Origin of the sequence: Luteipulveratus flavus, assembly GCF_029439465.1 — a bacterium.
Lineage (GTDB): Bacteria > Actinomycetota > Actinomycetes > Actinomycetales > Dermatophilaceae > Luteipulveratus > Luteipulveratus flavus.
On record NZ_JAROAV010000008.1, the window covers coordinates 112,431 to 169,665 of the forward strand.

55 protein-coding genes and 1 riboswitch (2 of these 56 only partly in view) are annotated in these 57,235 nt (G+C 70.6%); of the genes, 12 read left to right on the forward strand and 43 right to left on the reverse strand.

Going from position 1 to position 57,235, the window contains the following annotated elements; genetic code table 11:
• Positions 1-280 carry the 3' portion of a hypothetical protein gene (locus P4R38_RS02275; protein ID WP_277190870.1) on the forward strand. 176 nt of this gene lie to the left of the window's left edge, so only the last 280 of its 456 coding nucleotides appear in the window; its start codon lies off the left edge, out of view; it ends in the stop codon at positions 278-280.
• A 72-nt stretch (positions 281-352) separates the two neighbouring features.
• Here the strand turns inward: P4R38_RS02275 and P4R38_RS02280 are convergent, their stop codons facing one another.
• The 10 genes from P4R38_RS02280 to P4R38_RS02325 all read right to left on the reverse strand — a co-directional run bounded on the left by P4R38_RS02280 (position 353) and on the right by P4R38_RS02325 (position 10,430).
• Positions 353-775, reverse strand: a complete 423-nt coding sequence (locus P4R38_RS02280; RefSeq protein WP_277190871.1) for a cytidine deaminase — start codon at positions 773-775, stop codon at positions 353-355.
• A complete protein-coding gene (locus tag P4R38_RS02285; RefSeq protein ID WP_277190872.1) occupies positions 772-2,037 on the reverse strand; it encodes an ABC transporter permease in 1,266 nt (421 codons plus the stop codon). Before P4R38_RS02285 ends, P4R38_RS02280 begins: the two co-directional genes overlap by 4 nt.
• On the reverse strand, positions 2,034-3,152 hold the full coding sequence (locus P4R38_RS02290; protein WP_277190873.1) for an ABC transporter permease: 1,119 nt from the start codon (positions 3,150-3,152) through the stop codon (positions 2,034-2,036). Before P4R38_RS02290 ends, P4R38_RS02285 begins: the two co-directional genes overlap by 4 nt.
• Entirely contained in the window at positions 3,149-4,690 is a 1,542-nt protein-coding gene (locus tag P4R38_RS02295; RefSeq protein WP_277190874.1) for an ABC transporter ATP-binding protein, read from the reverse strand. Before P4R38_RS02295 ends, P4R38_RS02290 begins: the two co-directional genes overlap by 4 nt.
• A 163-nt stretch (positions 4,691-4,853) precedes the next feature.
• Positions 4,854-5,951, reverse strand: a complete 1,098-nt coding sequence (locus tag P4R38_RS02300; RefSeq protein ID WP_277190875.1) for a BMP family lipoprotein — start codon at positions 5,949-5,951, stop codon at positions 4,854-4,856.
• A 119-nt stretch (positions 5,952-6,070) separates the two neighbouring features.
• Entirely contained in the window at positions 6,071-7,315 is a 1,245-nt protein-coding gene (locus P4R38_RS02305) for an amidohydrolase (protein ID WP_409201228.1), read from the reverse strand.
• Between the two features lie 6 nt (positions 7,316-7,321).
• Positions 7,322-7,717, reverse strand: a complete 396-nt coding sequence (locus tag P4R38_RS02310) for a barstar family protein (protein ID WP_277190876.1) — start codon at positions 7,715-7,717, stop codon at positions 7,322-7,324.
• Positions 7,714-8,172: a ribonuclease domain-containing protein gene (locus P4R38_RS02315; RefSeq protein WP_277190877.1), complete on the reverse strand. Its 459-nt coding sequence runs from the start codon at positions 8,170-8,172 to the stop codon at positions 7,714-7,716. Before P4R38_RS02315 ends, P4R38_RS02310 begins: the two co-directional genes overlap by 4 nt.
• 10 nt (positions 8,173-8,182) lie before the next feature.
• Positions 8,183-9,253, reverse strand: coding sequence for a quinone-dependent dihydroorotate dehydrogenase (locus tag P4R38_RS02320; RefSeq protein ID WP_277190878.1), 1,071 nt, complete (start codon positions 9,251-9,253; stop codon positions 8,183-8,185).
• A gap of 73 nt (positions 9,254-9,326) precedes the next feature.
• The gene (locus P4R38_RS02325; RefSeq protein ID WP_275239734.1) at positions 9,327-10,430 is read right to left on the reverse strand and encodes a mannose-1-phosphate guanylyltransferase; all 1,104 of its coding nucleotides are present in this window, start codon (positions 10,428-10,430) and stop codon (positions 9,327-9,329) included.
• A 94-nt stretch (positions 10,431-10,524) separates the two neighbouring features.
• Between P4R38_RS02325 and P4R38_RS02330 the strand changes: the two genes are divergently transcribed.
• A complete protein-coding gene (locus P4R38_RS02330; protein WP_277190879.1) occupies positions 10,525-11,661 on the forward strand; it encodes a glycosyltransferase family 4 protein in 1,137 nt (378 codons plus the stop codon).
• Between the two features lie 201 nt (positions 11,662-11,862).
• Here the strand turns inward: P4R38_RS02330 and P4R38_RS02335 are convergent, their stop codons facing one another.
• From P4R38_RS02335 to trpS, 5 genes are all read right to left on the reverse strand, one after another.
• The gene (locus P4R38_RS02335; protein ID WP_277190880.1) at positions 11,863-12,603 is read right to left on the reverse strand and encodes a succinate dehydrogenase/fumarate reductase iron-sulfur subunit; all 741 of its coding nucleotides are present in this window, start codon (positions 12,601-12,603) and stop codon (positions 11,863-11,865) included.
• Positions 12,603-14,588, reverse strand: a complete 1,986-nt coding sequence (locus P4R38_RS02340) for a fumarate reductase/succinate dehydrogenase flavoprotein subunit (protein WP_277190881.1) — start codon at positions 14,586-14,588, stop codon at positions 12,603-12,605. The genes P4R38_RS02335 and P4R38_RS02340 overlap by 1 nt, the downstream gene beginning before the upstream one ends.
• A gap of 13 nt (positions 14,589-14,601) precedes the next feature.
• Positions 14,602-15,321 (reverse strand): succinate dehydrogenase cytochrome b subunit, encoded by a 720-nt coding sequence (locus P4R38_RS02345; RefSeq protein WP_275239738.1) that lies wholly within the window; start codon positions 15,319-15,321, stop codon positions 14,602-14,604.
• A gap of 64 nt (positions 15,322-15,385) precedes the next feature.
• Positions 15,386-15,919 carry a 2'-5' RNA ligase family protein gene (locus tag P4R38_RS02350; RefSeq protein WP_277190882.1) on the reverse strand — a complete coding sequence of 178 codons (534 nt, stop codon included), beginning with the start codon at positions 15,917-15,919 and terminating at the stop codon, positions 15,386-15,388.
• A 21-nt stretch (positions 15,920-15,940) separates the two neighbouring features.
• Positions 15,941-16,972 carry a tryptophan--tRNA ligase gene (trpS, locus tag P4R38_RS02355; protein WP_277190883.1) on the reverse strand — a complete coding sequence of 344 codons (1,032 nt, stop codon included), beginning with the start codon at positions 16,970-16,972 and terminating at the stop codon, positions 15,941-15,943.
• 164 nt (positions 16,973-17,136) lie between these two features.
• Between trpS and P4R38_RS02360 the strand changes: the two genes are divergently transcribed.
• Entirely contained in the window at positions 17,137-17,940 is an 804-nt protein-coding gene (locus P4R38_RS02360) for a DeoR/GlpR family DNA-binding transcription regulator (protein ID WP_275239741.1), read from the forward strand.
• Positions 17,941-17,943: 3 nt separating this feature from the next.
• Here the strand turns inward: P4R38_RS02360 and P4R38_RS02365 are convergent, their stop codons facing one another.
• A complete protein-coding gene (locus P4R38_RS02365; RefSeq protein ID WP_277190884.1) occupies positions 17,944-19,932 on the reverse strand; it encodes a S9 family peptidase in 1,989 nt (662 codons plus the stop codon).
• A 204-nt stretch (positions 19,933-20,136) separates the two neighbouring features.
• Here P4R38_RS02365 and P4R38_RS02370 point away from each other — a divergent pair, with 204 nt between their 5' ends.
• On the forward strand, positions 20,137-22,587 hold the full coding sequence (locus P4R38_RS02370; protein ID WP_277190885.1) for an immune inhibitor A domain-containing protein: 2,451 nt from the start codon (positions 20,137-20,139) through the stop codon (positions 22,585-22,587).
• Between the two features lie 75 nt (positions 22,588-22,662).
• Here P4R38_RS02370 and P4R38_RS02375 read toward each other — a convergent pair whose 3' ends face one another.
• The 6 genes from P4R38_RS02375 to P4R38_RS02400 all read right to left on the reverse strand — a co-directional run bounded on the left by P4R38_RS02375 (position 22,663) and on the right by P4R38_RS02400 (position 28,736).
• Positions 22,663-23,463 carry an HAD-IIA family hydrolase gene (locus P4R38_RS02375; RefSeq protein ID WP_275239746.1) on the reverse strand — a complete coding sequence of 267 codons (801 nt, stop codon included), beginning with the start codon at positions 23,461-23,463 and terminating at the stop codon, positions 22,663-22,665.
• A 31-nt stretch (positions 23,464-23,494) separates the two neighbouring features.
• Complete coding sequence (locus P4R38_RS02380) at positions 23,495-24,283, reverse strand: exodeoxyribonuclease III (protein WP_277190886.1); 789 nt, start codon at positions 24,281-24,283, stop codon at positions 23,495-23,497.
• A 4-nt stretch (positions 24,284-24,287) separates the two neighbouring features.
• Positions 24,288-25,508: an NADP-dependent isocitrate dehydrogenase gene (locus P4R38_RS02385; protein ID WP_275239749.1), complete on the reverse strand. Its 1,221-nt coding sequence runs from the start codon at positions 25,506-25,508 to the stop codon at positions 24,288-24,290.
• A gap of 60 nt (positions 25,509-25,568) precedes the next feature.
• Positions 25,569-26,108, reverse strand: coding sequence for a helix-turn-helix domain-containing protein (locus P4R38_RS02390; RefSeq protein WP_275239751.1), 540 nt, complete (start codon positions 26,106-26,108; stop codon positions 25,569-25,571).
• A gap of 538 nt (positions 26,109-26,646) precedes the next feature.
• Positions 26,647-27,462, reverse strand: a complete 816-nt coding sequence (gene cuyB, locus P4R38_RS02395) for a cysteate racemase (RefSeq protein ID WP_277190887.1) — start codon at positions 27,460-27,462, stop codon at positions 26,647-26,649.
• Positions 27,459-28,736 (reverse strand): carboxylate--amine ligase, encoded by a 1,278-nt coding sequence (locus P4R38_RS02400; protein ID WP_277190888.1) that lies wholly within the window; start codon positions 28,734-28,736, stop codon positions 27,459-27,461. Before P4R38_RS02400 ends, cuyB begins: the two co-directional genes overlap by 4 nt.
• Positions 28,737-28,859: 123 nt before the next feature.
• Between P4R38_RS02400 and P4R38_RS02405 the strand changes: the two genes are divergently transcribed.
• Positions 28,860-29,852 carry a malate dehydrogenase gene (locus P4R38_RS02405; protein WP_277190889.1) on the forward strand — a complete coding sequence of 331 codons (993 nt, stop codon included), beginning with the start codon at positions 28,860-28,862 and terminating at the stop codon, positions 29,850-29,852.
• A 130-nt stretch (positions 29,853-29,982) separates the two neighbouring features.
• On the opposite strand, the gene P4R38_RS02410 is transcribed toward P4R38_RS02405, so the two are convergent.
• A complete protein-coding gene (locus P4R38_RS02410) occupies positions 29,983-30,375 on the reverse strand; it encodes a hypothetical protein (RefSeq protein WP_277190890.1) in 393 nt (130 codons plus the stop codon).
• A 398-nt stretch (positions 30,376-30,773) separates the two neighbouring features.
• Between P4R38_RS02410 and P4R38_RS02415 the strand changes: the two genes are divergently transcribed.
• Positions 30,774-30,926: a hypothetical protein gene (locus tag P4R38_RS02415; RefSeq protein WP_277190891.1), complete on the forward strand. Its 153-nt coding sequence runs from the start codon at positions 30,774-30,776 to the stop codon at positions 30,924-30,926.
• 123 nt (positions 30,927-31,049) lie between these two features.
• Here P4R38_RS02415 and P4R38_RS02420 read toward each other — a convergent pair whose 3' ends face one another.
• From P4R38_RS02420 to P4R38_RS02435, 4 genes are all read right to left on the reverse strand, one after another.
• Entirely contained in the window at positions 31,050-31,709 is a 660-nt protein-coding gene (locus tag P4R38_RS02420; protein WP_277190892.1) for a response regulator transcription factor, read from the reverse strand.
• Positions 31,646-33,967: an ATP-binding protein gene (locus P4R38_RS02425; protein ID WP_277190893.1), complete on the reverse strand. Its 2,322-nt coding sequence runs from the start codon at positions 33,965-33,967 to the stop codon at positions 31,646-31,648. The genes P4R38_RS02420 and P4R38_RS02425 overlap by 64 nt, the downstream gene beginning before the upstream one ends.
• A 600-nt stretch (positions 33,968-34,567) precedes the next feature.
• The gene (locus P4R38_RS02430) at positions 34,568-34,831 is read right to left on the reverse strand and encodes a DUF3017 domain-containing protein (protein ID WP_275239756.1); all 264 of its coding nucleotides are present in this window, start codon (positions 34,829-34,831) and stop codon (positions 34,568-34,570) included.
• On the reverse strand, positions 34,828-35,673 hold the full coding sequence (locus P4R38_RS02435; protein WP_275239757.1) for a bifunctional methylenetetrahydrofolate dehydrogenase/methenyltetrahydrofolate cyclohydrolase: 846 nt from the start codon (positions 35,671-35,673) through the stop codon (positions 34,828-34,830). The genes P4R38_RS02430 and P4R38_RS02435 overlap by 4 nt, the downstream gene beginning before the upstream one ends.
• Positions 35,674-35,692: 19 nt before the next feature.
• On the opposite strand from P4R38_RS02435, the gene P4R38_RS02440 reads away from it, so the two are divergent.
• Positions 35,693-36,157 carry a GNAT family N-acetyltransferase gene (locus tag P4R38_RS02440; RefSeq protein WP_275239758.1) on the forward strand — a complete coding sequence of 155 codons (465 nt, stop codon included), beginning with the start codon at positions 35,693-35,695 and terminating at the stop codon, positions 36,155-36,157.
• A 10-nt stretch (positions 36,158-36,167) separates the two neighbouring features.
• Here P4R38_RS02440 and P4R38_RS02445 read toward each other — a convergent pair whose 3' ends face one another.
• The 6 genes from P4R38_RS02445 to purN form a co-directional block, all read right to left on the reverse strand.
• Positions 36,168-36,572, reverse strand: coding sequence for a secondary thiamine-phosphate synthase enzyme YjbQ (locus P4R38_RS02445; RefSeq protein WP_277190894.1), 405 nt, complete (start codon positions 36,570-36,572; stop codon positions 36,168-36,170).
• Positions 36,573-36,603: 31 nt separating this feature from the next.
• Positions 36,604-37,176 carry a GNAT family N-acetyltransferase gene (locus P4R38_RS02450; protein ID WP_277190895.1) on the reverse strand — a complete coding sequence of 191 codons (573 nt, stop codon included), beginning with the start codon at positions 37,174-37,176 and terminating at the stop codon, positions 36,604-36,606.
• A complete protein-coding gene (locus tag P4R38_RS02455) occupies positions 37,173-37,778 on the reverse strand; it encodes a GNAT family N-acetyltransferase (protein WP_277190896.1) in 606 nt (201 codons plus the stop codon). Before P4R38_RS02455 ends, P4R38_RS02450 begins: the two co-directional genes overlap by 4 nt.
• 70 nt (positions 37,779-37,848) lie before the next feature.
• The gene (locus tag P4R38_RS02460) at positions 37,849-38,787 is read right to left on the reverse strand and encodes a DMT family transporter (protein ID WP_277190897.1); all 939 of its coding nucleotides are present in this window, start codon (positions 38,785-38,787) and stop codon (positions 37,849-37,851) included.
• The gene (purH, locus tag P4R38_RS02465; protein ID WP_277190898.1) at positions 38,787-40,394 is read right to left on the reverse strand and encodes a bifunctional phosphoribosylaminoimidazolecarboxamide formyltransferase/IMP cyclohydrolase; all 1,608 of its coding nucleotides are present in this window, start codon (positions 40,392-40,394) and stop codon (positions 38,787-38,789) included. Before purH ends, P4R38_RS02460 begins: the two co-directional genes overlap by 1 nt.
• 28 nt (positions 40,395-40,422) lie before the next feature.
• A riboswitch (ZMP/ZTP riboswitch) is annotated at positions 40,423-40,499 on the reverse strand.
• A gap of 1 nt (position 40,500) precedes the next feature.
• Positions 40,501-41,121 (reverse strand): phosphoribosylglycinamide formyltransferase, encoded by a 621-nt coding sequence (gene purN, locus P4R38_RS02470; protein ID WP_277190899.1) that lies wholly within the window; start codon positions 41,119-41,121, stop codon positions 40,501-40,503.
• A gap of 83 nt (positions 41,122-41,204) precedes the next feature.
• Here purN and P4R38_RS02475 point away from each other — a divergent pair, with 83 nt between their 5' ends.
• Entirely contained in the window at positions 41,205-41,600 is a 396-nt protein-coding gene (locus P4R38_RS02475) for a hypothetical protein (protein WP_277190900.1), read from the forward strand.
• A 2-nt stretch (positions 41,601-41,602) separates the two neighbouring features.
• Here P4R38_RS02475 and P4R38_RS02480 read toward each other — a convergent pair whose 3' ends face one another.
• The 6 genes from P4R38_RS02480 to P4R38_RS02505 all read right to left on the reverse strand — a co-directional run bounded on the left by P4R38_RS02480 (position 41,603) and on the right by P4R38_RS02505 (position 48,624).
• Positions 41,603-42,817, reverse strand: a complete 1,215-nt coding sequence (locus P4R38_RS02480; protein WP_277190901.1) for a cell division protein PerM — start codon at positions 42,815-42,817, stop codon at positions 41,603-41,605.
• Between the two features lie 181 nt (positions 42,818-42,998).
• The gene (gene sucD / locus P4R38_RS02485; protein ID WP_275239768.1) at positions 42,999-43,889 is read right to left on the reverse strand and encodes a succinate--CoA ligase subunit alpha; all 891 of its coding nucleotides are present in this window, start codon (positions 43,887-43,889) and stop codon (positions 42,999-43,001) included.
• A gap of 12 nt (positions 43,890-43,901) precedes the next feature.
• The gene (gene sucC / locus P4R38_RS02490; protein WP_275239769.1) at positions 43,902-45,095 is read right to left on the reverse strand and encodes an ADP-forming succinate--CoA ligase subunit beta; all 1,194 of its coding nucleotides are present in this window, start codon (positions 45,093-45,095) and stop codon (positions 43,902-43,904) included.
• Between the two features lie 169 nt (positions 45,096-45,264).
• Positions 45,265-46,269: a M28 family metallopeptidase gene (locus tag P4R38_RS02495; RefSeq protein WP_277190902.1), complete on the reverse strand. Its 1,005-nt coding sequence runs from the start codon at positions 46,267-46,269 to the stop codon at positions 45,265-45,267.
• 258 nt (positions 46,270-46,527) lie between these two features.
• On the reverse strand, positions 46,528-48,096 hold the full coding sequence (locus P4R38_RS02500; protein WP_277190903.1) for a M4 family metallopeptidase: 1,569 nt from the start codon (positions 48,094-48,096) through the stop codon (positions 46,528-46,530).
• 117 nt (positions 48,097-48,213) lie between these two features.
• On the reverse strand, positions 48,214-48,624 hold the full coding sequence (locus tag P4R38_RS02505; protein WP_277190904.1) for a cobalamin B12-binding domain-containing protein: 411 nt from the start codon (positions 48,622-48,624) through the stop codon (positions 48,214-48,216).
• Positions 48,625-48,944: 320 nt separating this feature from the next.
• Between P4R38_RS02505 and P4R38_RS02510 the strand changes: the two genes are divergently transcribed.
• Positions 48,945-49,769 carry a M23 family metallopeptidase gene (locus P4R38_RS02510; protein ID WP_275239775.1) on the forward strand — a complete coding sequence of 275 codons (825 nt, stop codon included), beginning with the start codon at positions 48,945-48,947 and terminating at the stop codon, positions 49,767-49,769.
• Positions 49,770-49,834: 65 nt separating this feature from the next.
• Here P4R38_RS02510 and pcrA read toward each other — a convergent pair whose 3' ends face one another.
• On the reverse strand, positions 49,835-52,255 hold the full coding sequence (pcrA, locus tag P4R38_RS02515) for a DNA helicase PcrA (RefSeq protein WP_277190905.1): 2,421 nt from the start codon (positions 52,253-52,255) through the stop codon (positions 49,835-49,837).
• A gap of 195 nt (positions 52,256-52,450) precedes the next feature.
• On the opposite strand from pcrA, the gene P4R38_RS02520 reads away from it, so the two are divergent.
• The 3 genes from P4R38_RS02520 to P4R38_RS02530 are packed head-to-tail and all read left to right on the forward strand — an operon-like array spanning position 52,451 to position 55,002.
• On the forward strand, positions 52,451-52,972 hold the full coding sequence (locus tag P4R38_RS02520; protein WP_277190906.1) for a GNAT family N-acetyltransferase: 522 nt from the start codon (positions 52,451-52,453) through the stop codon (positions 52,970-52,972).
• Between the two features lie 4 nt (positions 52,973-52,976).
• A complete protein-coding gene (locus tag P4R38_RS02525) occupies positions 52,977-54,338 on the forward strand; it encodes a serine hydrolase domain-containing protein (protein WP_277190907.1) in 1,362 nt (453 codons plus the stop codon).
• Positions 54,339-54,354: 16 nt separating this feature from the next.
• The gene (locus P4R38_RS02530) at positions 54,355-55,002 is read left to right on the forward strand and encodes a DedA family protein (RefSeq protein WP_275239782.1); all 648 of its coding nucleotides are present in this window, start codon (positions 54,355-54,357) and stop codon (positions 55,000-55,002) included.
• Between the two features lie 12 nt (positions 55,003-55,014).
• Here the strand turns inward: P4R38_RS02530 and P4R38_RS02535 are convergent, their stop codons facing one another.
• The 3 genes from P4R38_RS02535 to P4R38_RS02545 form a co-directional block, all read right to left on the reverse strand.
• Positions 55,015-56,079 carry a class I SAM-dependent methyltransferase gene (locus P4R38_RS02535; RefSeq protein WP_277190908.1) on the reverse strand — a complete coding sequence of 355 codons (1,065 nt, stop codon included), beginning with the start codon at positions 56,077-56,079 and terminating at the stop codon, positions 55,015-55,017.
• A 75-nt stretch (positions 56,080-56,154) separates the two neighbouring features.
• A complete protein-coding gene (locus P4R38_RS02540; RefSeq protein WP_277190909.1) occupies positions 56,155-56,514 on the reverse strand; it encodes a hypothetical protein in 360 nt (119 codons plus the stop codon).
• A gap of 23 nt (positions 56,515-56,537) precedes the next feature.
• Positions 56,538-57,235: the 3' portion of a glycerophosphodiester phosphodiesterase gene (locus tag P4R38_RS02545; protein WP_277190910.1), read on the reverse strand. 295 nt of this gene lie beyond the right edge of the window; 698 of the gene's 993 nt are visible here — the last part of the coding sequence; its start codon lies beyond the right edge, outside the window — the gene reads right to left on this strand; it ends in the stop codon at positions 56,538-56,540.

Here is a 57,235-nt window from a genome sequence, read left to right on the forward strand (position 1 = left end):
CACGAGCGGCACCGAGGACAGCAAGACCAAGCCCTCCAAGTCGGAGGTGTCCGCCGGCCTGAAGGACGCCTACGACAAGCGCGGCGGCAAGGACACCTCGGTCCTGAACACCACGAAGCTGTCGGACTGCATCGCCGACAAGGCGTACGACACCACGTCCAACAAGACGCTCAACGCGCTGAAGGACGGTCGTCTCGACGACGTCGACGCGGCCGACACGGACAAGCTCGCCGGCTACACCAAGACCTGCGCGAAGTCTGCCGCGAAGATCCCGGGCTGACCGCGACCCGGCCTACGCAGCGGGCCCCGTCCACCGGCTGGTGTACGGGGCCCGCTGCCGTGGCCGGGAAGCTCAGTGCGTCGCCGACTCGCCGGTGACGTGCTCGATGTCCTCGGGACCGAACGCCTGCGGCAGCACCTCGCTCATGGGCAGGACGCCCGTCGGCGTCCGCAGCAGGCAGCCCGGGCCGCCGTGCTCGACGATCAGCTGACGGCAGCGGCCGCACGGCATCAGCGGCTCGCCCTCGGCGTTCACGCACGCGACGGCGACCAGCCGGCCACCGCCGGTGCGCGCCAGCTCGGAGACCATGCCGCACTCGGCACACAGCCCGACGCCGTACGAGACGTTCTCGACGTTGCAGCCGCTGACGACCCGGCCGTCGTCGACGAGGCCCGCGACACCGACCGGGAACCCGCTGTACGGCGCGTACGCGGTCCGCATCGCCGCCACCGCCTCCGCGGTCAGCGCCTCCCAGTCGATCGCGCTTTCGGTCACTGGCCCTCGCCGCGGCGGTAGATCTTGCCGTCCGCCGCCGGCATTCGTAGCCGTTGCGACGCGAGGGCCATCACCAGGAGAGTGACGACGTACGGCGTCGTGGCGGCGAGCTCGCTGCTGACCTGGTCGGTGAGCAGATACATCAGCAGGGCTCCGACGCCCACGACCAGCGCGATGACGCCCTGTACGACGCGGCGCCGGCGCAGCAGCTGCCACAGCCCGATCACGACGAGCAGCACGGCCGCCAGCAGGATCAGCGCGTGGATGTTGCTGCCCGCGTTGCGCAGCCGGGCGGCGTCGGTGTAGCCGAACAGCAGCGAGCCGCCGGCGAGGCCGCCCGGACGCCAGTTGCCGAAGATCATGGCGGCCAGACCGATGTAACCGCGACCGCCGGTCTGACCCTCGCGGTAGGCGTTGGCCGCGACCTGGGCGAGGAACGCCCCGGCGAGGCCGGCGAGCGCACCCGAGGCGAGCACGCCGTACACCTTGTAGAGGTAGACGTTCACGCCGAGCGTCTCGGCGGCCACCGGTGACTCACCGCAGGAGCGCAGGCGCAGGCCGAACGGCGTACGCCACAGGATCCACCAGGTGGCGACGACGAGCAGGATCGCGATGATCGTGACGACCGAGAGGTTGGTCAGCAGACCGCGCAGGATCCCGGCGACGTCGGAGAGGAGGAACCACTGCTTGCGCTCCAGGTCGGTCAGCGGGTCCTCGATGCCGGGCACCGAGAACCGCGGCAGCTGCTTCAGCGGCGGCGACTGCGTCGGCCCGCCGCCCTGTAGGCCGGTGAACGTGCGCGAGGCCAGGTAGCTCGTCGCGCCTGGGGCGATGACGTTGAGCGCCACACCGGAGACGATGTGGTCGACGCCGAAGCCGATGGTCGCGAGCGCATGGATGGCCGCACCGACCAGACCGGCGACGATGCCGCCGACCAGACCCATCCACGGGCCCCACTTGATGCCGGCCCAGGCGGCACCCCAGGTGCCGAGGATCATCATGCCCTCGAGGCCGATGTTGACGACGCCCGCGCGCTCCGACCACAGGCCGCCCAGGCCGGCGAGACCGATCGGCACGGCTCCGATGAGGGCGGCGCTGATGATGCCGCCGGAGTCGATGTCGTTCGCGCCGGTGACGATCCGCAGCAGGGACAGCAGCACGAGACCGGCCACACCGGAGGCGAGCAGGTACTTCGTCGGGATCCTGCGGCTGCGCGGGGCGTCCTGGACGACCCGGGTCCCGATCTCCAGTCCGGCGGTCATGCCGACGCTCCTTCCGCGACCGGCTGACGATCCTGCGCGGCCAGCTCCCGGGTCACCTGCTGCTGCTCGATGCGCTTGCCGAGGCGGCGCACGACCTCGTACGCGATGACGACGGCCAGCACCATGACACCCTGGATGATCTTGACGATCGAGTCGTCGACGTCCGTCGCGATGGGCAGGGTCACGGCCTGCTTGTCCAGGTAGGACCACAGCAGGGCGCCCAGGGCGATGCCGATGGCGTTGTTCCGGCCGATCAGGGCGATCGCGATACCGGAGAAGCCCAGGCCTGCCTGGAAGTCGGTGCCGTAGTTGTAGTTCTCACCGAGCAGCAGCGGCAGACCGACCATGCCCGCCACCGCGCCGGACAGCAGCATGGACGAGAGCACCATCCGCTTGACGTTGACGCCGCTCGCGACCGCCGCCGACTCCGACCGACCGGTCGCGCGCAGGTCGTACCCGAACCGGGTGCGGTTGATGACGAACCAGTAGAGGAAGCCGACGACGACGGCCAGCACGATCAGGCCGTACACCTTCTTCTGCGTTCCCGCGAGCAGAACGAACCCGTCCAGGTGGGAGGAGTCGGGCAGCCGCTTGGTACCGATGTCGTTGCTGCCCGCGCTCTGCTCGGCGGCGACCTTGGCCAGCAGCCAGGCGACCACGCCGGTGGCGATGGAGTTCAGCATGATGGTCGAGATGACCTCGCTGACGCCGCGGGTCACCTTCAGCCAGGCGGCGATACCGGCCCACAGCGCACCGGTCGCCATCGCGACCAGCAGGATCAGCACGATGTTGAGCGGACCGGGGAGCAGCGCCTGGCCACCCACGGCCGCGGCGGCGAACGCCGCCACGCGGTACTGGCCGTCGACGCCGATGTTGAACAGGTTCATCCGGAAGCCGATGGCCACCGCGATGGCCGAGAAGTACAGGACGACCGCGTTGTTGATCATGTCGGTCGCCTGGCCCGGCTTGGGGGCCTTGAGCATCTGGGACCAAACGTCGGCGACCGGGTCCCCGGTGATCACCAGGATCAGCGAGGTCACGAGGACGGCGACCAGCAGGGCCAGGACCGGTGCGGCCAGGCCCAGCAGGAACCGTCGGGGTTCGAAGCGGCTCACGCCCCCTCCTCCTTGGTGTCGGCGTGGGTACCGGTGTCGGCCCCGGTCATCGCCGCGCCGAGCTCCTCGGCGGTCACGGTGTCAGGATCGAACTCGCCGGACAGCCGCCCGCGCAGGATCACCCGGATCGTGTCGGACAGCCCGATGAGCTCGTCCAGGTCGGCGGAGATCAGCAGGACGCCGAGGCCCTCGCGCCGCGCCGCCCGGATGTGGTCCCAGATCGCCGACTGCGCGCCGACGTCCACACCGCGGGTCGGGTGGGCGGCGACGAGCACCTTCGGGGTGTGGCTCATCTCGCGGCCGATGATCAGCTTCTGCTGGTTGCCACCGGACAGCGAGCCCGCGGTGACGAAGATCGACGGCGTCCGGACGTCGTACTCCTGGACAATCCGGTCGGTGTCACGCTTGGCGTCCTTGGCGTCGATGAGGAGGCCGTTGACGTTGGGTTCCTCGGTCTGGTGGCCGAGGATGCGGTTCTCCCACAGCGGCGCGTCCAGCAGCAGGCCGTGGCGGTGCCGGTCCTCGGGGATGTAGCCGATGCCGGCCTCGCGGATCTCCCGGGTGTGCCAGTCAGTGATGTCGGTGTGGCCGAACATGATCGTGCCGGCGTTCGCGTCGCGCATGCCCATGACGACCTCGACCAGCTCGGCCTGGCCGTTGCCCTCGACCCCCGCGATACCGACGACCTCGCCGGCGTGGATGGTCAGGTCGATGCCGTCCAGCACCTTCGGGCCGGCGGACGCACCGAGCGTGACGCCCTCGATCCGCAGAGCGACCTCGTCGGTGACGGTCGAGTCCTCGGTCTGGGGCGTCGGCAGCTCCGAGCCGACCATCAGCTCGGCCAGCCGGCGGGCGGTCACCGATTTCGGGTCCACCGTCTGCACGGTCGTGCCGCGCCGGATGACGGTGATCTCGTCGGCGACCTTGAGCACCTCGTCCAGCTTGTGCGAGATGAACAGGACGGTCAGGCCCTCGGACTTCAGCTCGGCCAGGTTGTCGAACAGCTCGTCGACCTCCTGCGGCACCAGCACCGCCGTCGGCTCGTCGAGGATGAGGATCTTGGCGCCGCGGTAGAGGACCTTGAGGATCTCCACCCGCTGCCGCGCGCCGACGCCGAGGTCGGCGACCAGGTCACCCGGCCGGATGCCCAGGCCGTACGCCTGCGAGATCCGCTCGATCTCCTTGCGGGCACCCGCGCCGATGCCGTGCAGCTTCTCGGCGCCGAGAACGACGTTCTCCAGCACGGTGAGGTTGTCCGCCAGCATGAAGTGCTGGAAGACCATGCCGATGCCGGCCTTGATCGCGTCGGTCGGGCTGCGCAGGTCGACCTGCTGGCCGTTGACCGTGATCGTGCCCTCGTCCGGGCGCTGGACGCCGTACAGGATCTTCATCAGCGTCGACTTACCGGCGCCGTTCTCGCCGACGACGGCGTGCACCGTACCGGTGCGGACGACGATCTCGACGTCCTTGTTGGCAACGACGCCGGGGAAGCGCTTGGTGATGCCGTGGAGCTCGACCGCGGTCCCGGTCGAAGGCACCTGGTCGACGGCGCTGGCAGTGGTGGCGATGGCTACACGCTCCTGGTCCGGGGCCGCGCGCTCACGCGGACGTCGTACGAGGGAAGGAGGGGTGGACGACGTGGTGATGACCCGGGTGCACGCTACCGCGCACCCGGGTCATCGACCCGAGTCGTCAACGGACTCAGGGAGTCGTCGGCACCTTGATGGAGCCGGAGATGATCTGCTCGCGCAGCGGGTCGAGCTTGGTCTTGATGTCGTCGATGTGACCGCCCGTGGTCGCGACGCCGACGCCGCCGTCCTTGAGGGCGAACTCACGCTTGCCCGCCTTGAACGAACCGTCCTTGACCGACTTGATGAAGTCGTACACGCCGACGTTGACGTTCTTGACCATCGAGGTCAGGATCAGCGACCGCACGCTCGGGTCGGCCGTGAGGGCCTGGTCGGAGTCGACACCGATCGCCCAGTGGTTGGCGCCGGCAGCCTTCGCGGCGTTGAAGACGCCCGCGCCGGAGCCACCCGCGGCGTGGTAGACGATGTCCGCACCGGCCTGGAACTGGCCGTCCGCCGCGGTCTTGCCCTTCGCCGGGTCGGCGAAGCCGCTGACGTCCGGAAGCTGGGTGAGATAGGTCGAGTCGATCTTGATGCTCGGCTTGACCTTCTTCGCGCCCGCCAGGTAACCGGCCTCGAACTTCTTGATCAGCGGAGTCTGAACGCCACCGACGAAGCCGATGTGGTTGGTCTTGGTCTTCAGTGCGGCGGCTGCGCCGACCAGGTAGGAACCCTCCTGCTCGGCGAAGGTGATCTGCTCGACGTTGTCGCCCTTGGAATCGTCGGAGGCGTCGTCGATGATCGCGAACTTCACGTCCGGGTTGGCCTTGGCGACCTTGCCGACCGACTTCGCGTACGCGAAGCCGATGGCGACGATCGTGGTGTAACCGCTGTCGACGAGGCTCTGCAGACGCTGCTCGCGGGCCGACTCGGCCTCACCGGTGTTGGCCTCGGACTCCTTCGCCGACACCCCCAGCTCGCTCTTGGCCTTGTCCAGGCCCTTGGCGGCCGAGTCGTTGAACGACTGGTCGCCGCGGCCACCCACGTCGTACGCCATGCCGACCTTGAGGGCGCCGCCGCCCTTCCCGGTGCCGGTGCCGGAGCCGCCGCTGCCGGTGTCGGAGTCGGAGCCGCAGGCGGCGAGGCCGAGGGTCAGGGTCGTGGCGACGACCGTCATGGTGAGAGCGCGACGCAAGGGGATCTCCTCGTTCAGATGCTGTGGTCCGGCCACCTCACAGATGGGAGGTCCTTCTCTCCGGACGTCCGAGCCTGTGCGCCGACCCGAACGCAGGGACTCTACCCGCGAGTCAACCGGCACGACGACTCACGACGGGGCTAGTGACATAACCGTTACCGGAGGGGTGAGTCGTCCTCCACCGTGGCGTGATAGAGCGCCGCAGAGGCCAGCAGCTTGGCTCCCGCGGTGATCGCCCGCTCGTCGACGACGAGGTCGCCCTGGTGCAGCTCGTACGTCCGACCGCCCGGCGTCCGGGTCCCGAGGCGCGCCATGGCACCCGGCACCCTCCCGAGGTACCAGGAGAAGTCCTCGCCACCCAGCGACTGACGGGTCGGCACGACCGCGTCGGCGCCGAACGCCGCGCTCGCGGCCCGGCGCAGCGTGAGGACGGCGGCCGCGGAGTTGACGACCGGCGGCACGCCGCGGACGTGCTCGGTGCGCGCGGTCACGCCGTACGGCGCGACGACGTCGGTGACGAGCCGCTCGATCAGGTCGCCCATCCGCTCCCACACCTCGACGTCCAGGATGCGCAGCGTGCCGGAGGCCTCGCCCGTCGCCGGGACGACGTTGGCGGCGTGACCCGCCTGCACGTGGCCCCACACCAGGGCGGCGCCGGACCGCGGGTCCAGCCGTCGGGACAGGGCCGCCGGCACCTCCGTGACGACCTTCGCGAGCGCGTACGTGAGGTCCTGGGTGAGGTGCGGACGGGAGGTGTGGCCGCCCTTGCCGGTCAGCGTCACGTGCACCCGGTCGCAGGCGGAGGTGATGGCCCCGGTGACCAGGCCGACCTGGCCCACGTCGACGCTGGGGTCGCAGTGCACCGCCAGCACCTGGTCGACCCCGTCGAGGCCGCCGTGGTCGATGACGTGGTGCGCCCCGCCGGGCACCATCTCCTCGGCCGGCTGGAACAGCACCCGGACGGCGCGTCCACGGGCGACGAGCTCGCTCTCCTGCTGCTTGAGGGCGAGCGCTGCGCCCAGCACGGCCGTGGTGTGCACGTCGTGGCCGCAGGCGTGCGCGACGCCCTCGGTCGCGGAGGCGAAGGACAGGCCCGAGGACTCGGGGACGGGCAGGGCGTCGATGTCCGCGCGCAACGCCACGCGCTGCTGCGGCTCGGGAGCGCCCACGTCGGCGATCAGACCGCTGCCGGGCAGTAGCCGCGGCTCGATCCCCGCCGACCGCAGCCGGTCGGCGATCACGGCGGTCGTCCGGGTCTCCTGCCACGAGAGCTCGGGGTGGGCGTGCAGATCGCGGCGGGCCTGCACCAGCAGGGTCTCCAGCCGGTCGACCTCCGATCGCACCGCCGACACGAGGTCGGCGCCGATGTGCTGGGTAGGAAGTCGGGCATTCACAGTCACGCGATGTTAGTCGCTGGCCAGGACAGCCACGAAGGCGCCCCGGGCCTCACCCGCTCGTTCGGCGAGGATCTCGCGGGTCGTCCGGCGGGTGTCGGGGTCCAGCTCGGCGTCGCCGCTCCACACCAGGAGCACGCCGCGGTCGTCCACCAGGTCGCTGAGGCTGTCGGCCAGGGCGTCCCAGTTGTGGCCGAACCAGTCGGGCAGCTCCAGGTCGCGCTCGGCTGCCGCCAGGAGGCCGGCCTTGTCCGTGACGCCCGTGGTGTCCAGGTGCAGGACGCGCCAGCCGCGGTCCAGTCCGAGGCGCAGCAACCGGCGGACGGGCGGGCGGCTGCGGAACAGGCCGGACTCCCCGGCGTCGAGCGCTCGGGCGAGTCCCTGGGGGCCGACCTCGGCCACGCTCACTGCTGGATCCTCCGGAACGTCTTGTAGTGGTCGCCGGTGTAGTAGAGCGTCCCGCCGCGCTCCTTGATGACGCGCCGGGCTCCCCGGTCGTCCTCGCCCGGGGTGACGACCGTGAACTCCTGGTAGCGACCCGGCGGCAGCAGCCGCTCCCGGTTCTGGAAGGTCTTGCCGTCCTGGCGGTACGGGTACGGGCCGCCCTTGGCGATCAGCGCCAGCGTCGCCTTCGCCTCACGGGGCAGGTCGTCGTAGGCGATCGTTGGGAGGTCGTCGGGTGCCTGCGTGGTGGCGCCGGCGGTCGAGCCGGACGCTCCCGCCGTCGAGGACGCAGCCGGCCGGGCGCTCGGCGCCGGATCGGGTGAACCGCTGCGGGCACCCCAGACGATCACGAGGATGAGCAGCAGCAGGCTCAGGACCACGGCGACCCAGTTCTTCCACACCCACTTCACGACGTCCATGCCGCCAGCCCTACCCCAGCTCGCGGTTGAGCTCGGCGACCAGCGCCGGGCCACGGAAGATGAAGCCGGTGTACACCTGCACGAGATCGGCGCCGGCCTCGACGAGGGCGCGACCGTCCGCGGCGCTCATCACTCCCCCGACACCGATGACCGGGAGGTCGGTGGCGGCGGCGATCCGGCCCACGACGTACCGGGCCCGGCGGGTGAGCGGTGCCCCGGACAGCCCGCCGGCCTCCCGTGCGAGCGGCAGGTCCGGGCGCAGGACGCCGTCGCGGGACAGCGTGGTGTTGGTCGCGATGATGCCGCTGACGTCGGTCTCGTGCGCGACCTCGAGCACCTCCTCCAGCGCGGCGTCGGACAGGTCCGGTGCGACCTTGACGAAGACCGGGGTCGGACGGGAGAGCCGTCGCCTGCCCAGGCGCGACGCCTCGGCGGTGATCGCGGCGAGCAGCTCGCGCAGCGGCTCGCGGTCCTGCAGCGACCGCAGACCCGGGGTGTTCGGGCTGGAGACGTTGACCGCGACGTAGTCGGCGAGACCGTCGAGCGCCTTCAGGCTGCTCAGGTAGTCGTCCACCGCCTCGTCCACCGGCGTCGTCTTGGTCTTGCCGATGCTGACCCCGACCGGGATGCCCGGGTCGCCGCTCATCCGCAGGCGTTCGGCGAGCGCCTCGGCGCCGGCGTTGTTGAAGCCCATCCGGTTGATGACGCCGCGGCTGTCGATCAGCCTGAACAGCCGGGGCCGCTCGTTGCCCGGCTGGGCCCGGGCGGTCACCGTGCCGAGCTCGACGTGCCCGAACCCCAGCGCGCCCCACGCCTTGACGCCGACGCCGTCCTTGTCGACGCCCGCAGCCAGACCCACACGCCCGGGGAACCGGATGCCCGCGAGGGTCACGGGCTCGGTCGGGACGTGCAGCACGCGACTCACCTGGGCGAGGACCCGTGGACGCTCACCGAGCGCCGCCAGCCGGTCGAGCGTCAGGTGGTGCGCCTTCTCGGCGTCGCCGTGACCGATGCGGAAGAGGGCGGGGCGAACGACGGACCGGTATCCCAGGTCGAGCGCGCGAGGTGTCACTGTCGGCACCCCCTGACCCTAGTGACCCCGAGGATCATTCCGACATCTCGTGCAGAGATCGTCGAGGTGATGTCGTTGATCGTCAGGTGAGGTACTCGCGGCCGGAGAGCTTGAGGCGCTCGACGATCTTCTTGACGTCCTGCGCGTGGATGCTCGTGGTGACCAGCACCGCGTCCTCGGTGTCGACCACGACCAGGTCGTCCAGCCCCAGCGCCACCACGGTCCGGCCCGACTGCGGCGCCACGAAACCCGTCGCGTCCTGCATGACGACCAGCCGGGACTCCCCGAGCACCTTCACGCCGGGCGCGTCCTGGGACTCCAGCACCAGGGAGGCCAGCGAGGCGTAGTCGCCCACGTCGTCCCAGTCGAACGAGCCGGGTACGACGGCGACCCGCCCGTCGACCGCGGCGGGCTCGGCGATGGCCGGGTCGATCGCGATCTTGGTCAGTCGCGGCCACAGCTCGTTGAGCCGCAACGGGTTCGCGGCGATCGAGCGCAGGTAGTTCGCCATGACCGGCTGATAGCGCGCGAGCATGTCGAGCAGGTCGGCGGCACCGACCACGAACATGCCGGCGTTCCAGCGGTACTCGCCGCTGTCGAGGTACCGCTGAGCGGTGACGCCGTCCGGCTTCTCGACGAACGCCCGTACGCCGTGGGCGTCCGGGGCTCCGGCGATGTCGAGCTCCTGCCCGATCTGGATGTACCCGAATCCGGTCGAGGCGTGGGTGGGCTTGATGCCGAGCGTGACGAGCTTGCCGGTCCGGGCGACGGCCACCGCCTGGCGGACGCAGTCGCGGAAGCCCTCGTCGTCGCGGATGACGTGGTCCGCCGCGAACGAGCCGAGAACGGCCTGCGGGTCGCGCCGCTCGAGGATGGCGGCGGCGAGCCCGATCGCCGGCATCGAGTCGCGCGGCGAGGGCTCGACGATGAGGTCGTCCTGACCCAGCTGCGGCAGCTGCTCGCGGGCGGCCTCGGCGTGCATCCCGCCAGTGACGACCATCAGCCGGTCGCCCGCCAGCGGAGCCAGCCGGTCGACCGTGCCCTGCAGCAACGACCGCCCGGTGCCCGTGAGGTCGTACAGGAACTTCGGTGACCCGGCGCGCGACAGCGGCCACAGCCGCGTCCCCGACCCGCCTGCGGGTACGACCGCCCAGAAGCCCTCGATCTCCTCGCCCGCCTCAGACATGGCGCAGACGGTAACCCACGCCGTTCACCCGACGCTCACCGGACACTCAGGTCGAGGTCGACCGGGTGCCACCCCTCGCCGGGACCCTTGTCGCGTGCGAGTGGCCATCGTGACCGAGTCGTTCCTGCCGACGCTGAACGGCGTAACCACCAGCGTCTGCCGGATCCTGGACTGCCTGCGGGCGGCGGGGCACCAAGCCCTCGTCGTCTGCCCCGGACCCGCCCCGGCGTCGTACGCCGGGTTCGAGGTCCACACCGTCATGGGCGTCACCGTCCGCCAGTTCCGGGTCGGGCTCCCCTCGTACGACCTGGAGCGGGTGCTGCGCGACTTCCGCCCGGACGTGGTGCACGCGGCGTCACCGTTCGGCCTCGGCGCCCGCGGACTGGCCGCCGCCCGGAACCTGCGCATCCCCGCCGTCGCGATCTACCAGACGGACATGCCGAGCTACCTGCGCCAGCACGGCGGCCCCGCTGCCGGCTTCGTGGAGCGCGCCGCGTGGCGCTGGATCCGGCACATGCACACGCTGGCCGACCTGACCCTGGTGCCGAGCTCACAGACGCTGCAGGAGCTGTCGGCGCACGGGGTCCCGCGCACCGCCCTCTGGCGGCGCGGCGTGGACACCGTCCTGTTCGACCCGGCCCGCCGGTACGACCCCGCCGTCCAGGACCTGCGCGAGCTGCTCGCCCCGCACGACGAGACGATCGTCGGGTACGTCGGTCGGCTGGCCCCGGAGAAGGAGGTCCACCGGCTCGCGGAGGTGGCCGACCTGCCCGGCGTCAGCCTCTGCGTCGTGGGCGACGGACCGTCCCGGGCAGCGCTGGAACGGCAGCTGCCGCGGGCGAGCTTCCTCGGCTACCGCTCGGGACTGCCGCTCGCGCAGGCGTACGCGGCGCTGGACGTCTTCGCGCACACCGGCACCAAGGAGACGTTCGGCCAGACCCTGCAGGAGGCGATGGCCGCGGGCCTCCCGGTCGTCGCGCCGGCGGCCGGCGGGCCGCTCGACATCGTGCGCCCGGGCGTGACGGGGCTGCTGTTCGACCCCGACCATCCCGGCACGCTGCGGCAGGCGGTCGGCGGTCTGGTGGCCGACCCGGCGATGCGCACCCGGATGGGTGAGGCCGCCCGCAGCCGGGTCGCGGACCGGTCGTGGTCGTCCCTGGTGGACGAGCTCGTCGCGTACTACGCCTCCGTCATCGCCCCGAGCTGGGCCACCCCCGCCCCCGCCGCCTGACCTCACCCCCTCCGGCAAAAGCTGGCGCCCAGCACACGCATACCTGTGCCGACGACCAACCTTTGCCGCCCTCCCGGCAAAAGCTGGCGCCCTGCACACGCATACCTGTGCCGACGGCCAGCTTTTGCCGGGAGGGGTGCGGACACAGAGGTGCCCGGCTGCCGTGTGGCAGCCGGGCACCTTTGAGAGGTCCGTCAGCGACTAGGCGCCGCGCTTGGCCTTCCGGAAGTCGGCGTTGAGCGTCGAGATGACGTCCAGCGGGATCTCCTTCGGGCAGGCGGCCGAGCACTCACCGATGTTGGTGCAGCCGCCGAAGCCCTCGTGGTCGTGCTGGTTCACCATCGACACCACGCGCGCGTCGCGCTCCGCCTGGCCCTGCGGCAGCTCGGACAGGTGGGTGACCTTCGCGCCCATGAACAGCATGCCGGAGGCGTTCGGGCAGGCCGCCACGCACGCGCCGCAGCCGATGCAGGTCGCGGTGTCGAACGCGCGGTCCGCCTTGACCTTCGGCACCGGGGTGTTGTTGGCCTCCGGGGCCGCACCGGTGTTGACCGAGATGAACCCGCCGGCCTGGATGATCCGGTCGAACGCCGATCGGTCGACGACCAGGTCGCGCACGACCGGGAACGCCTCGGCCCGCCACGGCTCCACCGTGATGGTGTCGCCGTCCTTGAACGAGCGCATGTGCAGCTGGCAGGTCGTGGTGACCTCCGGGCCGTGCGCCTGCCCGCTGATCATCAGACCGCACATGCCGCAGATGCCCTCGCGGCAGTCGCTGTCGAAGGCGACCGGCTCCTCGCCGGAGGCGATCAGCTGCTCGTTGAGGGTGTCCAGCATCTCCAGGAAGGACATGTCCTCGGAGATCTCGCTGACCTGGTAGGTCACCAGCCGGCCGGCGACGTCCGCGCCGTCCTGACGCCAGATCTTCAGGGTGAGGTTCATTACTTGTAGCTCCGCTGCTTCAGCTCGATGAAGTTGTAGACCAGGTCTTCCTTGTGCAGCACCGGCGCGGCGCTGTCACCGCCGAACTCCCAGGCCGCGACGTACGCGAACTCGTCGTCGTGGCGCAGTGCCTCGCCGTCCTCGGTCTGGGACTCGGCGCGGAAGTGGCCACCGCAGGACTCACGCCGGTGCAGCGCGTCGATGCACATCAGCTCACCGAGCTCGATGAAGTCGGCGACGCGGCCGGCCTTCTCCAGCGACTGGTTGAGCGTGTCCGCCGCGCCGAGCACCCGCACGTTGCGCCAGAACTCCTCCTTGAGGCCGCGGATGAGGTCGATGGCCTTGCGCAGGCCCTCCTCCGTCCGCTCCATGCCGCAGAACTCCCACATGATGTTGCCGAGCTCGCGGTGGAAGGAGTCGACCGTCCGCTCGCCGTTGATCGACAGCAGCGTCTTGATGCGGCCCTCGACCGCCTGCCGTGCCTCGACGACCTCGGGGGCGTCCTCACTGATCGGCTCGAAAGGACCCTCGGCGAGGTAGTTGCGGATGGTGTTCGGCAGCACGAAGTAGCCGTCCGCCAGGCACTGCATCAGCGACGAGGCGCCGAGGCGGTTGGCGCCGTGGTCGGAGAAGTTGGCCTCGCCCGTGGCGTACAGACCCGGGATCGTGGTCTCCAGGTCGTAGTCGACCCACAGGCCACCCATCGTGTAGTGCACCGCGGGGTAGATGCGCATCGGCACCTTGTACGGGTCCTCGCCCGTGATCCGGGCGTACATGTCGAAGAGGTTGCCGTACTTGGCGCGGACCGCGTCCTCGCCGAGACGAGCGATGGCGTCGGCGAAGTCGAGGTAGACACCACGACGGAAGTCGCCGACCACAGGGCCGACACCGCGGCCCTCGTCGCACATGTACTTCGCCTGGCGCGAGGCGATGTCGCGCGGCACCAGGTTGCCGAACGAGGGGTAGATCCGCTCCAGGTAGTAGTCGCGATCCTCCTCGGCGATGTCGCGGGGGTCCTTGTCGCAGTCCTCGCGGTTCTTCGGCACCCAGATGCGGCCGTCGTTGCGCAGTGACTCCGACATCAGGGTGAGCTTGGACTGGTGGTCGCCGCTCACCGGGATGCAGGTCGGGTGGATCTGGGTGTAGCAGGGGTTGCCGAAGTAGGCGCCCTTGCGGTGCGCACGCCAGGTCGCCGTGACGTTGCAGCCCATCGCGTTGGTCGACAGGAAGAAGACGTTGCCGTAGCCGCCGGAGGCGAGCACGACCGCGTCGGCGAGGTGGGTCTCGATCGCGCCGGTGACCATGTCGCGGGCGATGATGCCGCGCGCCTTGCCGTCCTTGACGATCAGCTCGAGCATCTCGTGACGGGTGAACGAAGTTACCGTGCCGCCCGCGACCTGCCGCTCCATCGCCTGGTAGGCGCCGATCAGCAGCTGCTGACCCGTCTGGCCGCGTGCGTAGAACGTCCGGGCCACCTGCACGCCACCGAACGAGCGGTTGTCCAGCAGGCCGCCGTAGTCGCGCGCGAACGGGACGCCCTGGGCGACGCACTGGTCGATGATGTTCGTCGACACCTCGGCCAGCCGGTACACGTTGCTCTCGCGCGAGCGGTAGTCGCCGCCCTTGACCGTGTCGTAGAAGAGGCGGTACGTGGAGTCGCCGTCGTCGTTGTAGTTCTTGGCGGCGTTGATGCCGCCCTGCGCGGCGATCGAGTGGGCGCGGCGCGGGCTGTCCTGGTAGCAGAACGACTTCACGTGGTAGCCGGCCTCACCGAGGGTCGCGGCTGCGGCGGCGCCCGCCAGGCCCGTCCCGACGATGATCACCGAGAGCTTGCGCCGGTTGGCCGGGTTGACCAGCTTGTTCTCGAACTTGGCGGTCGTCCAGCGCTGCTCGATCGGTCCGTCGGGCGACTTGGTGTCCGCGATCGGCGTGCCGAGGGTGAACATGTCGCCGCCGGGAAGGTCCTGCGTCTGGGTGTCTGTCATCTGAGGGAGGTCCTTAATCGATCACGCCGAAGAGCACGAACAGCGGGGGCAGCACGAAGCCGACCGCCACGACCAGGGCCACGGCGATCGCGACGGTGTTCGCGGTCCGACGGGCGCTGGTCGTGCTCGTCCAGCCCAGGGTCTGCGAGGCGCTCCAGATGCCGTGCCGCAGGTGCATGCCGAGCGCCACCATCGCGGCGACGTAGATCAGGGTCAGCCACCACGTCTGGAAGGAGTCGACCACGAGGGCGTACGGGTTGTGCTTGATGTCCGGCCCGTTGCCCTGGTCACCGACGTTGATCTTGGGGTTGGTGAAGTTCAGGATGTGCCAGATCACGAACAGCAGCAGCGCGAGACCGCCCCAGCGCATCCAGCGGGCCGAGAACGTCTGCGCCACGCGCTTCTTGACCGCGTACTTCTGCGGGCGGGCGGCGCCGGCACGGCGGGCCAGCACGACGGCCGAGTACACGTGCGCGACGAGGCACAGCACCAGGACGATCTCGATGATCGTCAGCAGGCCGTGCCGCGGGAGGATCGGCTCACCGAAGGTGCGCAGGTGCTCGGAGTAGGTGTTGAACGACTCCTCCCCCGCGAACAGCTTGAGGTTGCCGTACATGTGAGCGATGACGTAGAGGACGAAGACGACGCCGCTGAGGGCCATCAGTGTCTTCAGGAAGATCGTGCTGCCGACCTTCCCCGTCCGCTTCTTCGCGGGGAGGGTGTTCGTTGCCACAAGGCGAACATTACTGCGCGCTCAGCAGCCGCCCTGCGGTGAGGGCAGCCTCACGTGACCGGGGTCACGACGAGGCGGCGCCGAAGTCGAACCGCCGGATCGAGCGCCAGACCTGGTCACGGCCGTGCTCGTAGAGGTCGAACCCGTCGACGTCGAAGCTGCACTCGTACGCCGAGAGGGTGTCGAACGCCTCGTCCAGGCCGTCCTCGTCGATGCCGTGCGCGATGGTCACGTGCGGGTGGTACGGGAAGTCCAGCTCGCGGTGCACCGGCCCCGAGCGCACCTGCCGCTCCAGCATCTCGCAGGAGCTGATGCCCTCGGCGACCGCGACGAAGACCACCGGTGACACCGGACGGAAGGTGCCCGTACCGCGCAGGGTCATCCGGAACGGCTTGGCGCCGGCGGCGATCGCGGCCAGGTGTGCGGTCAGCCGGCGCCACAGCGTGCGGTCGACCGGCGTCGGGGGCATCAGCGTGACGTGCGACGGGACGGCGTCCGCGAGCGGGTCGCCGACGTCACGACGGACCGCCTGCAGGTGCTCCCCGTGCGGGGCCGGGACGGGGACGGAGACCCCGATCGTCCTCTCCTCGCCGTTCATGAGACCGAACTCTGCCCCACGTCAGCGGGCGACGGGGACGAATCCGACGGCGTCGTACGCCCGCTGCAGGGTCACGGCGGCGACCTCCCGGGCGCGCGCGGCTCCCCGGGCGAGGACCCGGTCGAGCTCGGCGGGGTCCCCCACGAGCTCATCGACCCGCGCCTTGAACGGCGCCTGCACCTCGGCGACCAGCGCGGCGACGTCGGTCTTCAGCGCGCCGTACCGGTTCTCGCCGGCGTACTGCTCGACCAGCGCCTCGACCTTCTCGCCGGACAGGGCCGCGTGGATGCGCAGCAGGTTGGCGATGCCGGGCTTGGCCTCGGGGTCGTAGCGGACCGCGTTGTCGGTGTCGGTGACGGCCGACTTGATCTTCTTGGTGTTGACCTTGGGCTCGTCGAGCATCATCAGGTTGCCGGACTGGTTGTCGGCGGACTTGCTCATCTTGGCCGCCGGCTCCTGCAGCGACATGATCTTCGCGGTCGCGGCCGGGATGTGCGGCTCGGGGACGACGAACGTGTCGCCGTACCGCGCGTTGAACCGCTGGGCCAGGTCGCGGGTGAGCTCCAGGTGCTGGCGCTGGTCCTCGCCGACCGGCACGGCCGCCGCGTCGTACAGCAGGATGTCGGCCGCCATCAGCATCGGATAGGTGAACAGACCGACGTTGGTGCCCTCGGTGCCGCGCTTGCCCGCCTTGTCCTTGAACTGGGTCATCCGGGCGGCCTCGCCGTAGCCGGTGATGCAGTTGAGGACCCACGCCAGCTGGGAGTGCTCGGGGACGTGGCTCTGCACGAACACCGTCGAACGCTCGGGGTCGATGCCGCCCGCGAGGTACTGCGCGGCGGTGACCCGGGTGCGGCGCCGCAGCTCCTCCGGCGTGGGGTTGACCGTGAGGGCGTGCTGGTCGACCACGCAGAAGAAGGCGTCGAAGTCGTTCTGCATCCGCACCCAGCTGACCTGCGCACCGAGGTAGTTGCCCAGGTGGAGCGAGTCGTGGGTCGGCTGCATGCCCGAGAAGGTCCTCGGGCGCTCAGGGGTCGGGACGGACGGCGACATGGGGCGATTCTGCCGTGCCGGGGCACGCCGCCCGGAGGCGACCCCGTCCGAGCGGCTCCGGGCCGTACGACCAGCCGGGGACAGGACCGATGTCGGATCCTGTTTACTTGTGCGAGATGCGGGCGATCCCGGGAGCTGTGACCGGGCGGACGAGGGAGGCCGAGATGCTGGCACGACAGCGGCAGGAGCTGATCCTGCGAGAGGTCGAGGAGAACGGCGGCGTACGCGTCTCCGAGCTGGTCACCACCCTTGGTGTGTCCGACATGACCGTGCGGCGCGACATCGAGACGCTCGCCGGCAAGAAGCTGGTCATGAAGGTGCACGGCGGCGCCACCGCCATCGGCGACCGCCACCCCGACGAGCCGGGGTTCTCGGTGAAGTCGGAGATGAACCCGGTGCAGAAGTCGGAGATCGCCCGGACCACCGCCTCGCTGATCGGACCCGGCAGCACCATCGCCGTGTCGGCCGGCACCACCGCGTACGCCGTCGCCGTCGAGCTGCGGCCCATCAAGCGGCTGACGGTGGTCACGAACTCACCGCGCGTCGCCGAGCTCCTCTACGATCCCGTCCGCGACGACCAGCTCGTCGTGCTCACCGGCGGGGTGCGGACGCCGTCGGACGCACTCGCCGGTCCGGTCGCGAACGCCATGCTCGCGACGATGCACGTCGAGACGCTCATCCTCGGCGTGCACGGCATCGACATCGCCGCGGGACTGACGACGCCGAACCTGCAGGAGGCACAGACCAACCGGGCGCTGATCAAGTGCGCCCAGAAGATCGTCGTCGTCGCCGACCACAGCAAGTGGGGCGTCGTCGGGCTCCAGACGATCGCCACCCTCGACCAGGTGGACACCCTCGTCACCGACGCCGAGCTCGGTGACGACGCGCGCCGGGCCATCGCCGACCTGGACGTCCACCTGATCGTGGCCCCGCGCAGCGATCACGACGACGCCGCCGTCGGCGAGTAGTCGCTACTCCCGGCGCGAGGCCAGGCGCTCGGTGAAGAAGTCCAGGACGATCTCGCCCCGCATCCGCCGGTGGACCGGGGACCCGCTGCGCGACATCTCGTGGTCCTCGCCGGGGAACCGGTAGAACGTCACGTCCTTGCCGAGCAGCCGCAGCACCAGGAACAGCTCCTCGGCCTGGCTGACCGGGCAGCGCAGGTCGTCCTCGGCGTGCAGGATCAGCAGTGGCACGTCGATGTCCTTGGCGTACCGCATCGGGGACATCGCGGCGTACGCCCCGGGGTCCTCGGCGACGTTCACGCCGAGGTAGACCTGGAACGCGCCGCCGATGTCGGAGGCGGCCTCCTCGCTGACCATGTTGTTGACCGCCCGCTCGGAGCAGACCGCCCTGAACCGGTCGCTGAACCGGCCGGCCAGCGTCGTCGCCATGTACCCGCCGTAGCTGCCGCCCAGCATGCCGACCCGCTCGCGGTCGCAGAACGCGTAGGTGTCGAGGGTGTGGTCGAGCACCGCCATGACGTCGTCCACGTCGACCGACCCCCAGCCGGTGCCGGGGATGGTGGGGTGCTTCGGCCCGACGATCGACTGCCCCCACACGGTGTCGCGTCCGCTGCCGCCGCGCGGGTTGCTCATCAGGACGACGAAGCCGGCGGCCGCCTGCATCTGGGCCTCGTCGAAGAACGTCTCGCCGTACTGGGTGAACGGGCCGCCGTGCACGTTGAGCAGCACCGGGTAGCGGCGGGACTCCTCGAAGTCGTCGGGTCGCATGATCCACGCGTCGATCTCGCCCGAGCCGTCGGTGCACGGCACGGCAAACCTCTCCCAGCCGCGCAGGGACCGGGTGAGCCCCGTGATCTGACGGTCGAGGGTGACCAGCTCGGCCGGGCGCTCCACCCGTGCCTGCGCCATCGCGACGGTCCCACCGGCAGCCGAGAAGCCTTGCACCACAACGGGTCCCGAGGTCAGTGGTTTCGGGTCGGACGAGCCGTCGGCCGTCACCTCGTACACGTGGACCTCGCCGCGGTCCTCGGCCGTGGCGAGCAGCGTCGTGTCCCCGGTCCAGACCGGCGGACGCACCCCGGGGTACGGCGCGAACGAGCGGTCCAGCCCGGTGGACACCCACGTGATGCCGTCGTCGCCGGCGAGCGGGAGCACGCCGACGCGGGAGTTCTGCGGCTCGGTGCGCGGGTCGTCGTACCCGAGCAGCGCCACCCGGGTGCCGTCCGGGGAGACCGACGGGCTGCCGTACACCCCGGTCTGCGAGGTCAGCGCGCGGATCTCGCCGTCGAGCGGCACCAGGTAGAGGTCCTCGGCCAGGTCGAGGTCCCAGCCCTCGTGCCGCTTCGCCGAGGTGACCACCGCGCTGGAGTCGGGCAGCCAGGAGATGCCACCGTGCTGGTACGGGCCCGGCGTGAGGTTGCGCGGCGTGCCGGTGCCGTCCGCCGCGACGACGTACACGTGCGCGGGCCGGTCGGCGATCCAGCCCTCGCCGTTGAGCCGGGTGAACAACGTCTCGATCCGTCGGGGCGGCTGCCAGCTCTCGTCCTTGGCGTCGTAACGGGCGTCCCGCGTCCGGCTGATGAAGGCCAGCCGACGGCCGTCCGGCGACCAGCGCAGGTCCTCGAAGCCTTCGTCCAGCGTCGCGACCGTACGGGTCTCCCCCGGACCGCCGACCGGAAGGACGTGGAGGGTCGCCTTCTCCTCCTTCTCGCTGCGCTTGGCGGTGAACGCCAGGAAGCGGCCGTCCGGCGACCACTGCGGCTGCCCGTCGTGCGGCCCGGCCGTCACAGGTGCGGGATCGCCGTCGGGGCCGCTGAGCCAGACGCGGGACCGCGTGGTGTTCTCGTCCAGGTCGATGGTCGAGACGACGAAGGCGATCCGCCGGCCGTCGGGCGCGACCTCGGGCGCGGAGACCCAGGTGCGGTCGTGGAGCAGGTCGGTGAGCATCGCCGCGAACGGCGACCGCTCCTTCTCGGAAGTGCGCGAGTCAGCCACGCCCTGACGGTAGACCCGCGGGCTCGTGGCCCGACGCCGGCTCGAAGATCACGAATCGATAACGACCAGAGCGAGGTCTTGTGACGTAGATCACTTCGTTATCAACTGCCCATGGCTGCGCCCGCAGCCCACATCCGGTCGGGACCGTCACCCCTCGGATCCCCCCACGGGTGCGCACACGGCGAATCATCGCTGGAGGAAGACGTGCATCTGACTGCCCCCAAGGTGCTCGGGGCCGCTGCGGCCCTCGGGCTCAGCCTCAGCCTCGCACCCACGAGTCACGCCACATCGGCGCCACCACCTGGCCCGTCAACAGAGCTGTCGACCGCCGGCCGGCACGAGCTGCCCAACCCGTTGGAGAGCAAGCGGCGGGCCCTGCGCCAGGAGGCGCTGACCAAGATCATCAACGGCCAGGCCAAGCCCGAGCGACGAGGCACCAGCACGGTGCTCAAGGTGGGCTCCGGAGCCGAGAGCGTCAAGGCCGACAAGTCCGGAAGACGCACCGCCGCGAAGAAGGGCAAGGACCAGTACGTCGAGCTGTCGCGGGAGAAGACCGACCGGATCTTCGTCGTCCTCGCCGAGTTCGGGAACCAGCGCGACCCCCGGTACCCCGACAAGGACATCAACCCGGCGACCCCTGGACCCGTCACCTGGAACGGTCCGCTGCACAACCAGATCCCCCAGCCGAACCGCGCCGACAACAACCGCACGATCTGGCAGCCGGACTACAACCGCCAGCACTACCAGGACCTGTACTTCGGCACCGGCGGGGCACCCGGGTCCGGCAAGGCCCCGGAGTCGGTGCGCCAGTACTACGAGCGCCAGTCCTCCGGTCGCTACAGCGTGTCGGGCACGGTGACCGACTGGGTCAAGGTGCCCTACAACGAGGCCCGCTACGGCCGGTCCACCGACCCGAACGAGGGCAAGGCGGGCGACGACCCGAACGTGTGCGGTGCCGTTGCCTGCTCCAACACCTGGAACCTCGTCGACGAAGCCGTCGACACCTGGGTCACCGAGCAGCGAGCGATGGGCCGCACCGAGGCGCAGATCAAGGCGGAGCTGAAGACGTTCGACGTCTGGGACCGGTACGACTACGACGGCGACGGCAACTTCAACGAGCCGGACGGCTACATCGACCACTTCCAGATCGTGCACGCCGGCGGCGACGAGGCCGACGGCGATCCGCAGCAGGGTGAGGACGCCATCTGGTCGCACCGCTGGTACGTCGACCAGGCCGGCACCGGGTCCACCGGCCCCAGCACCAACAAGCGCGGAGGCGCGCAGGTCGGGACCACCGGGCTGTGGGTCGGCGACTACACCATCCAGCCGGAGAACGGAGGCATGAGCGTCTTCGCCCACGAGTACGGGCACGACCTCGGTCTGCCGGACCTCTACGACACCAACCGCAACGATCCTGGCGGCAACGGCGTCGACTGGTGGTCGATCATGGCGCAGAGCCGCCTGAGCGCACCGAACGACCAGGGCATCGGTACCCGCGCCGGCGACTTCGGCGCCTGGGAGAAGCTGCAGCTGGGCTGGCTCGACTACGAGACCGTGCTCCCGAGCCAGAACCGCACGCTGCAGCTCGGCCCGCACGAGTACAACAGCCCACGCGCCCAGGCCGTGGTGGCGGTGCTGCCCAAGAAACCGGTGACCACGGCGCTGGTCCAGCCCTTCGCGGGCAGCAAGACCTGGTGGAGCGGCAGCGGCGACGACCTCGACAACACCATGACCCGCCAGGTGGCGCTGCCCGCCGGGTCGCCGGCGTCGTTGACGATGCAGGCACAGTGGGACATCGAGGACTGCGGCAGCGACGCCTGCGACTACGCCTACGTCCAGGTCGACACCGGATCCGGCTGGACCGCGATCCCGGGCAGCATCACCAAGGCGGCCGAGGGCAACGGGATCGACGGCAAGAGCACCGGGTGGACACCCGCCACCTTCGACCTGTCGGCGTACGCCGGTAAGACGATCGGGCTGCGCCTGCGGTACGCCACCGACGGAGCCGCCGGTGGCAAGGGCTTCTTCGCCGACGAGATCGCGGTGAGGTCCGGGTCGACCACCCTCGTCTCCTCCGGCGCGGAGGCCTCGCCTGAGGGCTGGACACTGGCCGGCTTCTCCTCCGTGGGGGCGACCGTCACGAACAGCTTCGACAACTACTACATCGCCTCTCACCGGGACTACGTGTCGTTCGACAGGTACCTGCAGTCGGGTCCCTACAACTTCGGCTACGCGAACACCAAGCCGAACTTCGCCGAGCACTTCCCCTACCAGGACGGTCTGCTGGTGAGCTACTGGGACACCAGCTACACGAACAACAACACCACGCAGCACCCCGGCAACGGACTGATCCTGCCGATCGACGCGAACGCCCGTCCGCTCGTCCGGCTGGACGGCACGTACTGGCGCTCCCGCGTCGCCGGGTACGACGCGCCGTTCTCCCGGGAGAAGTCGGACTCGATCACGCTGCACGTCAACGGTCAGCCCAACTACATCCGGGGCCAGGCCGCGCAACCCACGTTCCGCGACAACGGACAGTACTGGTACGCCGAGACGCCCTACACCGGCGTCAAGGTGCCGAACAACGGTGTGAACATTAGCGTGCTCAACCAGCAGGGCACGACGATGAAGGTCAAGATCTCTCAGCGCCGCTAGGAGGCCGGGCACAGGGCCGGGAGGACTCGTCCTCCCGGCCCTCTGCCGTCTCCGCGGGGGTCCGCGGAGACGACGTCAGTCGTGCGGCGCGAACTCGTCGATCAGCGGGACGACGTCGGCGATGGAGTCGACCACCCGCGTCGGGACGAACGGGTGGCGGTCCACCTGGTGCGGGCGGGTCGAGCCGGTCAGCACCAGGATGGTGCGCAGACCCGCCTCCAGCCCGCTCACGACGTCGGTGTCCATCCGGTCGCCGATCATGACCGTGGTCTCGGAGTGCGCGTCGATCCGGTTGAGGGCACTGCGCATCATCAGCGGGTTCGGCTTGCCGACGTAGTACGGCTCGACACCGGTCGCCTTGGTGATGAGCGCGGCGATGGAGCCGGTCGCGGGCAGCGGGCCCTGGGGGCTGGGGCCGGTCGCGTCGGGGTTCGTCGCGATGAACCGGGCGCCGTCACCGATGAGGCGGATCGCGCGGGTGATCGCCGAGAAGGAGTACGTCCGGGTCTCGCCGAGGACCACGTAGTCGGGGTCGCGCTCGGTCAGGACGTAGCCGGCGTCGTGCAGCGCGGTGGTCAGCCCCGCCTCGCCGATGACGTACGCCGACCCGCCCTCGCGCTGGTCCTGCAGGAACTTGCCGGTCGCGAGTGCGGAGGTCCAGATGGCCTCCTCCGGGATGTCGATGCCGGAGGCCTGCAACCGCGCGCGCAGGTCGCGGCGGGTGTAGATGGAGTTGTTGGTCAGCACCAGGAACCGTCGGCCGGTCTCCTGCAGCCGGTGCAGGAAGTCCGCGGCGCCGGGGATCGCCTGCTCCTCGTGCACGAGGACGCCGTCCATGTCGGTCAGCCAGCACTCGACGGGCTTGCGGTTCGTCATGGTCGTCAGTCTCCCGCGTACCGGGCCGAACTCACAGGAGGTAGTCGACGACGACCGCGGCGTGGTCGCTCCACCGCTCGGCGTACGTGGGCGCCCGCCCAACCTCGGCGTGCTTCACCAGCGCGCCGAGGGTGGGACTGACGATCTGGTAGTCGATGCGCCAGCCGGCGTCGTTGTCGAACGCCTTGCCCCGCCAGGACCACCACGTGTACGGCCCGTCGACCTCGCCGGCGAACGTCCGGCCGACGTCGACCCAGCCGTCCTCGAACCAGCGCGTCAGCCGCGCCTGCTCCTCGGGCAGGAAGCCGGCCTTGCCGCGGTTGCCCTTCCAGTTCTTCAGGTCGCGCTCGGTGTGGCACACGTTGAGATCGCCCGTCACGACCGCGTGCTCCTCGCGCAGGTCGGTGAGCCGGGCGGTGATCGCGTCCAGCAGCGCGTACTTGTCGGTCTGCTTCGAGGTGCCGGCCTCGCCCGTGTGCACGTACGTGGAGGCGACCGTCACCGGCACGCCCTCGGCCGTCCGGACGACGGCCTCGATCCACCGGCCCTCGTCGACGAGCCCGGGCAGCCGGGTGCTCGCGCTGAGGACGGGCAGCCGACTCAGCACGGCCACGCCCGCCCGGCCCGCGGACGGACCGGGCGCGGCGACGACGTCCCAGGACTCGAAGGCCGTCCCCTTCAGGCTCGCGCCGAGCTGGTCGGCGTCGGCACGCACCTCCTGCAGGGTGACCACGTCGGCCTGCTGCGCGGCGAGCCAGTCCAGCCCGCCGCGCCGTACGGCCGCGCGAATCCCGTTGACGTTGGCCGTGATCAGGCGCACCTGATCAGGCCGCCATCGCCTTCTGGAGGTTCTCGTCCAGGGCGGCGAGGAACTCCTCGGTCGTGAGGTACGGCTGGTCCTTGCTGACCAGCAGGGCGAGGTCCTTGGTCATCTTGCCCTCCTCGACGGTCTCGACGCAGACGCGCTCGAGGGTCTCGGCGAACTGGGTGACCTCGGGCGTACCGTCCAGCTTGCCGCGGTGGGCCAGGCCCCGCGTCCAGGCGAAGATCGAGGCGATCGGGTTGGTCGAGGTCGGCTTGCCCTGCTGGTGCTGGCGGTAGTGGCGGGTGACCGTGCCGTGCGCCGCCTCGGCCTCGACGGTCTTGCCGTCGGGGCTCATCAGCACCGAGGTCATCAGGCCGAGCGAGCCGAAGCCCTGCGCGACGGTGTCGGACTGCACGTCGCCGTCGTAGTTCTTGCACGCCCAGACGTAGCCGCCCTCCCACTTCATCGCGGAGGCGACCATGTCGTCGATCAGGCGGTGCTCGTAGGTCAGGCCGAGCGCGTCGAACTGATCCTTGAACTCGGTGTCGAAGATGCGCTGGAAGATGTCCTTGAACGCACCGTCGTACGCCTTGAGGATCGTGTTCTTGGTCGACAGGTAGACCGGGACCTTGCGCTGCAGGCCGTAGTTGAACGACGCCCGGGCGAAGTCCTCGATGGAGCGGTTGTAGTTGTACATCGCCATCGCGACACCACCGGAGGCGTCGTACTCGGCGACGTCGAGCTCCAGCGGCGTGCTGCCGTCGGCGGGCGTGTAGGTGATGGTGACCTTGCCGGCGCCGGGGACCTTGAAGTTCTGCGACTTGTACTGGTCGCCGTGGGCGTGGCGGCCGATGATGATCGGCTTGGTCCAGCCCGGCACCAGGCGCGGGATGTTGCTGATGATGATCGGCTCGCGGAAGATCACGCCGCCGAGGATGTTGCGGATGGTGCCGTTCGGGCTCTTCCACATCTCCTTGAGGCCGAACTCCTCGACGCGGGCCTCGTCCGGGGTGATCGTCGCGCACTTCACGCCGACGCCGAACTCCTTGATGGCGTTGGCGGAGTCGACCGTGACCTGGTCGTCGGTCGCGTCGCGGTTCTCGATGCCCAGGTCGTAGTACTTCAGGTCGACGTCCAGGTACGGGTGGATCAGCCGGTCCTTGATGAACTGCCAGATGATGCGCGTCATCTCGTCACCGTCGAGCTCGACGATGGGATTCTTGACCTTGATCTTCTCCATGCTGACTTCTGGCTCCTGTGGGGTGAGGCTGATTCGGCGCGCAACGGCGGCCCCAGCAGGCTACGCCCCTCGCTCGTCCGCGCGTGAATCGGCTGGACTGCTCCGTACCGCGTGCCACGGCGGTTCGTCGTCGCGGTAGCGCGACCACCGGTACGGGATCTCGGCCGCCGGGTTCGAGCGGCGCACGTCCATCGTGGCCGGGAAGCGTCGCCCCGCGAGGTCTCGGGCCACCAGCTCAACCGTCGGCCAGTCGGGAGGCGCGCCCGCGACCTCCCGGTGTGCCACGTCGACGGCTCGCAGGGTGTGACCTGTGGTCGCCAGCGCGGCGAGGACCGCACCCAGTGTCACGCCGGCCGCGTCTGCCTCCAGCCTGCCGACCATGCTCTTGCTGAGCCCGATCTGCTCGCTCAGCTCGCGCTGGCTCAGACCCAACTCCCGGCGGTGGCGGCGCAGCAGCATCGCGATCTCGGCGACGGCGTCGATGTCCGCGCGGGCACGCTGCACCTCGACCGCGAACGTGGGCTCGACCCTTCGGCCGCACCGCCAGGGCATCTTCAGCTGGATCAGGCCGGCGGGCGCCACGGGGAAGTCGAGGTCCATGCCACCGACCCTGCTCGACCGCCCCCTCGCTGTCCGACCGGCGATCCGAGCTGTGGATGATGACGCCGCCGGTCGAGGGATGTGGACGGCGCGCGCGTCGGGCCGTACTCGCCCGCACGCACTGTGCGTTGCCCACGCTGTGCGCTGCCCCGCGGTTCTTGCCCTGCCTCACCGGGCCAATCTGCGAGCGGCAGAGCCCCCCGCAACCTGCTGTGCACTGCCCCGCGGTTCTTGCACTGCCTCACCGGGCCAATCTGCGAGCGGCAGAGCCCCCCGCAACCTGCTGTGCACTGCCCCGCGGTTCTTGCACTGCCTCACCGGGCCAATCTGCGAGCGGCAGAGCCCCCGCAACCTGCTGTGCGCTGCCCCACCGTTTGCACTGCCCCACCGTTTGCACTGCCCCACCGTTTGCACTGCCCCGCCGGGTTGCTGCCTCAGTGACGGGGCAGCGCACAGCAGCCGCCCGAGAAAACCCGTCGCGGACGACACCGTCTCCAGCCATAGGGCAGCGCACAGCAGCCGCGCGCCCCCGCGAGGGTCAGGCGAGCGGGGTGCGGCCCGCGCGGGTGATCGTGGCCCGCGCGAGCGAGTCGACCGAGTCGACGATCCGTGCGTCACTGCTCAGCCGGTGCTCGTCGTAGGCGACCGACAGCTCGGTGCAGCCCAGCACCACGGCCGTACAACCGCGCTCGACCATCGCGTCCACGAGCCGCAGCAGCGCGTCCAGGTCGGTGGGCAGACCCGCCTTGACCTGGCCGTAGATGATCCGCATGACCTCGCGCTGCTCGTCGTCGGTCGTGTCGACCGGATCTGCGCCGAGACCGCGGACGGCCCGGGCATAGATGCCGGCGGCGCGGGTGCCGTCGGTGGCCAGGATGCCGACCCGGGCAGAGCCGTCGCCGGATCGCGAGCGCGCCCGCTCGACCGCGGCCGCAGCCGTCACGTCGACGATGTCGATCATGGGGACGTCGACCTGGGCGGTCACCCCGTGCAGGAACTCGTGCGCGGTGTTGCACGGCACCGCGATCAGCTCCGCGCCGATCGCCTGCAGCCGCAGGGCGTCCGCGAGCAGCACGGGCGTCGGGTCCGGCGCCGACGCGTCCTTGATGCGCGCCGTGCGGTCGGGCGTGGTCGAGTGGCTCAGCAGCACCGCGTCCAGCTGCTCCTGGTCCGACGACGCCGGCGTGAGCAGGGTCAGGACGCGCAGGAAGGTCGCCCCGGCCAGCGGGCCCAGGCCGCCCATGATGCCGACGACCGGGCTCGACCAGCCCTGGTCCGCGGACACGCGCACCTGGGTCTCGAGACGGCTCGCCCTGGGGGGCTCGCCTCCTCGACCAGCGGAGTCGTTGCTCACGCCGGCTGCCCGTCACGGTCCCGCTTGGGCGGCGGGTAGACACGCGCGTACTTGCGCACCTGGTTGACGCCGTACGCGAGGACGTAGGCCCAGCGCCTGGGGTTCGGGTCCCGGACGTACATCATCGGGTTGGTCACCCGGCCGCGGGCGGCCATGCCGATCACCTTGCGGCGCAGGTCGTTCGGCAGGTAGCGCAGCAGCAGCGGCACCGGCAGCGAGGTGTAGAGCTCCTCCTTGGACGACTCCAGCAGCGCCGGCTCGTCGGACAGGTCAGAACCCTCGACGTACTCCTCGACGTAGTACCGGACCGGGTTGTGACCCGAGGCGGTGACGTAGAAGTTGGAGCGGCCCAGGCGCGGGTTCAGCTCGAAGAACTTGGTCCGCCCGTCGCGCGGGTCGTACTTGAGGTCGAAGTTGGCGTAGCCGCGCCAGCCGACGTGCTCCAGGAGCCGCTTGGCCTCCTGGACGACCTCGTGGTTCTCACCGGTGACGATCGCCGCCGGCACGCCGAGCGTGGCCGGCAGATGCTCCTCCATCAGCACGTGCCCGTACGACGCGAACCGCACGGCGCCGCTCTTGTCGCTGTAGCAGGTGAGGATCCGCATGCCCTCGTCCAGGCCGGGGATCATGTCCTGGAGGATGAAGGTGCCCGGGTAGCCGCTGTCGTGGACCCGCTGCATCAGGTCCATCAGCTCCTCGCGCGAGGCGGCGGTGTGGACCTTCTGCTTCCCCGGGAAGTCGTACTGGTGGTAGAGCGCGCTGTTGCCGGTCTTGGCGATGATCGGGAACTTCAGCCCGGCCAGCAGCTCGGCGTCGTCGCGCAGCTGCGGGTGGCGGGCCACCTCGTACACGACGGTCTGCGGGTGGGCGATGGCCAGCTCGCCGCACAGCTCGCTGAACTGCGCCTTGTCGGTCATCCGCTCGATCAGCGCCAGGTCGGGGTACGGGATGGTGAAGCGCGGCTCCAGCTTGTGCCGCAGCTCCACGATGCGACGGACCAGGAAGTCGGTGCTGGACAGCAGGATCAGCGGGGTCTCGCCGAACCGCTGCCCCAGCTCGAGCAGGTGCGCGACCAGGGCGTCCGCGTCGTCCAGGTCCGACACCTGCGAGGTCTCGATGATCCGCGAGTTGGCCACCGGCCCGGCACCGAGCCGCGACACCGCGACCGACACCACGTCGTACTCCTCGTGGAAGCTGCGCGCCAGGCTGTACGTGGAGGCGTCCGCGCCGAGCAGGACGGGGACGAAGCGCTGGGTGTCGGGTACTCGCGTCACGGTGGACCACCCTACGGCCCGCCGGCGCGACCGGCTCCACCGACGCGAGACCGACGATCAGCGTTTTCCCTTGCGCTGCTACGGTCCGAGGCGTTAATGCACGCCTTGCCCGAAGGGATCATCGTGACCACCACGCCCATCAAGGTTGCCGTGACCGGTGCTGCCGGCAACATCGGCTACAGCCTTCTCTTCCGCATCGCCAGCGGTGCCCTGTTCGGGCCGGAGCAGCCGGTCGAGCTGCGGCTGCTGGAGATCACCCCCGCGCTGAAGGCCCTCGAGGGCGTCGTCATGGAGCTGGACGACAGCGCGTTCCCGACCCTCGCCGGCGTCCAGATCGGCGACGACCCGAACACCGTCTTCGACGGCGTCAACCACGCCCTCCTCGTCGGCGCGCGCCCGCGCGGTCCGGGCATGGAGCGCGGTGACCTGCTCGAGGCCAACGGTGGCATCTTCGCCCCCCAGGGCAAGGCGCTGAACGACCACGCGGCCGACGACGTCAAGGTCACGGTGACCGGCAACCCGGCCAACACCAACGCCCTCATCGCGCAGAGCAACGCCCCCGACATCCCGGCGTCGCGCTTCTCCGCGCTCACCCGTCTGGACCACAACCGGGCGATCGCCCAGCTCGCGGCCAAGACCGGCGCGACCGTGGCGGACATCAAGAAGATGACGATCTGGGGCAACCACTCCGCCACCCAGTACCCCGACCTGTTCCACGCCGAGGTCAAGGGTCAGAACGCCGCCCAGCTGGTCAACGACCAGGAGTGGCTGGAGGGCACCTACATCCCGACCGTGGCCAAGCGCGGCGCGGCGATCATCGACGCCCGTGGCGCCTCGTCCGCCGCGTCCGCCGCGTCGGCGACCATCGACCACGCCCGCGACTGGCAGCTCGGCACCGCCGACGGCGACTGGGTCTCGATGGCCGTCCCGTCCGACGGCTCGTACGGCGTGCCCGAGGGCCTGATCTCCTCCTTCCCGGTCACGATCTCCGGTGGCGAGTGGAGCATCGTCCAGGGCCTGGACATCGACGACTTCTCCCGCGGCAAGATCGACGCCTCGGTCAAGGAGCTCGAGGACGAGCGCGAGACGGTCAAGAAGCTCGGCCTGCTCGGCTGACGCGACGACGTACGACGAAGGCCCGGTCCGCGTGCGGACCGGGCCTTCGTCGTCCCTGGAGTCAGGGCAGCTTGACCTGCTCGAAGATGACCGCGATCGCGGCGGCGAGCGCCTGAGGTGCTGCAGCGTGCTAGAATCGGTCCCCGCCGAAGAACTTGGCCTCCAGCGCATCCGCCGTTCTCATGACCAGTTCGAAAGGCTCCTCGAACTCGTCGACATCCAGCGTTCCGAGCGGCACAGCGTGCTTCACGCACAACATGTCCGCGTACTGCACGACTCCCCCGGCCACGTACTCGGATGCCTCGCGGAGCACGATCTGCAGGTCGACCTGTGCCGCCGAGCCGAAGGGTGATGCGATGATCGCCCAGTCCTGAGAGCTCGAAGGCATCTGCGCCCTTGAGACCATGACGACCTGGGAGCGATGGTTGTCCAGCCTGAACAACAGCTCGAGAAAAGTTCCGTCGTCGTTCTTGATCTTGTAGGTGTTCCGGATGTAGCCGGCCAGGTCTTCCCAACGTGCCATGTCTTCGTCTCCCCTGTGAGCCGTGTGAGCCGTACGAGCGGGTCTCAGTGATGAGAACGAGCGCCTTGAGACGCTGCGTCCTCTCCGGTCGTGACCTGATCCTGGCCGAGCGAGTCACCGCTCGCCTGTCCCGAAATTCCACTACATCCGGTTCGGACGAACAGGCGAGCGCGCAGTTCAAGTCCCGAGAAAGCAGGACTCCACCCAACGGCGCGACCCGCATACGGTCCCTACTGCCAAGAACCACCAGATAGAGGAGGACGTCATGAACAAGTGCACGAAGTGTTACCGGCCTCTGCACGACTGCTCTGACTGCAAGGGGGGGACGTTGAAGGACTTCGGGAACTCACTCACCTGCAGCACGTGCAACACCACGGGTCTCGTCTGCTCCGAGCACGGTGGCCACCACGGGCACCGGTGATCCGACCGGCGTTGCCATGGTCGAGCTCATCGCGACGGTCATCGCCATCGTCCTCGGTGGCTACGCGGACCTCTGCGTACAGCACGCCGTGATCGTCGTCGTGCCGAGCGGGAGTTGTGCCGTGACGTGATGGCGAGTCGGCTCGCGGCTCAACGCCAACGGCTCATCCGGCAGCAGCTGCTGCTCCGACCGGCACAACGAGCACCACCTACCCTCGAGGCCGGCGCTTCCGGGGAGAAGCGTCGGCCTCGAGTCACAGGTCGAGGTGTCCGTCGCGCGTCGCCTCCCATACGCTCCCGTACGCGTTGGCGACCGGCCGGCCCAGCTGGGCGTAGCGTCCGGCGATCCGCTGGAGGTAGGTGTCCACGGTGTGCGCGGACACCGGAGGCTCCATGTGACGACCGATCGCCTTCTTGGGGATGCCGTCCGCCAGCAGACGCAGCACCGTCAACTCGCGCGGTGCTAGGTGGCTGACCAACGACGCGTCGTGCGCCAGGGAGTCGGCGAGGTGGCTGGACGTGCCGAACTCCCCCGCGGCGACCTGGCGGATCGTTGCGGCGAGTGTGTCCACGTCATCGGACTTCAAGATGAGGCCGCGCGCTCCGAGCCGGATCAGGCTTTGCGCCCGCGCGGGTCGCAGCTCCGCGGTGAAGAGCACGACTGGGACGCCTGCCCCCGTCAGCAGGTGCACTCGTTCCTCGGCCGGCACGTCACCTGGGACGCTGATGTCGAGCAGCACCAGATCGAGGTCTTGGACCGACGGGAGCATGTCGGCCACACACGCGGCCACCTGAACCAGGCTGATGTCGTCCGCCTGCTCGGCGAGCACGCTCATGACGCCGCGCAGCACTACAGGATGGTCGTCGATCGCGCCGACTCTGATGTTTCCCCGCGTAGAAGCGCGGTCGGGCATGGCGGGACCTCCTGGTAGTGACGCACGTCGTCGGGGCAGGTCGGTGAAGAAGGTGCGTCCGGTGGTGGGGCGATGATGCACTGCGTGCTATCCGCGTCGTGGACGACCTCGACGCCGAGCATCGCCCGCGCGGCGCGTCGCAGGGTCTCACTGCCAGGAATCACGGTGACGGTGAGGCGTTCGCCTCCTGCGGCGGTCGTCGTACGGATCGTGACTGTCGATCCTGAATGAGGCGGGACGTACCCGAGGAGGGTGCCCAGCCGGTGCGCCGACGGGAGTCCCGCGTCCAGCCGCAGCTGTACACGCCACCCCCCGCTCCGTAGCCGCCACAGCGCCCTTCGCACCTCCTGGTGCACGGGGCGCCCGAGCTCGAGAGTGTCCCGCACCTCACCTTCCAGCGCCGCAGCGCGAGCCGCAACCGCAACGCCCGACAACGGCTGCGCTCCGCGAGCCACCGCATCGCACAGCGGGAGAACTTCTAGCCGCAGGTACTCCGCACGCTCACGCAGATCAGCCTCCTTCACCCGCAGCCGGGTGGTGCGGGCGCTCACGCGCAGGATCCGCTCCTCCTCGATCTCCGCGCGTCCCTGGATGCGGTCGCAGAGAATTCGAAGGATGTACGCACACAGGATGGGTAGAGCGGGAGCGGCCAGCACCGAAGCCTGAGCCGCGATGGCGGACGGTCCACCGCCCGCCTCGCACAGCCAGAACGCCACGACCACGACGAGCGCGAGCGCGGGTGGGACCGACTCGCGCAGCGGACGAAAGAAGATCACGGCCAGGACGAGCGGACAGAGCCCTCCTGCGAGCCAGTACAGGCCGCCGTCGGAGAAACCCGGTGGCAGCGCACTGCCATCCACCCACGCAGCAACGACTGCAGACCAGCCGGCGATGCTGGTTGGCCCCGTCAGCCGGCCTGGCCGAAGAAGCCGTGTGGCGACCGCCAACCACAGGAGGGCACCCAGGATCGTGGCAAGGACCGGCAGTGCGGGGTCGGCGAGGAGTGGGCTCTTCCACCAGCTGAACCAGACCGCCATGGCCACGGTCGGGGTGGCGCTCAGCACGAATGCGCTGCTCAGCCCGTCGATGAAGGCCAGTCGGGTCGCCCGCGGTACCGAGTCGACCTCAGGCGACCAGGTAAGGCGGACCCTACAGCCCCGCGACGGTGACGAGACGACCTCGCAGGTGCCGCCGATGTCCCGCATTCGCTCGTTCATCGACAGCCGTACGCCGAGCCCGGCCCCGGTGTCGTCGAACCCCTCGCCGTGATCGGTGACCTCCACCGTGATCGTCGTACCCGATCGAGTTGTTGTCACCCACGCCTCGTCGACGTAGGCGTGGCGTCGCGTGTTGCTGAGCGCCTCCCGCGTCGCGGAACCGATGGCGTGGGCGACCTCCGCCGGAACCCAGGCGGGCACGCCGGTGAGTGTCACAGCCAGCCCGAGATCGCGTGCCGCGGCGCGTAACTGCGGGGCGAGCGCCACGGGGCCGGAATCCGGCACCCCCTCCAGTTCTTCACGGAAGACGGCGCACGCGCGCCGGCACAGCGCCCGGACCTCGGACGCCGGGACGGATCCTGTGGGGAGAGTGAGCACCTTGAGCGCCTGCAGGACGTGATCGTGCACGATCCGGTCGACCTCCCTGCGCTGTGCTGTGGCTGTGCGGAGCTCGAGCTCATGTCGATGACGAGTCCGCCGATCCTGCAGCAGTGCGTCGTAGGAACGGAGGACACGGCGGATACCCTTCATCGCCCACGTGAGAGTGGCCGGGATGACCAGCAGAAAGCCCCCGTCGGTAGCCGCGACCTCTGCCGCCTTCCAGGACGGCCCGGCATTCAGAAGGCTGGCGAGCCCGTACGCGCAGGCCAGCGCCGCCGAGGCACCCATGCACTGACGACTCGGCAGGACGACCGCAAGGGCGACCACCGGGACGAGCATCCACGGGTATACCCACGATCCGCCGCTGGGCTGCTGGGCATCGGCGAGCGGGAGGAGGACGACACCGGTCGCGCCCACAGCCGTCGCGCTGCACACCATGAGCGGACCCGCTCGCTCGACCGCGAGCGCCGCGGACAGGAGGAGCGCGTCCAGGAGCAGCAGACCGACGACCCCGCGGGCCGAGTTCGTCCGAGGTAAACCCTGCTGGAGCAGCATGGCGCTGCCACTGACCGTGTTGCCGACCGTCAGGAGGATCGACAACGCTCGCACACTCAGCTCGAACGTGTCGCTCCACGACCGGCTCCGCTCCTGGAGCGCCATGGGCCCGATGGTAAGAAGCGGCCACCCGCGACACCGGACTTCTTACGCGCCGGCCGCCGCAGGGCAAGATCACTCCTCACTCATCGGGCTCGGCAGCCCGCCGGTCAGTCCGAGCGGCCGCGCCTCGCCCAGAACCAGAGCGAAGGAGGTGGTCCCGGACATGCTCACCCTGATCTCCCGCCGAAGCGCCTGGACCACATCAAGGTCGAGCGGCACCGCCCTACCGAACGGCACGGACTGCGACCAGAACTTTCATCCGCCGGCGAAGACCTCCACGGTTTGCGGTGCGCGTAGGGTCGTCGGACTCGTTGTGGAGAGCCGGGGTGGAGCGCAACCGCCGGTAGTTCTTACCGAGTGATAGGCCATCATTTCGTCGAGGATGTCGAAGGAGTCGCCCGGGGCGCACCGCCTTGAACGCCAGCGACCGTCCCCCTGATCCCGGCCAAGCCAGACCCGACCACTCGCCTCCGTGCCGACCAGCATCTCGAGGACGTACGTGATCCCCGGCGCACGTTCCGTCATCTACAGGAAGTCGGGTCGGCCGCCTCAAGTGTCACGTCCGGTGACGTCGGGTCGGCGAGGCGAGTGATCAGGCCTCGATCAGGGCAGCTTGACCTGCTCGAAGATGACCGCGATCGCGGCGGCGAGCGCGACGTACATCACGGCGTCCAGGAACCGCGACCGGACGGCGACGCCGGCGCACAGCGAGCCCGGTAGCACCAGTCTGGCCAGCGCGGCGAGGACGAGGACGGCGGCCAGGAGGTAGCCGCCGGTGCGCAGCGGACCGACCACCATGACCGTCACGGCCACAGCACAGCCGCTCGCCAGGAACCACCAGACCGGCCCGAGCCGGCTGGGGATCACCGGGGCTGCCGCTCGGCGTTGGCCACGACGTTGGTGAGCAGCATGGCCCGCGTCATCGGGCCGACGCCGCCGGGGTTCGGGGACAAGAAGCCGGCGACCTCGGCCACGTCCTCGGCGACGTCGCCGGCGATCTTCCCGTCGACGCGCGAGACCCCGACGTCGAGCACCGCCGCGCCGGGCTTGACCATCGCCTTGGTGATCAGACCGGGGACGCCGGCCGCCGCCACGACGATGTCGGCCCGCCGGACGTGGTCGGCGAGGTCGCGGGTCCCCGTGTGGCAGAGGGTGGTCGTCGCGTTCTCCGACCTGCGGGTGAGCAGGAGGCCGAGCGGGCGACCGACGGTGAGACCACGGCCGACGACCACGACGTCGGCGCCGGCGATCGGGACGCCGTACCGGCGCAGCAGCTCGATCGCACCGATCGGCGTGCAAGGCAGCGGCCCGTCCTCGCCGAGGACGAGCTTGCCGAGGTTGACCGGGTGCAGGCCGTCGACGTCCTTGTCCGGGTCGACCCGCGACAGCAGCGCGAACTCGTCCAGACCCGTGGGCTGCTGGACCAGGAAGCCGGTGCACGCGGGGTCGGCGTTGAGCTCGTCGATGACCGCCTCGACCTCGGCCTGCGTGGCGGTGGCGGGCAGGTCGCGCCGGATGGAGGTGATGCCGATCGAGGCGCAGTCCTGGTGCTTCGCACCGACGTACCAGCGCGAGCCGGGGTCGTCCCCGACGAGGACGGTGCCGAGGCCGGGCGTGACGCCCCGGGCCTGGAGAGCGGCGACCCGGCGGCGCAGCTCGTCCTTGATCGTCGCCAGCGTGGCCTTACCGTCCATCAGGGTCGCAGTCACGGGCCCTTATCCTGCCACGGTGACTTCCGCGCCCGACTGGACGTTGCAGACCGTCCCGTACGAAGACCCCACCGCCCAGCGGCTGGTGGCCGAGCTCAACGCCGACCTGGCCCAGCGGTACGGCGGTGGCGACGCGACCCCGGTTCAGCCTGCCCAGTTCGCCCCGCCCTCCGGCACGTTCCTCGTGGCCTCCGACGAGACGGGGCCGATCGGCTGTGCCGGCGTGCGGATCAACGGCGCCGACGCCGAGCTGAAGCGGATGTTCATCCGGCCCTCCCGTCGTCGCGAGGGCCACGCTCGGCGGCTGCTGGCGGCCATCGAGGAGTACGCCCGCGGCCGTGGGTTCAGCCGGGTGATCCTGGAGACCGGCATCGCCCAGCCCGAGGCGATCGCCCTGTACGAGAGCGCCGGCTACGTGCCGATCCCCTCGTACGGCTACTACCGGGACGAGCCCGACTGCCGCTGCTACGCCCGCTGGATCTGATCGCCGTTCACTAGCCGGCGAGGAAGGACAGCCGCACGCTGCGGTCGAGGTTGTCCACATTGAGGTCGACCAGGCAGATGCTCTGCCAGGTGCCGAGGGCGAGCCGGCCGCCGATGACCGGCACGGTCGCGTACGGCGGGATCAGCGCGGGCATGACATGGGACCGGCCGTGACCGCGACTGCCGTGCCGATGCGTCCAGCGGTCGTCCGCCGGCAGCAGCTCGCGCAGCGAGGCGAGCAGGTCGTCGTCGCTGCCCGCGCCGGTCTCGATGATCGCGATGCCGGCCGTCGCGTGCGGGACGAACACCTGCAGCAGGCCGTCGCCCTCGTCCGCGACGAAGTCCTGGCAGTCGCCGGTGATGTCCAGGACGGCCTCGCGGTCGCCCGTGCGGTACTCCTGGGTCGTCGAGCGCATGCCCTCATCCTGACGTGAATCTCGCGCGGCGTCAGCCGACGCCGAGGGCGTGCTCGACCTGCTCCAGGTCCGGGTCGCGCAGGCCCACGCAGTCCAGGTCCCAGAACACCTGCGGGTACACCAGGGTGCCAATCATCCATTCCTGCGCGGCGGGCAGAGGGAGCACCTGGAACGCCGGGGCCGGGACCCGCAGGCTCGGACGTCGATGACCGCGCTCCTCCCCCGACTCGAACCCGAAGCGTGCGTAGTACCCCGGCGCTCCCTCCAGGAACACCATCGGCCACGCGCTCGCCCGCAGCTCCTCCAGCGCCCACCGGATCAGGCCGCTCCCGATGCCGCGCCCCTGAGCGGCCGGTGCGACCGAGACCGGGCTGAGGACCAGGACGTCGACGAGCGCCCGCCGGGTGTCCAGCAGCGCCCGCGTGAACGCGACATGACCGACGATGCCCCCGTCGTCCTCCGCCACGAACGACAGGTCGAGCCAGGCCGGCGAGAGGCGCATCGCGTCGACCAGCGCGGGCACCTTCTGGTCGCCGAACGCGTCGGCGACCACTCCTCGTACGGCGTCGTGGTCGTCCGCCCGCTCGGAGCGGTGGGTGGTCATCGGACTGCTGCCACGGCGGTCGGCGCGGTCTCGGTGCGGGCGGCCCACTCCCGGTCGAGGATCGCGTAGGTGTAGCCGTCGAGCCAGCCGAGCTCGGCGTGCCAGGAGTCCTCGACGCCGTACTGCTCGCGCCGCATGCCGAGCGACTCCATGATCTTCCAGGACGGCGTGTTGTCGGCGAAGCAGCCGGCGGTCACGCGGTGCAGCCCGAGCTCGTCGAACGCCGCCGCCACCATGCTCGCCGCGGCCTCCTTCGCGTAGCCGTGACCGGCGTACGCGGTGTCGAAGATGTAACCGAGCAGCCCCTCGGAGCGGGGCGACGGCCCGGCCTTGTCCTGGCCCATCCCGTCCTGGACCTCGATGCTGCACCAGCCGATCACCGCGCCGTCGAGCTCGACCACGGCGGGGTGGTCGAGCGGGTCGGCGACGCCGTCGGCCCACGCCTGCGTGAACGCGGCCGGGTCGACCTCGGTCCTCAGCAGCCAGCGCCACACGTCGGGGTGGTTGCGGATCTGCAGCAGCCGGCCGGCGTCCTCCGCGCGGTACGGCCGCAGGACGAGGCGTCGAGTACGCCGGGGCCAGGTCACGGAAGGTGAGGTCACCGGACCAGGAGTAGCACCGAGCGGCGGCCGCCTCCAACCGGATTACGCGCGAGCCGGCGCGGCGGACCGGTCAGGCGCGCGATGCCGCCCAGCCGGCGCCGGCCGCCGCGACCAGGGTGATCAGCAGGCCGAGCACGAGGCGTCCGCCGACCTCGTCGCGGGTGGAGGCGTCCAGAAGGTCCAGGACGAGCGCGGCCATCAGCTGCCCCGCGACCGACACCAGGCCGAACACCAGCACGCCGATCTCGCCGACCGCCCACGCCATGATCCCGATCACGCCGATGCCGAGGACACCGCCGAACCACGCCCACCACGGCGACCCGGTCGGCAGGTCCCAGGGGCCGCCCGACACGGCCGCCTGGTACCCCGCGACGGCGAGCAGGACGACCAGACCCACCAGGAAGTTCTGCCAGGTGGTCGACATCGGCTGCCCGGTCACCTGGTTGACCCGCCCGTTGACGGCCTGCTGGGCCGCGAGCAGCAGGCCGACAGCGAACGCCGCGGCGGCGGGCAGCAGCGACACCTCGTGCCCGCCGGAGTGCGCGGTCGACGACACGACCACCCCGACCACGGCGAGCGCAGCAGCCGCCACCCGGGCCGGCGTGATGTGCTGCACGCCGGCCGGTCCGAGCCCGGCGCGGTCGACGACCAGCGCACTGAGCGTCTGCCCGCCGACGACGCCGATGCTGAAGACCGCCACGCCGACCAGCGGGACCGACCAGGACTGCACCGCGACCAGCAGGCCGCCCGCCGCGCCGCCGATGCACTGCCACCAGCGCAACCGGCCACCGCGGACGGCCCGCCCGATCTCCCGTACTCCGGCGCGGATGCGCGGGACCAGCAGCACCATCAGGCTCAGCACGACCAGACCGGAGCCGAAGCTCCACAGCGCGGCCTCGACCGGCTGACCGCTGTGCACGCTGAGCGCGCCGTTCATCCGCGACTGCACGGCGAGCAGCGCGCCGGAGACCACGCCCCCGGCGAGCGCCGCCGACCGTGCCGACGACATCAGTGCGCGAAGTGGCGGGTTCCGGTGAAGTAGAGGGTCACACCGGCCTGCTCGGCGGCCTCGATCACTTCGGGGTCGCGCTTGGAACCGCCGGGCGCGACCACGGCCCGCACGCCGGCGTCGAGCAGCACCTGCAGGCCGTCGGCGAACGGGAAGAACGCATCGGACGCGGCGACCGCACCCCGGGCGCGCTCCTCGCCGGCACGCTTGACCGCGAGCTCGCAGGAGTCGACCCGGTTGACCTGGCCCATGCCGATGCCGACGGACGCGCCGTCACGGGCGAGCAGGATCGCGTTCGACTTCACCGCGCGGACCGCCCGCCAAGCGAACTGCAGGTCGGCGAGCGTCGCCTCGTCGGCGGCCTGCCCCGCGACCAGCCGCCAGCGCGACGCGTCGTCCCCCGTGAGGTTGCCGTCGGCGTCCTCCCCCTCTGCGTCGACGGCGTCCCGGTGCTGCATGAGCAGACCGCCCGAGACGGGCCGGGTCTCCACGCCACCGCGGGCCGGCGCAGCCGCCTTGAGCAGCCGCAGGCTCTTCTTGGCGGTCAGGACCTCCAGCGCCTCCGGCTCGAACTCCGGCGCCACGACGACCTCGGTGAAGATGTCCTTCACCGTCTCGGCCATCTCCTTGGTCACCGGCCGGTTGGTGGCGATGATGCCGCCGTACGCCGACACCGGGTCGCACGCGTGCGCCTTGCGGTGGGCGTCCGCGATCGTGCTGCCGGTGGCGATGCCGCAGGGGTTGGCGTGCTTGATGACCGCGACGGTCGGCTGGTCGCCATGGTCGTACGCGGCGCGGTGGGCGGCGTCGGCGTCGACATAGTTGTTGTACGACATCGCCTTGCCGTGCAGCTGCTCACCCTGCGCGAGACCCGGCTGCGGCTGAAAAGTGTTGGTGTACAACGCTGCCGGCTGGTGCGGGTTCTCGCCGTACCGCAGCGTGTCCGCCTTCTGGAAGGTCGCGCCCGCCCAGGCCGGGAACCCGTCGCCGCCGCTGGTGTCGGTGAGGACGTTGCCCATCCACGAGGCGACGGCGACGTCGTACGTCGCGGTGTGGACGAACGCCTGCGCCGCGAGCTGCTGACGCTGCGCAAGGGTGAAGCCGCCGGCGCGGACGGCCTCCAGCACGGCGTCGTAGGAGGTGGGGTCGGTCACGGTGGCGACGCTCGCGTGGTTCTTGGCGGAGGCGCGCACCATCGACGGGCCGCCGATGTCGATCTGCTCGACGCACTCCTCCTGGCTCGCGCCCGAGGCCACCGTCTGGGTGAACGGGTAGAGGTTGGAGATCACCAGGTCGAACGGCTCGACACCCAGCTCGCCGAGCTGACGGACGTGGTCGGGGTTGCGGGTGTCGGCGAGCAGGCCGGCGTGCACCTTCGGGTGCAGCGTCTTCACCCGTCCGTCGAGGCACTCGGGGAAGCCGGTGAGGTCCTCGACCTTCGTCACCGGGAGGCCGAGGTCGCCGATCAGCCTGGCGGAGCCACCGGTGGAGACCAGCTCGACGCCGGCCTCGTGCAGGCCGCGGGCGAGGTCGTCCAGCCCGGTCTTGTCGTAGACGGAGACGAGCGCGCGCTTGATCGGTCGGCGCTGGTCGGGGGCAGAGGTCACGGGCACTCCTTGAGAACGCTTCGGTCGATGAGGGCACCCAGGCGTTCGATGCACTCGACGTCACTCCCTGGTGGTCACCCACCTGCGCCAGTCGTGTGCGGCCAGGCTAGTCGACGCCGCCGAGCCTCACCCTGCGCCCGTCGATGGCGAAGCCCTCGCGGGCCATCCGGCCGACGTACTCGACCAGCTGCGGGCGCTCCGCCTGCTTGATCCGCTCGGTGAGCGCCTCGACGTCGTCGTCGTCCTCGACCGGCACCACGCACTGGGCGACGATCACCCCGGTGTCGACGCCCTCGTCCACGACGAACAGCGTCGCGCCGGCGACCTTCACGCCGTAGTCCAGCGCGTCGCGCGGTCCGTGGATCCCGGGGAAGGCCGGGAGCAGCGCGTTGTGGCTGTTGAGGTAGCGGCCGGCGAACCGGGCGAGGAAAGCAGGCCCGACGAGCTTGAGGAATCCGGCGGACACCACCAGCTCGGGCTCGTACGCGGCGACGTCGGCGGTCAGCGCGGCGTCCCACGTCTCCCGGGAGGTGAAGTCCCGGACGCGGCGGACGAAGGTCGGGATGCCGGCGCGCTCGGCTCGCGCCAGCCCCTCGATACCGTCGCGGTCCGCACCGACCGCGGCGATGCGCACGCCGTACGCCGGGTCCGCGCTCGCCTCGATCAGGGCCTGCAGGAGGGTGCCCGATCCGGAGACCAGGACGACGATCGGGGTCGGTGCTGTCACGGCGGGAAGGCTACCGAGTCAGACCCCGGGCGCGGCCGCCGCAGGTGCTGGGAGAGGATGAGGGCCCAGCGACAAGGAGTGATGTGACCGAGCAGAAGCGGGTGCTGCCACCCGGAGCCGTCCACTCACGTCGCGCTGCGTTCTACCTCCTGCTGGGGTTCCTCGCCTCGCTCATGCCGATGCCGTTCAACCTCGTCGCCCTCGTCCCGCTCGCCGTCGCCGTGTGGGCGTCGGTGCAGTGCCTGCGCGCCCTCGGCGCCTCGGGCGCTTCCAAGGGCATGCGGCTGTGGAGCGGCATCGGGCTCGCGCTGACGGTGGTGCTGTTCGTCATCGTCGCGATCCCGTACGCCTTCTACGAGTCGACCTTCGACTACCAGGAGTGCCAGGCCGGAGCCAACACTCAGGCCGCGCAGACGGCCTGCCAGACCCGGTTCGGCGAGAGCTCGGACCTGCTGCACCGGTTCATGCGGGAGGGCTGACCTCAGCGGCGGGTCCGCCACAGGTGCAGCGTCGTCGTGCTGACGAGCGCCCCGACGACGAGCTCGCCGATCAGCAGCGGGATGGCCAGCACCGACGGACCCACGTAGTCCAGCCTGGAGCCGGCGACGCCCATGCTCCCGGCGTACGCCACCGCCACCACACCGACGCCCGCGAGCGTCGCGGCCACGACGGCGGTCTGGACCTTCGACCGCCAGGAGGCCAGGGCCGCGAGCCCGCGCAGGGTGTACCAGCCGACGAAGGCGCCGACGGCGACCGGCGCCAGCGGAGCCAGCGGCGCCCACCACGGAGCCGCGCCCGCCTCGGGAAGCGCACCGAGCACGGGGACGAGCGGCAGGATCCCCGGCGTGACCGAGGCGTGGCCCACGGTGACCGCCCCCAGGTGCAGGCTCGCGCCGCTCAGCCAGGTCGCGGCGTAGGCGGCGAAGTTCGGAGCGGCGAACAGCTGGCCGCCGGTCAGGATCGTCCCGCCGATGATGCCGGCGTCCAGCTCGCCGTTGATCTGGGTCACCCGGCTCCAGGAGGTCACGACCGCGAGGAGTACGAGCGCCAGGCCGAGCGCCAGCAGGACGCCCGTGCCCACCAGGGCCGGACGCAACGCGCGGACCAGGACGGCCGGCCGCTCGCGCACCCAGCGGGCGGGCCGCGCGGAGGCGATGCCGTCGCCGCGGCGGTCGTCGCGCCACAGCGCCCACAGCACACCGAGGACCGCCACCACCACGGCACCGGGGACCACCAGGAGCGGGTTCGGGCGAGCGGGGCCGGTCCACCCGACGAGCGCGAGCACGACGCCGGTGAGGGCGTACCCGGCCACGTACGCCAGCGCGACCCGGAACCATAGGCCGCTCGTCCGCCGCGTCAGCTGCACCAGAACGCTGGTCGCGGCCAGACGGGCGAGCAGGACCGCGGCCGCCGTGAGCAGGAGAGGCGGTGCGACCACGCTCGCCCCGTCGTCCGGCACACCGAGCGGGGCGCGGTGGGCGAGGGTCCACCCGTCGGCGGCGATGCTGAGGGCGTCCGACCAGCTCGTGGTGCTGTGGGCGTCGGCGAACCAGGCGGCCATCACCGGCAGGACCAGCAGCAGCGCGAGGGCGACCGCCCCGACCGCGCCGTACCCGGCGGCGGCGAGCAGCAGGCGTGGTGGCCGGTCGGTGGACGGCGTCGGGACGATCTGGCGGGTGCGTTCGAGCAGACTCATGGCCGCTCCATCGTCACCGCCGCGCACCCCGAACCCCGGGAGCCGCGCCGTCCCTCCGGCAAATCGTGGCCAGCAGTACAGCCATGCGTGTGCCGGGGGCCAGCTTCTGCCGGACAGGGCGGCGGGGGACGACGAACGGCCGGTCATCCACGAGGGGTGACCGGCCGTCGTACGCGTGGACCTACTTCGTGAGGCCCTGCATGATCTCGCGCATCAGCTCCGCGGTCTCGGACGGCGTCTTGCCGACCTTGACGCCGGCGGCCTCGAGGGCTTCCTTCTTCGCGGCGGCCGTGCCGGAGGAGCCGGACACGATGGCGCCGGCGTGGCCCATGGTCTTGCCCTCCGGAGCGGTGAAGCCGGCGACGTAGCCGACGACCGGCTTGGTCACGTGGTCCTTGATGTACGCGGCCGCGCGCTCCTCGGCGTCGCCGCCGATCTCGCCGATCATGACGATCGCGTCGGTCTCGTCGTCCTTCTCGAACGCCTCGAGCGCGTCGATGTGGGTGGTGCCGATGATCGGGTCGCCGCCGATGCCGATGGCCGAGGAGAAACCGAACTCCCGCAGCTCGTACATCATCTGGTACGTCAGCGTGCCCGACTTGGAGACCAGGCCGATGCGGCCGGGGCCGGCGATGTCGGCCGGGATGATGCCCGCGTTGGACTTCCCGGGGCTGATCAGGCCCGGGCAGTTCGGGCCGATGATGCGGGTCGCCTTGTTGACCGAGTAGTTGTAGAACTCCGCGGTGTCCTTGACGGCGATGCCCTCGGTGATGACGACGGCCAGCGGGATCTCGGCGTCGATCGCCTCGATGACGGCCGACTTGGCGAACGCCGGCGGCACGAAGACGACCGAGACGTTGGCGCCGGTGGCCTCGATGGCTTCCTTGACCGTGCCGAAGACGGGGATCTGGTGCCCGCCGTCGAACTCGACCTCGGTGCCGGCCTTACGCGGGTTCACACCACCGACGATGGTGGTGCCGGACGCGAGCATGCGCTGGGTGTGCTTCATGCCCTCGGAGCCGGTCATGCCCTGGACGATGACCTTGCTGTCAGCGTTGAGAAAGATTGCCATTGCTCCGGGTCCTTACTTCGCCGCGGCGAGCTCGGCGGCCTTGGCCGCGGCGCCGTCCATGGTCTCTTCGATGGTGACGAGCGGGTGGTTGCGCTCGGCGAGGATGCGGCGACCCTCCTCGACGTTGTTGCCGTCCAGGCGGACGACGAGCGGCTTGGTCGCCTCGTCGCCCAGCTTGTCCAGGGCGCCGACGATGCCGTTGGCGACCGCGTCGCAGGCGGTGATGCCGCCGAAGACGTTCACGAACACGCTCTTGACCTGCTCGTCACCGAGGATGACGTGCAGACCGTTGGCCATGACCTCGGCCGAGGCGCCGCCGCCGATGTCGAGGAAGTTGGCCGGCTTGGGGTGCTCGCCCGCACCGCCCGTGACCTTCTCACCCGCGTACGCGACGACGTCCAGGGTCGACATGACCAGGCCCGCGCCGTTGCCGATGATGCCGACGTCGCCGTCGAGCTTGACGTAGTTGAGGCCCTTCTCCTTGGCCTGTGCCTCCAGCGGGTCGGCGGCGGCCTTGTCCTCCAGCGCCGCGTGCTCCGGCTGGCGGAAGTCGGCGTTGCCGTCCAGCGTGACCTTGCCGTCGAGGGCGACGATCTCGCCGTCGTCGGTCTTGACCAGCGGGTTGACCTCGACCAGGGTCGCGTCCTCGTCGCGGTAGACCTCCCACAGCTTCTGCAGGACGGGCACGATCTTGGCGCCCGTCTCGGCGTCGAAGCGGGCGGCGTCCACGATCTCGCGGGCCTTCGCCTCATCGATGCCGACGTTCGGGTCGACGGCGACGCGGGCCAGCGCCTCCGGACGCTCGACCGCCAGCTGCTCGATGTCCATGCCGCCCTCCTTGGAGCACATGGCGAGGTAGCGACGCTCGGCACGGTCCAGCAGGATCGAGAAGTAGTACTCCTCGGCGATCTTGGCGCCCTGGGCGATCATCACGGTGCCGACGGTGTGGCCCTTGATGTCCATGCCGAGGATCTGCGCGGCGTGCTGCTCGGCCTCGTCCGCGGACTTGGCGACCTTGACGCCGCCGGCCTTACCGCGACCGCCGGTCTTGACCTGTGCCTTGACGACGGTGACCCCGCCCGACCTGGCACCGATCTCCTCGGCCGCGGCCTTGGCGTCCGCCGGCGTCGTGGCGACCTTGCCCGCCAGCACCGGTACACCGTGCGCCTCGAACATGTCGCGCGCTTGGTACTCGAAAAGATCCACGGGGAATCTGCTCCATCGTCATTGAAGGGATCGTCCTTGGTGAGGGTATCCCCGCGCCGAGGGGCCGCTGACGGCGAGCAGCGCGGACCACGCTCACGCGCAACGTTCTACACCCGCGAGGCCGCGAAGCCGTACTCGGGGAACGTGCGCGTGAGCGGGGTCACACGGGTCAGGCGGCCTTCGGGACCGTGATCGTGTTGAGGTCCTTCGTGGCGTACGACCACACCATGGCGCCGATGGTGTCGGTGTTCTTGTCGAGCGCGTCCAGGTCCAGGTTCTGGCTGGTGTCGCACGACTGGTGGTAGCAGGGATCGAACTCAGCGCCCGCCTCGCCGCCCCACTTGTCCGCCTGCGCCTGGGACTTGGTCTCCTCGCCGCCGGAGTAGACGCCACCGGTCGGGATGCCGGCGTCGATGAACGCCGCGTGGTCGCTGCGGCCCTGCGGGTCGGTGTACTCCCACTTCACACCGACCTCGTCGTAGTGCGCGGTGAGATCGTCACGGATGCCGTTGCCGTTGGAGTTGTCGTCGTAGACGAAGTAGCCGGGGTTCGGCGAGGCGATCATGTCGAAGTTGGTGTAGCTCGCGATGGCCGACGTGTCGCCGCTGCTGAGCGAGTCGACGTAGTGGGTCGAGCCGTAGAGGCCCTGCTCCTCGGCGCCCCAGAACGCGAACCGCACGGTGTTCGTGGGCTTCTCGCCGGACTTCGCGTACGTCAGGGCGGTCTCCAGGACGCCGGCGGTGCCGCTGCCGTTGTCGTTGATGCCGGGCCCCTCCTCGACGCTGTCCAGGTGCGAGCCGAACATCACGACCTTGCCGGACGTGCCGCCCGGCCAGTCGGCGATGACGTTGTACGACGTGCCGTTCGGGCTGTCGAACTCCTGGACGGTGGTCGTGAAGCCGGCCTCGTCCAGCTTGCCCTTCACGTAGTCGACCGACGCCTGGTAGCCGGCGCTGCCGGCGGCGCGGTTGCCCCCGTTGTCGTCGGCGATCTTCTGCAGCTGGTCCAGGTGGGCCTTGGTCGCGTCGACCGGGATGTCGGGTCCGGCGAGGGTCGGCACGGCGGCGAGACCGGTCCGCTCGGGTGCGCTGATGGCTCCGGCCACGCTGGGGTGGGCGAACGTCGCGGCAGCGACGACTCCGGTCAGGGCGGCCAGGGGGCGCAGGTACGGCATGGGTCTCCTCCGTCGGTTCACCCGACCGGTCGGCCGGGTGGCCCTCCACGCTGTCGGCCGTGGCGTCGTCTGTGAACCGCGGATGTCGAGAGTGAGTCCGTTCCTGACCGGAACATGGCCGGCCGCGGAGGTCGCCTTGGTACGCCGGGGCGGGCGGCCCGCCGCGGGGCTCCGTTCACCGTCGCGCCCCGGAACGGGGAACGGCCCCCGGAGCCGCAGCTCCGGGGGCCGTTCGGTGGACCGTCACGAGGTGATCGGTCAGGGGGTCTCGGCCTGCTTCGGCACACCGATCGCGTCGAACGCCTTGGCGACGCCGACGCTCTGCGCCGAGCCCGCGCCGTACAGGTCCTTGGCGGACTTGATCGCGGCGTCGCGAGCGGCCGGGTAGTCGCTGCGCTTGGTCAGGTAGACCGACAGCGCGCGGTACCAGACCTTCTCGGCGGCGTCGCGGCCCACGCCGGTCACCGTCGAGCCGTCACACGTCGGGCTGTTGTACGCCACGCCGTTGACCGTCTTGGCGCCCGAGCCCTCCGAGGCCAGGAAGAACCAGTGGTTCAGCGGGCCCGAGGAGTAGTGCGGGTCGAGCTTCTTGACCGTGGAGTCCCAGCAGTCGCGGGACTTGCCGTCCTTGGAGGGCTGGTCCATGTACCGCAGCGGCTTGCCGTCGCCGCGGATGTTGATCTCCTCGCCGATCAGGTAGTCACCCGGGTCGGAGGCATTGGCGGCGTTCCACTCCACGGCGGTGCCGAAGATGTCGGAGGTCGCCTCGTTCAGACCGCCCGCGTCGCCGCGGTAGACCAGGCCTGCGGTGTTCTCGGTGACACCGTGGCTCATCTCGTGGCCGGAGACGTCGAGCGAGGTCAGCGGGTTGGCGTTGTTGATGCCGTCGCCGTACGTCATCTGCGTGCCGTCCCAGAACGCGTTGACGTACGCGTCGCCGTAGTGCACCCGGGAGGGAGCGCCCTTGCCGGTGTCCCAGATGCCGCGCCGGCCGAGCACAGTGTTGTAGTAGTCGTACGTCTTGTCCGCGCCGTACTGCGCGTCGACGGCGGCCGACTGCCGGTCGGTGGTGGAGCCGTTGCCCCACACGTCGTCGGCGTCGGTGAACTGCGTGCCCGTGCCCTTGGTGGCGCCGTTGAGGTCGGTGGTGAACGCACCGGTCGTCGGGTTCTTCAGCTGGTAGGACGGGGCCGCGCCGCTGGTGGACAGGGTCACGTCGCCGACGTGGATGCCGTGGCCGGTGCCGTCGGCGATCTCGTCCCAGCTGTCCAGCACCTTGCCGTTGCGGGCGTCGACGAACGTGTGCAGCCGCGACGGGGTCTGGTCGGCGCGGACGCCGCTGCGCAGGATGTCGTACGCCAGCCGCGGGCCGTGGTCGGTGACCAGGACGACGAGCTCGGTCGTGGTCGAGGCGGCCTTGAGGTCACCGACGGCGACCTTGCTCGCGGCGGCCGAGCGGGACAGCGAGGCGCTGGTCGACGCGACGGCGACGGACGCCCGGCCCGATGTGCCGGCGAGAGCACCCTTGCCGTTGCGGTGGGCGACGAAGTCCCCGCCGACGACGCGCAGGCCCTGGAAGGTGCGCTCGTACCGGACGTGGGTCGTGCCGTCGCGGTCGCTCACGACCGTCTTGACCTGGAGGGCCTCGCCCGAGCCCAGGTGCAGAGCGGCGGCCATGTCGGCGACGCGTGACTTCTCGACGGCCACGGAGGCCGGCCCGGACGGAGCCGGGCTCGCCGAGCCGAGGCCAGCGGCGTGGGCGGACAGGGGTGCGGCGACGGCCAGAGCCAGACAGGTCGTGCCGGCAGCCATGGTGATGCGCTTCACGAATGAAACTCCTCTCGACGCGGTGCGCGACGGGGGTGGCGCACCGACCTTCAGGAGGATGCCGCAGCAGGGCCGATCATGGGCGGCAACGGCGGAACTCGTCGCGGGTCGCGCGGATCAGGCCTGGGCGGAGGTGCCGACGTGCTCTCGGACCCAGCCGACGATCTCGCCGGTCGTGGCGCCCGGGGTGAACACCTTCTGCACGCCCATCCGCGCCAGCTCGGGCACGTCCTCGTCGGGGATGATCCCGCCGCCGAAGACCACGATGTCGGCGGCGTCGCGCTCGCGCAGCAGCTCGGTGACGCGAGCGAACTGCGTCATGTGGGCCCCGGAGAGGACCGAGAGGCCCACGGCGTCGGCGTCCTCCTGGATGGCGGCCTCCACGATCTGCTCCGGCGTCTGGTGCAGACCGGTGTAGATGACCTCCATGCCCGCGTCCCGCAGGGCGCGGGCGACGACCTTGGCTCCCCGGTCGTGCCCGTCCAGTCCGGGCTTGGCGACGACGACGCGCAACGGTGCGGCACTCATGGGTCGCAGCGTAGCTCTCGGTGAGACGGCGCTCACACGCGCCTGGGCGCTGATAGCACCATCTGTGACCCACGTCGCTACTCATCGGTAAGGAGAGACAGAGGTCACACGAATGTCTGCGAAACCGCGCGTTCACAGGTGATCAGGCGAACAGATCAGCGGGCTCGGCCCCTTTCGTCCACAGATTTCGTCGCGTTCGGGCCACGTCACGAACAGATCACGTTAGGGTTGCGCCCGGCCCACCGTCCCCCATTGCAGAAGTTGGTGCCATCTTGTCCCGGAACTATCAGGGGCGTCACCGCGCTGTGTCGATCTCTCCGATGCAGAGCGCACGGGTCGCACTACCCGCTCTCGCAGCCGCGTCTCTCACCGTCGCCGCCGCCGGCACGGCGTTCGCGACCGATGGAGGCTCGCAGGCCAGCAGCGGTCACCTCACCACCGGCGCAGCGGACACCACGCAGTGGACCCGCGGTCAGGCCCAGACGGCCTCCCGGTCCATGTCGACCGTCGCGTCCAGCTCCGCCGCCGCCAAGGCGCGCACGGCCGCCGCCGCGAAGACGCGGGCCCGGATCGACGCGGCCAACAAGGCGCTCACCGCCAAGAACTTCGCTGCACGTCGCGCCGCGCTGGGTGCGATCGACTCCAGCAACGGCACCATGACCAGCTACTCGGCCCCCGCGCCGAAGCCGGCCGCCAAGCCCGCCGCGCCCGCTCCCCGGGTCAGCCGGTCCGCGCCCGCTCCGCAGGCGCCCTCGACCAGCAACGGCTGGGTCCGCCCGCTCAGCGGCGGCACGTACACCTCCGGCTTCGGCAGCCGTTGGGGCCGGCTGCACGCCGGTGTCGACTTCGCCACCCCGATCGGCACCACCCTGCGCGCCATGAACGACGGCGAGATCACCGCGGTGGGCTACTACGGCGGCCAGGGCCTGCGGGTCAACATCCGCTTCGACAACGGCACCGAGGCCGTCTACGCGCACATGTCGCGCGCGACGGTGTCCGTCGGCGAGCACGTGTCGGCCGGCGAGCGCCTCGGCCTGTCGGGCAACACCGGCAACTCCACCGGGCCGCACCTGCACCTGGAGATCCACATCGGCGGGGAGCCCATCAACCCCTACCCGTGGCTGTCCGCGCGAGGGCTCATCTGAGTCCCAGCGCCTTGACGACGGCGAAGGCCGCCACCCCAGGTCGGGTGGCGGCCTTCGCCGTCGTCTCAGAGCTTCTCGACCGGGGCGTAGCGCAGCAGCAGCCGCTTCACGCCGGTGTCCCCACCGAAGTCGACGTGCGCCATGGCCCGCTCGCCCTGCCCCTCGACCCGCACGACCGTGCCGAGCCCGAACGAGTCGTGGGTGACCTTGTCGCCGGAGTCCAGCGAGATGACGGGACGGTTGCCGGGGCTGCGGACGCCCGGACGGCTCGCGAGCCGCGCCACGGCCGGGGTGGTCGAGCGCGGTGAGCCGGTCGGCGCCACCCGTTCCCAGTCGATGAGGTGGGACGGGATCTCGTCCAGGAACCGCGACGGCGGGTTGTACTGCGGGGCACCCCACGCCGACCGCACCTGGGCGCGGGACAGGTGGAGCCGCTCGCGCGCCCGGGTGATGCCGACGTACGCCAGCCGCCGCTCCTCCTCCAGCTCGGTGTTGTCCCCGAGCGAGCGCAGGTGCGGGAAGGTGCCGTCCTCCATGCCGGTGAGGAAGACGACCGGGAACTCCAGGCCCTTGGCAGTGTGGAGCGTCATCATCGTGATGACGCCGCCGTCCTCGGCCTGTTCGGCGCCCTCCTCGTCGGGGATCTCGTCGGAGTCGGCGACCAGCGAGACCTGCTCCAGGAAGTCCTCCAGGCTGCCGTCGGGGTAGGCCTCGTCGAACTCGCGCGCGACCGCGACGAGCTCGGCGAGGTTCTCGACGCGGGTCTCGTCCTGGGGGTCGTGGCTGGCGCGCAGCTCGGTGAGGTAGCCGGAGCGGTCCAGGATCGCCTCCAGCAGGTCACCGGCGCCGGCGCCCGCCTCGCGGGTCTCACGCAACCCCTCCAGCAGTGCGGTGAACCCCTTGATGGCGGTGAGCGACCGGGTCGCGATGCCGGGTGCGTCCTCGGCCCGGCCCAGGGCAGCGACGAACGGGATGCGCTCCCGCTCGGCCAACGTGGACACGCACGCCTCGGCCCGGTCGCCGATGCCGCGCTTGGGGACGTTGAGGATGCGTCGCAGGTTGACGGTGTCCGCGGGGTTGGAGACCACCCGCAGGTAGGCGAGCGCGTCCTTGACCTCGCGGCGCTCGTAGAACCGGGTGCCGCCGACGACCTTGTACGGCAGCCCGACCCGGACGAACACCTCCTCGATCGCGCGCGACTGGGCGTTGGTGCGGTAGAAGACCGCGACGTCCTGTGGCTTGACGCCCTCCTTGTCGCCGAGCCGGTCGATCTGGCGGGCGATGAAGGCCGCCTCGTCGTGCTCGGAGTCGGCGACGTACCCGATGATCGCGGCGCCGTCCCCGGAGGAGGTCCACAGGTTCTTCTTGCGCCGGTCGGGGTTCTTCTCGATCACGGCGTTGGCGGCCTGCAGGATGGTCTGGGTGGAGCGGTAGTTCTGCTCCAGCAGGATCGTGCGGGCGTCGGGGTAGTCCTTCTCGAACTCCACGATGTTGCGGATGGTCGCCCCGCGGAAGGCGTAGATCGACTGGTCGGCGTCGCCCACCACGCACAGCTCGGCCGGCGGGACGGTGCCCAGCGCCGGGTCCTCCAGGGTGTGACCGACCAGCTCCTTCACCAGGACGTACTGCGCGTGGTTGGTGTCCTGGTACTCATCGACCATCACGTGCCGGAACCGGCGTCGGTAGTGCTCGGCGACGTCCGGGAACGCCTGCAGGATGTTGACGGTGGTCATGATCAGGTCGTCGAAGTCCATCGCGTTGGCCTGCCGCAGCCGGCGCTGGTAGGCGCTGTACGCCTCGGCGAGCGTCCGCTCCTGATGGGTGCCCTCGACGACCTGCGAGGCGTACGTCTCCTCGTCGACCAGCTCGTTCTTGAGGTTGCTCACCTGGTGGGTGAACGAGCGTGGCGGGTAGCGCTTGGGGTCCAGGTCCATGTCGCGCAGCACCATCGCCATCAGCCGCTGGCTGTCCGCGGCGTCGTAGATGGAGAAGGTCGACCTCATCCCGATCTTGCCGGCCTCGCGGCGCAGGATGCGCACGCACGCGGAGTGGAACGTGGAGACCCACATCGCCTTGGCCGCCCCGCCGACCAGCTGCTCGACGCGCTCACGCATCTCGGCCGCGGCCTTGTTGGTGAAGGTGATCGCGAGGATCTGCCCCGGCTGCGCGCCGCGCTCGGCGAGCAGGTAGGCGATCCGGTGGGTGAGCACCCGGGTCTTGCCCGAGCCGGCACCGGCCACGATGAGCAGCGGGCTGCCGTGGTGGACGACCGCCTCGCGCTGCTGCGGGTTCAGCCCCTCCAGCAGCTGCTCGGCGTCGGGTCGTCCGGGCCGCTCCCCCTCCGGACCGTGACCGAGGCTCGCCCAGGTGGGTACGCCGCGCTCGTCCACCTCCCCCTGCCGCTGGTGATCCAGCAGGTCGGTGGTGGGAGACGCCTGGGCAGGCGTCAGTCCGGGCAGAGGAAGGTCATCGAACAGGCTGCTCATCTCGACGCCAACCCTACGTCGATTCACCGACACGGCATGAGCGTGCTCCCGCCTCCTCGCCGAGAGGACCAGCAATGGCCGAGAGGACCACCGTTCCGACCCGGATACGTGGTCCTCTCGGCGAGTGAGTGGGCCTCTCGGCGGGGGCCCGGAACGGGGGCTACGGCGGCCGGCGGGATGCCGTACGGTCGGCGCGTGATCCGACTGATCGAGCCCGACGCCGCGCTGCACACCACCTGGCTGGAGGCGATGGCCGAGTTCGACGGCGCCCGTCTGCACGGGTTCGGGACGCACCGCTTCGAGGGCGTCGACCTGTCGGACCCGAGCGAGTTCGGACGCTGGCTGGAGGAGCAGCAGCGCGGTCGTACCGATCCGCCCGAGGGCCTGGTTCCCGCGTCGCTGTACTGGATCGTCGACGACGCCGAGCCCGGCCGGGTCCTGGGGTCGCTCAGCCTGCGGCACGAGCTCAACGAGTTCCTGCTGAACGAGGGCGGCCACATCGGGTACGGCGTACGCCCGTCCGCCCGCGGTCGCGGCGTGGCGACCGCCGCCCTGCGCGCCTCCCTGGACGAGGCGCGCGCGCTCGGACTCGAACGGGTCCTGGTGACCTGCGACGACGACAACGAGGCGTCCCGCCGGACGATCCTGGGCGGCGGCGGTGTCCTGGAGGACGTCCGAAACGGACGTGAGCGCTACTGGATCGACCTGCAAGACTGAGCCGGTGACGGCTACTCCCGCGACCCCGTACCTCGACGCTCGCCTCGCGAAGGAGCAGCAACAACAACGGCTTCCGTCGATCGCGGCGGCCCTGGTCCGTGGCGGACAGGTCGTGTGGAGCGGCGCGGCGGGCACGGTCGACGCTCGTGCGGACGGGCCGGCCGCGACCCCGGAGACGCAGTACCGCATCGGGTCGATCACCAAGTCCGTCGTGGCGGTCGGCGTGCTGCGGCTCGTCGCCGACGGGCGGGTGGCGGTCACCGACCCGATCCGACGACACCTGCCCGAGCTCGACGAGACGCTCGACGGAGTCAGCGTCCTGCAGCTGCTCACCCAGTCCGCGGGCCTGCACGCCGAGACCACCGGGCCGTGGTGGGAGCGCTCCCCCGGCATCACCTGGGAGGACCTGCTGCCGTCCGTCCGGCCCGCGCACGACCCGGGCCGGCGCTTCCACTACAGCAACGTCGGGTACGCGGTGCTCGGCCGCCTGATCGAGGTCGAGCGCGGGCGGCCGTGGTTCGAGGTGCTGCAGGAGGAGGTCCTGCGCCCGCTCGGGATGACGCGCACGTCGTACGACGCCGTCGCGCCGAGCGCACCCGGACTGGCCGTGCACCCGCTGACCGACCTGGTGCACACCGAGCCCGCGCACGACGCCGGCGCGATGGCACCGGCGGGCCAGCTGTGGTCGACCGTCGGCGACCTGGCCCGGTTCGCGACGTTCCTGCAGGCCGGCGACACCGACGTCCTGCCCGAGGAGCTGCACCGGGCGATGCAGGTCCCGACCACGGTCGTCGACACCCCCGGGCAGTCGTGGACGCGGGCGTACGGGATCGGACTGGACGTCTACAACCGTGACGGCACCCGGTTCGTCGGGCACGGTGGGTCGATGCCCGGCTTCCAGGCCGGCGTGCGGGTGGACCCGGAGACCGGCGACGGGGTCACCCTGCTCACCAACTCCACCGGCGGCCCGGGCGCGGCCGTCGCCTGGGACCTGCTGGAGCTGCTGGAGCAGCACGACCCGCGGCGGGTCACCGCCTGGCACACCGAGACGGACGCGACCGACATGGCGCACGTCGTCGGCGGCTGGCACTGGGGTCCGCGCCGGATGGAGCTGCGCAGCGCACCCGGCGGCGAGCTCGAGCTCAGCGTGCCCGGCGAGTCGGGTCGCTGGTCCCGGTTCGTGCCGGCGGCGGACGGCACCTGGACCGGCACGGAGGACTACTGGGCCGGCGAGACGCTGCGCGCGCACGGCGACGGGCCTCGCGCGGCGTACCTGGACCTGGGTTCCTTCCGCCTCACCCGCGACCCGTACGACCCGGCCGCGGACCTGCCCGGCGGAGCCGACCCGGCGGGCTGGCACGCCTGACGGGCACAATGCTCGGGTGAACGTCGACCACTGGCTGCTGACGATCCCACCCGTGGCGGTCTACCTGCTCGCGGGCGCGGTGGTCGGGCTGGAGAGCCTCGGGATCCCGCTGCCGGGTGAGATCGTCCTGGTCGCCGCGGCCGTCCTGTCCAGCCGGCACGAGCTCGCGGTCAGCCCGCACGGTGTCGCGATCGCGGGAGTGCTCGGGGCCGTGATCGGCGACTCCATCGGGTACGTCGTCGGCCGCCGCTACGGGGACCGCCTGTTCGGGGTGCTCGGACGCCGGTTCCCCGACCACGTGAACGACGACGTCCTCGCGTACGCCCGTCACGTGTTCAGCCGGTACGGCATGGCGGCGGTGTTCTTCGGGCGGTTCGTCGCCCTGCTGCGCATCTTCGCCGGCCCGCTGTCCGGCTCGATGCGGATGCACTACCCGCGGTTCCTCCTCGCGAACGTCACCGGCGCGATCGCCTGGGCCGCCGGGACGACGTACCTCGTCTACTACCTGGGCACGGCGGCGGAGTCGTGGCTGAAGGGCTTCTCCTTCGTCGGGCTCGGGATCGCCCTGGCCTTCGGGATCACGCTGTCGACCCTGCTGCGCCGGCACCTGCAGGACAACGTCCGGGCGTACGCCGAGCAGCGCCGCTCGCAGGAAGCCGCCTGAGGCCTTCGGGCGCTACGGCGTGAGCCGGTAGAAGCGCCAGGTGTCGTGCTCGACCGGCAGCACCTCCACCTGCGTGAAGCCCGCGTCGGTCGCGTACCGGCGCAGCGTCTGCGGACGCATCACCGTCCCGGTCGCGGCGGAGCCCGGCGTGGCCATGCTGTCCGGCAGGCATACCAGGATGCTGAAGCCGTACATCATCCGCTCGACGTCGTCCCCCGGTGCCGTGAGCTCCTCGGCCACCTTCATGTCGCCGACCAGGACGACCCCGTCGGGTGAGGCGAGCGCGCGCACGGCCCGGAGTGCCTCGACCGGGTGCGGCAGGTCGTGCAGGCACTCGAACGCCGTGACCAGGTCGTAGGAGGTGGCGGCCGGGACCTGTCCGATGTCGACGTGGCGGACCTCGACCCGCTCGGACAGGCCGGCGGCGGCGACGTTCGAGCGGGCCAGTGCCACGGATGCCTCGTCCAGGTCGAAGGCGTCCACGTGCGACTCGGGGAAGCCGTGCGCCAGGGCGATCGACGACCACCCGGCGCCGCACCCGACGTCGGCCACGCGACCTCCGGCGCGCAGCCGCTCGACCACGTCGGGCAGCGCCGGCAGCCACTCCGTGGCGAGCAGGTGCAGGTACGCCGGACGGTTGAGGTCCGCCTCGGACTCGCGCATGTCGGTGCCGTACGCCGCCCACGGCACACCGCCGCCGCTGGTGACCGCGTCGCCGATGGCCGGCACCATCCGCGCCGCGGCCGCGAGCTGCCGGGCCAGCGGCGCCAGGAACAGCAGCGAGTCGGCGTCGGTGAGCACCTCGGCCGCGCCCTCGGCGAGGGTGTGACGACGATCGGCGCAGGCGGCGGAGTCATCGATGACGACGAACCCGGTGACGGCCTGCTGCTCCAGCCACTCGCGCACGTACCGCTCGCTGGTGCCCGTGGCCGCGGCCAGCTCGGAGACGGTACGTCCCGGCTCGGCAGCGAGGGCACGGTAGAACCCGAGCCGGTCACCGAGCGCGATCGAGAGCACGTCCATCATCTGCACGCAGGCACCGGCGATCCGGTCGGCCAGGTCCTCGGCTGTGCTCATGACGCCTCCCTGCCGCTCAGTGAACGCCGCCGTCACCGCCCGGTCAACAGCGCGCTGCGCCGCTGGCGGTGACCCCTAGTTCCAGCCGGCGGCGATGACGACGTTGAGGACTCCCAGCCAGCCGGCGGCGCTCACCAGGCCCACCTGGTCGCCACCGGCGCGGCGCGACCGGCCTCGCGCGATCTCGGCGAACGCGACGGCCGCGAGCGCGACCAGCAGCTTCAGGCCGATCTTCGCGTGGTCGGGGTCCTTGTCGAGCGAGTCGACCCCCTCCGCCAGCCCGACGAGGATCAGGCCGGTGACGATCTGCGCCCGCGCGCCCCACACCATCAGCGCGGTGGGACGAGGCGCCTTCATGACGGCGAACCAGCCGCCGACGAGCGCTGCCATCCCGAGCAGGTGGGCGATCACCACGACGTTGTAGACGAGGTCCATGACCGCGGAGCCTAGTCAGCGGATCAGGCGCAGGGATGAACGCCGGGCCGACCGGGACGCTCGATGCCGCGGGCGTCCAGGATCGACTCCAGCAGCGTCGGTCGCGCGGGCATCAGGCCGTCCGCGCAGGTGTCGATGATGCGGTTGTACGTGGCGGCGTCGTCCGGCGCCGTGCCGCTGAACCAGACGTGCACCGCGTACCCGTCGGGGTGTGCTCGGGCGACGAACTCCTTGGTCGCGACCGGGATGCCCTGGTACGTCACGGGCACCTGCAGGGCGACCGTGCCCTCGATCGGCCGGACGCCGGCGAGGTAGTACTGCAGCAGCCCGTTCATCCCCGGGGCGAGCGGCACCCGCGGGGCGCGGGCGTGGAAGTCGGCCAGCGCCGTGTCGTTGAACGAGGTGACGATGACGTCGGTGCGACCGGACTTGTCCAGCAGGTCCGCGAGCAGCCGGCCGGTGCGCTCGAACGAGGCGGTGTCGGAGTCGGCGGTGCCCTTGATCTCGATGTTGATCGGCGTGGTCGGGAACGCCTTCAGCACCTCGCGCAGTGTCGGGACGGTGAAGTCCTTCGGCTTGTAGCCGGCGACCTTCGGGTGGCCGTGCCGGGCGCCGCGCAGCGGGTACGCGCTGTCCGGCAGGCCGTGCACCGCGCTACGGCCCGGCACGAACCAGTACGCGGCGTCGAGCGCCTTGATCTGATCGAGCGTGTGGTCGACGA

Coding starts and splice junctions, on each gene's coding strand:
- P4R38_RS02335 (WP_277190880.1), bottom strand. CDS start 12,603: ATGAACCTCACCCTGAAGATCTGGCGTCAGGACGGCGCGGACGTCGCC.
- P4R38_RS02460 (WP_277190897.1), bottom strand. CDS start 38,787: ATGTCGTCGGCACGGTCGGCGGCGCTCGCCGGGGGCGTGGTCTCCGGC.
- P4R38_RS02385 (WP_275239749.1), bottom strand. CDS start 25,508: ATGGAGAAGATCAAGGTCAAGAATCCCATCGTCGAGCTCGACGGTGAC.
- P4R38_RS02510 (WP_275239775.1), top strand. CDS start 48,945: ATGCAGAGCGCACGGGTCGCACTACCCGCTCTCGCAGCCGCGTCTCTC.
- P4R38_RS02375 (WP_275239746.1), bottom strand. CDS start 23,463: ATGACGAACCGCAAGCCCGTCGAGTGCTGGCTGACCGACATGGACGGC.
- P4R38_RS02505 (WP_277190904.1), bottom strand. CDS start 48,624: ATGAGTGCCGCACCGTTGCGCGTCGTCGTCGCCAAGCCCGGACTGGAC.
- P4R38_RS02350 (WP_277190882.1), bottom strand. CDS start 15,919: ATGAACGGCGAGGAGAGGACGATCGGGGTCTCCGTCCCCGTCCCGGCC.
- P4R38_RS02360 (WP_275239741.1), top strand. CDS start 17,137: ATGCTGGCACGACAGCGGCAGGAGCTGATCCTGCGAGAGGTCGAGGAG.
- P4R38_RS02445 (WP_277190894.1), bottom strand. CDS start 36,572: ATGCGCTCGACGACCCAGGAGTACCGCACGGGCGACCGCGAGGCCGTC.
- P4R38_RS02540 (WP_277190909.1), bottom strand. CDS start 56,514: ATGGACCTCGTCTACAACGTCGTGGTGATCGCCCACCTGCTCGGGATG.
- sucD (WP_275239768.1), bottom strand. CDS start 43,889: ATGGCAATCTTTCTCAACGCTGACAGCAAGGTCATCGTCCAGGGCATG.
- P4R38_RS02450 (WP_277190895.1), bottom strand. CDS start 37,176: ATGACCACCCACCGCTCCGAGCGGGCGGACGACCACGACGCCGTACGA.
- P4R38_RS02315 (WP_277190877.1), bottom strand. CDS start 8,172: ATGGACGTCGTGAAGTGGGTGTGGAAGAACTGGGTCGCCGTGGTCCTG.
- P4R38_RS02340 (WP_277190881.1), bottom strand. CDS start 14,588: ATGACAGACACCCAGACGCAGGACCTTCCCGGCGGCGACATGTTCACC.
- P4R38_RS02535 (WP_277190908.1), bottom strand. CDS start 56,079: ATGAGCACAGCCGAGGACCTGGCCGACCGGATCGCCGGTGCCTGCGTG.
- trpS (WP_277190883.1), bottom strand. CDS start 16,972: ATGTCGCCGTCCGTCCCGACCCCTGAGCGCCCGAGGACCTTCTCGGGC.
- P4R38_RS02495 (WP_277190902.1), bottom strand. CDS start 46,269: ATGCCGTACCTGCGCCCCCTGGCCGCCCTGACCGGAGTCGTCGCTGCC.
- P4R38_RS02285 (WP_277190872.1), bottom strand. CDS start 2,037: ATGACCGCCGGACTGGAGATCGGGACCCGGGTCGTCCAGGACGCCCCG.
- P4R38_RS02410 (WP_277190890.1), bottom strand. CDS start 30,375: ATGGCACGTTGGGAAGACCTGGCCGGCTACATCCGGAACACCTACAAG.
- P4R38_RS02425 (WP_277190893.1), bottom strand. CDS start 33,967: ATGGCGCTCCAGGAGCGGAGCCGGTCGTGGAGCGACACGTTCGAGCTG.
- P4R38_RS02480 (WP_277190901.1), bottom strand. CDS start 42,817: ATGAGTCTGCTCGAACGCACCCGCCAGATCGTCCCGACGCCGTCCACC.
- P4R38_RS02420 (WP_277190892.1), bottom strand. CDS start 31,709: ATGCCCGACCGCGCTTCTACGCGGGGAAACATCAGAGTCGGCGCGATC.
- P4R38_RS02325 (WP_275239734.1), bottom strand. CDS start 10,430: ATGTCTGAGGCGGGCGAGGAGATCGAGGGCTTCTGGGCGGTCGTACCC.
- pcrA (WP_277190905.1), bottom strand. CDS start 52,255: ATGAGCAGCCTGTTCGATGACCTTCCTCTGCCCGGACTGACGCCTGCC.
- P4R38_RS02390 (WP_275239751.1), bottom strand. CDS start 26,108: ATGGACCTCGACTTCCCCGTGGCGCCCGCCGGCCTGATCCAGCTGAAG.